Source organism: Streptomyces sp. NPDC107521, assembly GCF_055598485.1.
The window spans coordinates 54,138-108,853 of sequence record NZ_JBVKAT010000004.1 but is presented as its reverse complement, the minus strand read 5'-3'; the positions used below and the strand labels follow the sequence as shown (position 1 = coordinate 108,853).

The following is a 54,716-nucleotide window of genomic DNA, read 5'->3' as shown; positions in this document are numbered from 1 at the left end:
GGGCTGGGCGTTCATCAGGCCGATGATCCGGCCGCCGTCGTCCCGGACGAGCTGGAAGCTGGCGGGGTCGTCGACGAGCCAGCGCTCCACCATGCGGTCGGTCCAGCGGACGTCCAGCCCGCCGTGCCGGGCCCACTGGCGCATCAGGGTGCCGATGGCGTCGGCGTCGTCCGGGGCGGCGGAGTGGATCACGTCCCGGGTCACGCTGATGGGGAACATCGTCTCGCGGACGGCGTCGTCGTCGGCCAGGGCCATGATCCCCTCGGCTAGACGGCTGCGGCGCCCGGCGGCGGGCTCGCCGGCCAGCAGCTCCTTGCGGTGGGCCAGCGCCCGGGCCCGTGTGCCGCGGTGGGCGGCGGGCCGCCGCCAGCGATGGGCCAGCTCGATCACCCCGCGAAAGGGTTCGGCGAGGGTCAGTCCGAGTTCGGTGGGGACCACCGGGCTGAGCCCGGCCAGGGCGTCGAACAGGTCCGGGTCGGCGTCGAGCAGCTCCTCGTCCGCCGACCACACCGCGGCCAGCCGGACGAGCGCCTGCTGCCACGGCCCGGCGGGCCGCTCCCGGGTGAGCCGCCCCATGATCTCCCGGGCGGCGGCGTCGGCCACCGCCCCGGCAGCGGTCGGCGGTGCTCCCGCGTGGACGGCCCGGCACGCCGCGTCGGCGATCAGCGGGTTGCCCGCGGCGAGCCGGACGATCAGCTCCCGGCACCGCACGTCCGTCACCCGCGCCTCCGCCGCCAGACGCCCGATCCGCGCGTCCGGCCACGGGGCGGTCTCCAGGACCGCGATCCCCGTGCCGGCCCATCCCGGCCGGGCCAGCAGCGGGCGCCGGCCGACGACGAGGACGGGCCGGCCGCCGGGGGGCCGCAGCCGCAGCGGCTCCAGCGCGGACAGGGCGGGGCCGCCGTCGGCGCTGTCCACGACCAGCGGGCCCGCGGTGTCCTCGGCGAGCGCGGCCGGCAGCCGCTCCACCGCGCCGGGCCGGGCGAGGTCCAGGAGGCACGCGGGCCGCAGCCCGGCGGCGAGCAGGGACTTGCCGCTGCCCAGCGGGCCGGTGAGATTGGCCAGTTCGCGGCTTGCCATCACCTCCCGCAGGGAGTCCGGCGTGGCTCTAACCGGCGGCGCGGCTGCGGGTGCCTCGGCCATCGGACCTCCAGGATCGCTTCGGTGCACGACCTCCCGTCATAGCGATCCGCGTCCTATCATTCAAGTGGTCACGTCAGAGGAACGTCCCTGGTACCAGCCGGTCGTGAGACTGCGCTGAGACCTCGCGCACCGTCTCCCCGGGCACACTTGTGCTCCGTCGTCCCGCCGGACTCGTACAAGGGGAGGGCCATGGGGACCCACACGATGTCGCCACTCGGTCTGAGCAGCACCGAGGAGGCGGTGTACCGGTTCTTCCTGCGAAATCCGGGCGCCGCCGTCCATGACGCGCGGACCGTCTCACCGAGGGACGGGGAGGACGTGGACCGCGCGGCGGCGCGGCTGCGCGAACGGGGGCTGCTGCACGGGAGCGAGGCGCGGACCTGGGCCACCGACCCCGGGGTGGTGGTGGCGCGGCTGACGGAGGAGCAACTGGACGCCGCCTACCGGACGCTGCGCCGTCTCGCCGACCCACGGCCGATCCTGCGCTCCCTGCGGCGGGACGCGCCCGCCCCCTCCTCCACGGGCGGCAGGAGCGTGTACGCGGGGTCCGCAGTCGCCCTGGACCGGCTGGAGGACCTGGGGCAGGCCCTCGCCCGGATCGACCGGGCCGCCTTCCACGCGGACGCCGAGATCCTGGCGGCCGTGCCCAACCGTGCCCTGGCCCCGCTGAGCACCAACCACACCCTCTCGCTCGGTCTGCGCTGTCTGCGGCGCGGTGTCCGGGTGCGGACCCTCGTGGGAACGGACGCGCCGACCTCCGCGAGCGGCGCGGACCACCTCCGGCGGCTGCGCTCCGACGGCGCGGAGGTCAGGGTCGCGGACGGACTCTCGGAACTGGTGCTCGTCTACGACCGGCGCACGGCGCTGGTCCCCGTGGACGCGCACGACATCGGCCGGGGCGTGCTGTGCATCGAGGAGAGCGGCCCGGTGAGCAGTCTGGTCACCCTCTTCGAACGGCTGTGGGCGGCGGCGACGGACCTCACCGACCCTCCCGCCGCGAAGCCGGCCACCGGCAGTCCCACCGGGACCCAGCGCACGGTGCTGCTCCTGATGTGCACCGCCACCAAGGACGAGGCGGGCGCCCGGGAGGCGGGCATGTCGCTGCGCACCTACCGGCGCCATGTCTCGGACCTGCTGGCCCTGTTGGGCGCGCGCAGCCGGGCCCAGGCCGCGCTGCTGGCCCGCGAGCGCGGCTGGGTGTGACCCCGGCGCCGCCACCCGCGCGCCGGGGCCGGGCCCGGGCGGCACCGGCCGGACCGGGGCCTCCCGGGCCCCGGTGCCGGGCGGTGCCGGAACCGTGGCCCGGACGCTCCCCTGCGGCGTCCGGGCCGTCATGCGGCGGGGGCTTCCGCGCCGACCGGGCCGAGCGCGGGCAGCGGCCGGCCGAACTCTCGGCGCAGCACCGAACGGGCCGCGAGCAGACCGCACATGCCGTGCACCCCCGGCCCGGGCGGGGTGGCCGCCGAGCAGAGGTAGACGCCGGGCAGCGGGGTCCGGTAGGGGTCCCACCGGGGGACGGGCCGGAACACGGTCTGCCGCAGGCCGATCGCCCCGGTCGCGATGTCGCCGCCGACGTAGTTGGGGTTGTAGGCGGCGTAGTCCCTTCCGGACAGCCCGCGTTGGGCGACGATGGTGTCGGTGAAGCCCGGCGCGTACCGCTCGATGGCCGCGCGGATCACGGGCAGCGGGTCGCGCGCGCTGCCGTGCGGCAGATGGGCGTACGCCCACACCGGACGGCGTCCGGCCACCTCGCGCCCCGGGTCGGTCACCGCCGGGTCGACGACCAGGACGAACGGTGAATCCCCTTCCACGCCACGGGCGTTGGCGGTCTCCTGGCGGAAGACCTCGGCCGCGGTGCCGCCCAGGTGCACGGTGCCCGCGCGGCCGGTTCCCGGGGCCGCCCAGGGGATCGGTCCGGAGACCAGGAAGTCCGCCTTGCCCGCGGCCGGGCCGTACCGGTACCGGGACAGCCACCGGGTGTAGCCGGACGGCAGGGCGCCCCCGGCGAGGCCGGGCAGCGCGGTCGGCGCGATGTCCAGCAGGACGGCCCGTGCCCCCGCCAGTTCCCGCAGATCGGTGATCTCCCGGCCGGTGTGCAGTTCCCCCCCGTGCGCCCGGATGTCGTCGGCCATGGCCTCGGCGATGCGGCGGCTGCCGCCGCGCGGCAGCGGCCAGCCGGGGCCGTGGGCCAACTGGGCCAGCAGCAGCCCGACCCCGGCGCCGGGCAGCGAGGGCAGCGGGCCGACGACGTGCGCGGCGGCCCCGGCGAGCAGCGCGGGGGCCTCCTCGCCGCGGAAGGCGCGGGGGCCGAGCCGGGTCCCGTGGACGAGGACCCGGCTCAGTACGGCGGGGGCGGCGCGCAGCCCCCGGAGGCCGCGCAGGTCGGACAGCATCAGATCGACCATGGCGTCGCTGCGCGTCAGCAGCGGCTCCATCAGCCGCCGCCAGCGCGGCCCGTCCGGGCCGAGGCCCTCGCAGGTGGCGTCCAGGTCGTGGTGGGCGAGGGCCGCCCGGCCGCCGTCCAGCGGATGGGCGTAGCTGACGTCGGGCCGCAGCATCCGCACGCCCCGTTCGGCGAGGCCGAACTCCCGGAAGAACGGCGAGGCCACCGCCATGGGGTGGACGGCCGCGCAGATGTCGTGCACCACCTCAGAGTCGAACAGGGCGGCGCCGCGCAGTCCCCCGCCGATCGTGTCGGCGGCCTCGTACACGGCGACGCGCAGTCCGGCGCGGGCCAGGGTGACCGCGGCGGCCAGCCCGTTCGGCCCGCTGCCCACGACCGCCGCGTCCACCGTGCTCACCGGACGGCCCCCGCGGCCGGGACGGGCTCGGCGACCCCGCCGGAGTCCGGCGCCGTGTCCCCGGCCGCCTGCGGTGCGGTGTCCGTCACCGCGTCCGGCGCGGGGTGTCCGCCGAGGGGGCCGTCGGCGAACTGGGCGGCGGCCAGCCGCCGGTAGAGGACATCGCTGTCGAGGAGTTCGGTGTGCGTGCCCACGGCGCGCACCCGGCCCTCGTCCAGGACCACGATCCGGTCGGCCTCCGCCACCGTGGAGATCCGGTGGGCGATGGCGACGACGGCGCACCGCCCGGCGATGCCGCGCAGGCTGTCGCGCAGCGCCGCCTCGGCGTCGGAGTCCAGGTGCGCGGTGGCCTCGTCGAGCAGGATCACGGCGGGCTTCTGCAGCAACGCCCTTGCCACGCAGAGCCGTTGACGCTGCCCCCCGGAGAGTCCGGTGCCCTGGTCGCCGAGGAGGGTGTCGAGGCCGTCCGGCAGCTCCGCCACCACCTCGGTGAGACCGGCGAGTTCGACGGCCTCGGCGATCTCCGCCTCGGTGGCGTCGGGCGCGGCGTACACGATGTTCTCGCGGAGGCTCCCGCGCATCGCGGCGTTGTCCTGCTGGACGTAGCCGACCCGGCCGCGGATCTCGGCGGACGGGAGGTGGGCGATGTCCCTGCCGTCGAGGAGGACCGCGCCGCCCCCGGGCCGGTAGAACCGCTCGATGAGCTGGAAGACGGTGGTCTTGCCCGCGCCGGAGGCGCCCACCACGGCGGTGAGCCCGTGGGCGGGGACGGTGAACGACACGCCTTCCAGCACCGGCCGGTCGCCGTAGCCGAAGGAGACGTCGCGGAACTCCACCGCGGGGTGGCCGCCCCGCGGTGCCCGGCGGGCGGCCGGGTCGCCCGCGGGAACCCCGGCCGGAGTGTCGGCGGAGGCGTCGGCGGAGGCGTCGGCCGGGGCGCCGGTGGAGCCGGCGGGGGCCGCGGCGCCGGCCGGGTGGTCGTCCTCCTGCGGCAGGGTGTCGAGTTCGTCCACGCGCTGGACGGCCGCCCGGCCCTGGAGGTAGGTGCCGATCGAGAGGAAGACCAGGACCAGCGGGGACACCAGGTAGAACAGGTACATCGTGAACGCCGAGAAGTCGGCCAGGCTGATGGAGCCGGTGACGACGCGGGCCATGCCGATGCCCATCACGGCGGCGAGCGACGCCTGGAGGCCGACGTTCAGCGCGGGCGTGAACAGGGCGTTCAGCACGGTGACCCGGTTGCCGGAGGCGCGGGCGCGGTCGGCGGACTCCGCCAGGCGGCGCTGCTCACGGCCCTCGGCGTTGGCGGCCTTCACCGTCGTCAGGGCGGAGAGCACGCGCTGCAGGTCGGCGCCGAAGTCGCCGGTGTCCTCCCGGTTGGCCAGGGCCGCCCGGCGCAGCGCGCGGGCCAGCCACACCGACCCGGTCCCGGCGACGCCGAGGCATCCGACGGCGACCAGCAGCAGCCAGATGTCGGTGAACGCCATCATCACCACGGCGCCGACCACGATCAGCCCGTTGAGGACGATCTGGGCGAGGCTCTGGGTGAGCGCGATCTTCATCAGGGAGGTGTCGGCGACCAGCCGGGTGTGCAGGTCGCCCTGGCGCCGGGAGTCGAGGTGCGCGAGCTCGGCCCGGAGCACCTTGCCCGAGAGCAGGACCCGGGCGTCGCGGACGATGTTCTCCCCCGCCCTGCCGATGAGGCAGCCCTGGGCGGCGGAGAACACGGCGTCCAGCAGAAACAGCGCGACCAGCGCCACGACGACCCCGACCACCGGGCGGTGGTCCCCCGCGGTCCTGATCAGGTCGGCCAGCAGCACCGGCTGCGCCAGGGTGCAGACCACGCCCAGCAGTCCGAGGCCGGTACCCCCGAGCAGCAGCCGCCACTGACCGCGCGTCAGATTGCGCACCGCGCCGCCGGCGGGCGTCTCGGCGAGGGTCATGAGCGCTCCTCACCCGAGTCGGCGCGGCGATAGCGGCTGATGTGCACGCCGCTCGCCTCGGGCAGGAACGGGCTGCCCGCCCAGTCGCCCTGCCGGGACACCAGGACGAGACCGGCGTCGGCGGCGTAGGAGTCGACGTCCTCGGCCGTGGTGAGCCGGGTGATCTCGGTGCCGATGCTCACCCGGCCGCCCTCGTGCACCAGGTGCGAGGCGTGCCAGAGGCCGCCGGGGATCAGGGTGGAGTAGGTCTGCACACCGGTGCCCGGTTCGGGATAGGGGATGAAGAAGGAGGTGCGGGCGAGCCCCTCGTGCAGGGCGGTCACGAAGCCGGGGTTGTGGGTCTCCACGACGAGGGTGCCGCCGGGTGCCAGGTGCCGGGCGGCGCGCGCGACGGCCGTCCGCTGCTCCTCCGGGTCACAGACCAGGGAGAGGGTGGCGCAGACGCAGTAGACCAGGCCGTACCGGGAGTCGTCGGCGTAGGTGCGGATGTCGCCGTGCACCGGGGTGACCGGGGCGCCGGTGTCGTCGACGGTCTCGCACAGCTTCTGGAGCATCTCCGGCGAGGAGTCCACGCCGACGACCTCACCGGTGAGCCGGGCGAGCGGGACGGCGATGCGTCCGGTGCCCACGCCGAGTTCGAGGGTGCCGCCGCCGGGGTGCCAGGAGGCGAGGACCTCGGCGGTGTGCTCGGCGGAGCCGTCGTGGGGCAGCAGGCGGTCGTAGAAGTCGGCGAACGCCCTTCCGTAGCCGATGTCCTGGACCTCGGGGTCGGTGGCCACGGAGGGGGTTGCGGTGCTCATACGGTCTCGCTTTCTCGTGCCGGTGCCGCGGTCTCGCGCATCGGTGTGTAGGGGGAGAGGAAGATGATCTCGGGCTCCTCGGCCTCGTCGTAGCCCGAGCTCCGGATCAGGGCGAACTGGAAGCCCTTGACGTCCGGTGTGCCGGACCGCTCGATCTCCTCGCGGAAGAACCTGCGCAGGATGCGGAAGGAGGGCAGGGTCGCGGCCACCTCGAACCCGCGGTCGAGGACCCTGAGGATCTCGCTGCCCAGGTCGTACACCGCCTTCTCGCTGCGCCGTTCGGGGAACCAGAGGAACTGGCGGGCTCGGCGGCCCTGGATGACCTCCAGCGCGGTCCAGTCGGAGGTCTCGCCCGCCTCGTCGAGGGTGCGGTAGTAGAACTGGAAGTCGTGCTGGGCCGGGGTCGGGGCGAAGAAGCGCCAGTTGGGGAAGACGCTGGAGAGCGGGTCGAGCCGCTGGACCCGGTCGAAGGCCGGGTTCGGGTGCTGGCTGCAGACGACGCCGAGGAAGGTCAGGCCGGCCACGAGGCGGACCTTGCCGTCCGTGCCGCCGAAGGCGCGGGTCAGCAGCGAGCCCGTGGCGCGCGGGAGACGGGAGTTGCTCATCGGTTCCCCTCCTCGGACGCGGCGCTCCGGCCGGACGGCTCCGTCCCGGTCGGGGGTCCGGACCGGTCCCCCGGCTCCCGCCCGGCGGTGTCGGCCAGGAAGGCCAGCAGGTGACGGAGCGTCTCGGCGGCGAGCTGCGGGTCCGTGAGGATGCCGTCGTGGTCGGCGCCCTCGATGACGACGTTCCGGACGGTCCGGTCCCCGCTGTGGGCGTCGGCGAGGTCCTTGTGCATCAGCAGGTGCTGGGGGTCGCGGTCCACGGTCCGCTGGGCGGAGAGCACCAGGGCGTGGGTGTCCAGGGCGTCGAGCGGCCCGGTGAAGGTGGGGAAGTCCTGCTCGACGGCCTTCCACTCGCGCACCGCGGCGGTCCACACGCGGGAGTCAGCGAATTCCGTCCTGACCTTGTCCCGCACCGGTTCGGGCAGGTTGGCGACCGACTCGGGCGTCCGCATCAGCGCCCCGAACCCCAGCCGCAGGCTGATGGCCATGCTGCGCAGGCCCTCGCCGATCCGCGGCGCGGTCGCGCCCTGCTGCGCCGACCGGTTGAGCTGCCCGGGGTGCGAACTGTCCACGTACACGACGGAGTTCACCCGGGAGCCCAGCCTGACCGCCGCACGGCGGGAGATCTCGCCGCCCAGGGAGTGGCCCATCAGCACCACCTGGCGCCCCTCGGGGACCGCCGCGTCGACCAGGTCGACCAGGTCGTCGACGGACTCCTCCAGCGTGTACTCCCCTTCCGCGCGGCGCCGGCTGGGGCCGTAGCCGGCCCTGCTGTACAGCAGCCACTGCCGGTCCCCGCCGCCGAGGGCGCGGACGATCCAGGAGAAGTACGCGGGGCAGGCGCCCAGTCCGTGGACGAAGACCACCACCGGGTCCGTGCTCCGTCCGTCGAGGGTGCCCTGCACGCTCAGTTCGTTGCCGTGCCGGGTGGTGACGACGGTGCCGCCGTACGGGGCGTCGGTGACGCGCAGCCGCCGGGCCAGCGCGACCGTCCCCAGCACGGCCGCGCCGCCCGCCGCCAGCAGGGCCACCGCGGCCGGCATGGTGTCGTCGCGGCCCGCCACCGCGGGGTGGCTGCGCGGCGTGCTGGTGTAGGCGACCATCGGGTGCATCGCGGCGAAGGCCGGGAGGAACCTGCCGAGGCCCATGACGTAGCCGTTGGCCACGTGGAAGAGGACGGCGCCGCTCAGCACCGGGCGGGTCAGCCGGCCGCCCTTCAGGTAGAGCACCGGGAACAGGCACTCCAGGCCCAGCACACCGTAGACGACGGCGCGGGCCGAGCGCGGGTAGCGCCGGGTCAGCTTCCAGACCCCCTCGTGCCCGTACGTCCTGGTGCGCATCACCCCCGCCAGTGCGGCGCCCGACCGCCATTCGGGACCGAGCAGCTTGACCCAGCCGGAGATCAGGTAGGACAGGTTCCCCTGGAGCGCGACGTACCAGATCAGGGCGTCCTGGGTGCGGGACGACGGGGCCAGTCTGGCCAGCCCGGTCATCGTCTGCACCATGGTGGACGCCTGGTCGGACCCGTCGGTGCCGTAGCGCTCGCCCGGGTAGAGCAGCGCCCCGCTGACGCCGAGGTAAAGGGTGGCGGCCCCGCGCCACCGGCCGTTGCCGGGCAGCATGAGGGCCGCGCTCGCGGCCACCCGCCCGGCGTGCAGCGCCCGGTTGCTCCGCTCGTCGGAGGCAAGGTCCAGCAGCTTGCGGAAGGGCCTGGCGTAACGGGCGTACGCGTCACGGGAGATGGCCCATTCGTTCAGCCGGCTCGACTGGTGCTCCCGGCGGCGCGCGAGGTGCTCGACGCTGGACAGCAGCGACGTCGCCGCGGCGAGCCGCTCGGAGGCGCCCATGGCCTGCTCGCGGGAGAGGGCGACGGGGCCTTGCAGGGCGGAGAGGACCGCGCGCAGCGTCGGCCGCTGTCCGCGGAGTCCGCTCGGTCGGATGGGGCGTGAGGGCATGGACGGGGCCTTCCGTGCTGGGGACGAGCGGGGTGGGGCCGCCGGTGGGAGGCGGGGGGCGGGCGTCGGAGGGCGGACGGGGGGCGGACGGACGACGGGGGGGAGGTGAGGGGTCGGGGCGCGGTCGGACGGCTTCGGGGCCGTCCGGAGTCCCACGCGCCGCGGGGGCCGGGCAGGGTCCTGTCCGGTGTCGTGCGGGACGGTGGCCCGACGGCTCGGGCCCGTACGGGACCCTTGCCGTGCGGGGTCGTAGGGGGCCGACCGGCCGGGGCCGACCGGGAGTCCCGGGCGTGGTGGTGGCGCGGGCGACCGCCCTGGAGGCGTTCGTCCCCGTGCCACCCACACGCCGTCGCTCCCGGCCGGCCCCGGCACGGTGGCCGTGGCTCCCCTCCTCGGCCGGGGGCGACGGGCCTACCGCACGGCGACCGTGCGGCCGGAGCGGCCCACCGTCCTCCGGGGCGCCGCAGCGTTCACGGGGCTCCCCCACCGGGGGCGGGGGCGGGGACGGGGACGGCCCGACGGGCTCACATCGGGAGCTTGGTGTTGCTGCCGCTGTAGTTGTAACCGGCGACGAACGCGTTCACCAGGGCGACACCGATGGCCGCCCCGGCCACGACCGCGGCGGGGGTCGCGGCGACCGGCGCGAAGGCCGACAGCGCCCGGCCGGCGTCGGACTCGGACAGACTCCCGGCGGCGCGCAGGGCGGCCGGTGTCGAGGACATGCTCACAGGATTCTCCTCACTGGAGTGATGGGAAGAAACGTGTCTCGGGGGACACGCGACTACATCGGGAGTCTGGTGTCGCTCCCGCCTGCGCGGCCGGCCATGTAGCCGGCCACGAACCCGGCGCCCGCCACGCCCAGGGCAGTGACGACGACGACCGGAGTCGCGGCGACGGGCTTGAGGGTCGGCAGCGCCATGCCGGGGTCGGACTCGGTCAGGACACCGGTCTCGGTCAGGACGGCCGGAGCCAGGGACATGCTCATGGAACTCTCCTACTGGTGATGGTTCGGGCGACCCGAGCCGGGCGCCCGTCGGTACCTACTGCGGGAGTTGCGTGGTGCTCCCGGTGAGGCAGACCGCGAAGCCGGCCGTCCTGGTGACACAGGCGGCCGGTACCGCCGTGACCGGGGTCGCCGCCACGGGCGTGAGCGCGGGCAGCGCCACGCCGGGGTCGGACTCCGTCAGGACACCGGTCCCGGTCAGGACGGCCGGAGCCAGGGACATGCTCATGGAACCCCCCTGCTGGTGATGGTTCGGGCGACCCGCGCCGGGCGCCCGTCGGTACCTACTGCGGGAGCCGCGTGGTGCTCCCGGTGAGGCAGACCGCGAAGCCGACACCGGCCGTCATGGTGAACGAGACGGAGGCGACCGGAACGATGTCGAGCGGCGTCCGACCGGGGTCGGACTCGGACAGGGCACCGGTCTCGGACAGGGCGGCCGGAACCGAAGGCGTACTCAAGGGCTTCTCCTTGCTGGTTGGGGCTGGTGGAACGGCACCGGTGGGCGACACCGACGGCCCGGCCCCCGGTGCGGCGGGCCGGGCGACGCCGGCCGTGCGCATGCCGGTCACCGGGGCGGCGTTCGCGTCGCGGCACCGCCGTGGGTCCGGCGACCGGCATGCGCACCCCCGGACGGAACACGGTTCCGGCGGGGGCGGGTCCGGACGGGCCGCCCGCCCCGGTGGGGGCGGGCGGACACCGGGCTCGCGCACCGGACGTCTCCCCGAGCCGCGGTGGGACAACGGTGTACCGTCGCCTACATCGGGAGCCGGGTGTTGCTTCCGCTGGCGAACTCGCGGGCGGCCACGCCGGCCGCGAAGGCGATCACCACGGCACCCGCGACGGTCACGACGGCCGGGGTCGCGGCGACCGGGGACGCGTCCCCGAACATCTGGCCACCGGCGCTCTCGTCGAGCGGGGCGATGCCCCTGGTCCAACCGGGCTGTCTCAATTCGGGCATGACTCTCCTTCATGGGGGGCCGCCACCGGAGCGCCCTCATCCAGGCGCGCGCGAGCGCACCCGAGCCCCGGCACCCCGTGTGAACAGGCGTTCTGCGATGCGCTCCACACGATGCCGAGAGCCCGGCGGAAAGGGAAGATCACGCCACTGGCATGAGGATGCGGACTCCGAGGCAACATCCTGCGGGTACGGGCACGGGGGTATCCGGAGCGGAGCGGTTCCGGTAATCCGTCGCGGAACGAGGCTCGTTGGGAGTGCATGGCGGAACGGGGCGGTGAATGCGCCGCTGGCGCAGGGGTGTTGTCCGCCGTCCGTGAGGGGCGACCGGTCGAGGTAGGACGGCGGGGTCGGATCGACGGCCGGGCCCGGCAGGGTCATGGAGAAGGCGAACCGTGTCCCCCCGGGTACCGGCCCCGGACCCATCCACGGCCGGCCCGCCGCGAGCACGGCCCTCGCACCGGGAACACCCCGCGCGCTCGCGGACGCCTTCCCGGAATCCCCTTGATATCCGGTCCCGCCGATTCCCGGCACCCGGTGAATCAATTGGAGTCGGCGAGCACCGACCGAATCGGTGCACGCCGCATGCCGATGGAAGTGACGTGCGCGGAAAGGGGACCGGCGGTCCCCGGATTCGTGCGACGGCTGAGGCCGGGTCGTATGACGGCGGCGGGAGAACCGCTGATTTCCGGTTCTCGACGTGCTCACCGGGAGAGGGGGGAGGGGCTGAGGTGGAGTCCTGCCACCTCGGCCGATTCACCTGAGCGTCGGGGCCGACAACGCACCCGGCCCGTCACGGCTCCTGGGGTAGGGTCACCCCCCTGTCGGCAAGGGAAGGGGATCGATTCGTGAGGATCACTCGTGCGGGGACGGCGCTCCTGATGGTGACCGGCATTGCCACCTGTTCCTCGGAAAAAGCGGGGGAACCGGCGCCCAGCCGTTCGACCGCGGAGGCACCGAAGGCTCTCACACGCGAACAGGGGGCCGGGAAGTACATGGAGATCGTTTCTCCGTACAACAGCGCCCTTGGGAAGTGCATGGCCAAGTACAACCCGGTCCGGGATTCCCAACTGGTGAGTTCGCACGGCCTTCCGGAGATCAGATCCGCGTGCAGGGACATGCCCGAGGTGAACCGTGAGTTCGTCGCGCGGCTCGAGGAGACACCGTGGCCGGCCGAGGTCCGGAAAGCGGTCGGTCAGTTGGTGGACGAACTCCAGGCGGACCAACTCGCCTGGCACGGGCTGGCGGATGTCCAAGGACCCATGGACGTCTTCGACCCGAAGTACCCGCTCCACGACGATGGTCCCGCCGCCGGCCTGGTTCGCGCTCACCTCGGGTTGCCCGGGTTGGAAGCGCTGGACCAGTAGGGGCCGGCCGGCTTCCCGTCGCCCCGGCCGGCGCCCCCTCTCCGGACGCGACGGGGCGGCCCGGAAGCCGGGCCGCCCACTGACGCACCGCGGGGCGGGCCTTGCGGCCAACCCCTTGCCCATCGGTCCCCTCAGTAGTCGATCAGGCCCGTGGCACGGCTCGTTCCGGAGAACTGCAGGTAGAACTGGGTGCCGTCGAGAACGTCCGAGGCGGCCAGTCCCCACCTGCCGGCACTCAGCGTCCGCCAGCCGTTGCAGCCCGACGTCCTGAAACACGTCCGGACGCTGCGGGTTGCGTCCAGATTCAGGTTGATGTCGCTGCACCGGCTGGTGGTGGTCGCGTAGGTGCCCCGGGCCGGCCAGAACGCGGGGTCGCTGCTGCTGGTCCCCGGCGAGCTGGTGAAGCGGGGCGCGTCCGCCGTGCAGGCTCGGGCGGCGCCGACGGACGTGTCCGAGGCGGCCGCCGGACCCGTCGTCGCGGCGGTCATGCCGCTGCCGAGCAGCAGCGCGGATGCCGCCAGCGAGACGACCCTGAGCTTCTTCCCCATGATTCGGTCCCTTTCTTCCGATCGTTCGCCGCACATGGGCGTGTCTCTTCCCGCCCAGATGCTTCCCGGGCGGGAACCGTCGCGGGGAGGGCAACGCGTGCCACGCCCTTAGCGACGGGTGCCAGGATCCGCGCGCGTGACCGCCTCACGGTACTCGGTGGGGGTGAGGCCGTAGGCGGTACGGAAGGCACGGGTGAAGTCGGCGGGGCGGGGGAAGCCCCAGCGGGCGGCGATCGCGTGGACGGGACGCGCCGCCAGCCGCGCGTCGCCCAGGTCCCGTCGTGCCCGGAGGAGGCGCTGGTGGCGGATGTACGAGGCGACCGTGGCACCGTGGGCGTGGTGGTGGAAGAGACGGTGCAGGGTCCGCAGCGAGATGTGGAAGGCGGCCGCGACCGCGGGGGGAGAGAGGCCCGTGTCGCCCAGGTGCCGGTGGATGAAGTCCTGGACCGTCAGGAACTCGGCGTGCCTGCGGACGTCCTCGGGTGTCCGGTCCTCGGCGTCGATGTGGTGGGCCAGCCACGCGGTGATCAGGTCGACGAGGACGCCGCCCAGCCGCTGCCGGTCGGCGGGCCGGCAGGACGCCGTGTCGGTGGCCGTGTGGGTGAGGAAGCCGGCGAGCAGTCCGCCGATGCCCTCGCGTCCCGGCAACCGGGCGGCCATGATCCGGTCCACGCGGTCCGGTGAGACGGGAATCATGGCACGGGGCACCTGGACGACGACGGAGGCCGCCGCCTCCCGCTCGGCCCGCACGATCGCCGCGTAGGGGTGGGAGGTGGAGTACACCACCAGGTCGCCCGCCCCCAGCGGTGCCTCGCACCGGTTCTGGACGATGATCTGCCGGCCGCGGAGGATGAGCCCCACGGCGTACATCTCGGGGTCGGACCGGCGGATCAGCCGCGGCGTCCGCCGGGACATCATGGAGGTGTAGGCCAAGCCGGTCACCTGTGCCCCGCCCAGATCCGCGGCGTTCAGCGAGGCGTGGAACTCGGCCGCGCGGTCGATGGCGAACTCGTTGGGTATCAACGCGCTCGCCGTGATGTCCCGCCACGCCTCCACCCGATCCGCCACCGGTACGGCCTGACTGTCGAAGAGCCTCTCCAGCATCGGCCCCGTTCCCTCTGTCCGTCCGGCTCGTTCGGTCACCTACACCTTCCTCAGCACCTACCTGGCGGTAAAGGGCGTTATCGGACAGGGGAGAGCCACTGCACCGGAACCGCGGGGGCTCGCGAGGTGGTCAACTCCCTCTCCTCACCGGGGCTCGGCGGTGCCGATCGCCGCGGGGAGACACGGCGCCTCTCCGTCGCGGCGGACCACGGCCGAGGAGCGGCTCCCGCGGTCCCCCGGGGTGGGAGAACGATTCGGGAACCATGGCTCACTCGTCGACCGCCCTCAGGTCCTCGGCACCGGATACGCGGTTGTCTCCGCGGGCGTCGTTCCGTACTTTGCCCGTATGACCCACAATCCAAGGGGCAATGCCGCGTAGGCGCCCGTCCGTTCCGCGGAACGGCATACCCACCCGCCCGCCGCGTCGGCGACGGTACCCGTCCATCGACCGTCTCTCGGGGTCCTGTACGGCCGATCTGCGGCGGCTCGATCGGACCCGCTTCCGGCCCGAAGCCGCGGAAGAGGCGTTCTGGCACTGGAAGGCCCTGGCCCACGGCCCTTCCAGGCAGTTCGCGGACCCACTCGACGGTCTTGACCGCGACATCCTGGAGTGCGGGTGCTACGGCGCCGGCTTCCGCGACCACCTCGAATCCGTGCTCCACGCCCTGCCGAGGAAGAGCGCACGTGAACTGCGCTTCCTGGTAAGGGCTCTGGACAGGAGGATCCTGTCCAGGATCAGGATCCTCCCGGCCGACAACCCGGACGCGCCGTGGTGGCGCGTCCGGTTCCGGGGCGTGTCCCAGGACTGATCCCGTGGTGGGGCGAGGAGGGGTTGACGGACCCGGCGCGGTCGGGGACGGAGCCGCCGCTGCCGCGGGGCGACCAGATGAACACGCCGGGGCCCGGGGTGGGCGCCGGACGGCCGTGGCGGGTCCGCCGACAGGCGCCGTGGAACGGACCGTCCCGGTCACCTCCACGATCGTCCGGGCGCATCGGCACACCGCGGGCGCCCGCGAGGACGGGCCGCCGCGCGGTGGACGGATCGCTAGATCCCTCAACCGACGGACTCGGAACAGCACTTGGCGGGGCCCGGGGTGGGATGACCACCGAGGTCCGCCTGCCGTGCCTCTCCCGGTCGAAGCGTTTCCGCGCCGTGGAATCCGGATCGGCGAACGGTGGGCCCGCTACCGGGCCGGGTGATCACCGCAGCGCTCACCCCATGACTCAGGGTGGGCGGCCGATCGCCGGGTTCAGTCCGAGTTGAACCACACCAGCACGGCCGGCCCGTCCGGCGTGACCACCGGCACCCAGGCCTCGTCGGCCTCGCTCATCCGGCTCACGTCCAGGCGAAGAGGGCGCGGCTCCTCGGTGGTCCCGTCGCATGCCCAGTAGCGGATGGCTCCGACGATCCCGCGGAGCCTGTCCCGCTCGTCGTCCGACCACGCGTGGTTCCAGGTGCCGGCACCACCGAAGTCCTTCTCGAACAGCTCGCGCAACGCGTCCAGTTCGTCAGGACCGAACAGCGGCACCAGGAAGCCCTCGACCTGCCCCTGCCGACAGGCGGTTCCGCCGTACTGCTGCTGGTGGAAGACCCCTGTCTCCGCCTCGACCACCGCATACAGCCAGCCACCGGCACTCATGCCGTCAGGGTCGAGGGAGACGAAATGTCGAGGACTCATGGCCGCAGTCTTCCGGCCACTGACCGCGGACTCAACGGCGATTCCCATCCGCGAGACGAACGACGAGGCGGGCCCGGGACCGTCTCCGGCCGTCGTCCCGGTCCCTGTCCCGCCCAGCCCGTGCACGGCGTTCGGCCGAGGTCGGCGGGGCCCTCGGCGGCGGCCAGCGGCCCCGTCGCCCCGTCGCCCCGTCGCCCCGTCGCCCCGTCGCCCAGGTGAACGTCCCTCTGCGCACGGACCACCAATCCCAGTGGCACGGTGGGAACGCGCGCACCGCGAAGGGCGCGCTCGGTGTACCGACCCGCGTGCGCCCGGGTCGCTCGTCGCCGTCGGGCACGCGCTCTGTTCCGCGCGGGCCGGGTGACCCACGCTGGGTGTCCGGACCCGGGACGGACCAGTGGGAGGGACCGTGGGTGAGTGGAAGCAGGGGACGTGCGGTTGGCCGACGGACCGGGGCAGTTGCCGCAACAAGACGATGAAGGGCACGTCGCGTTGCTACCGCCACCAAGGTGACTGGACGAAGCGCGGCCAGGCCGAGAAGCGGAGGGCGAACAAGCGCCGCAGGAAGTAGGCCGGCCCCACGGGGTGGCGTGCGCCTGCGATACGACGCCCACGGACACCGGCGCTGACGGCCCGCGGACGTTCGCGGGCCGTGGGCGCCGGTGCGGCGTACCCGTCCAGGCCGAGGCGCCCGCCGGGGTCGCTTCTGGCCGGGGGTCGGCGCGCCACGGTCCTGCCAGGTGTGGGAGCCGACAGTGGTCGGCCACGGTGCCGGGCGGGTACATGCCTGCCCGCCAACCGGGCGAACGAAGCCACAGGTCGTCCGCCCTGGAGCCCATCTTCTGCTCTCCGATGCGGACACCGCTCTCCTTTGCGAGCACCGTCCCCTGATGCGAGCACTGCTCCCCGCGTCACTCCTCGCGTCCTCGAAGGGGGCGAGAGCACCGCTCTCCGACGTGAGCAGCACCCGCCGGTGCGAGCATCGCTCTCCCTGGAGAGCACCGCCCTTCCGCGAGATCACCGCTCTCCCCCGTACCGCGAACACCGCTCACTGACGCGAGCAGCACCCGCTCGCACAAGCACTGCTCTCCCCGGAGAGCACCGCCCTCCCATGCGAGCACTGCTCACCAATGCGAGCATCGCTCATCGACACGAGCGCCGCTCTCCCATGCGCCCCCTGCTCTCCCTCACCCTCACCTTCCCCCCTCCGCTTCCTCCACCTCCCCGGTTCCCCCCGTCTCCTCCGTGATCACGCAGCCGACCCGATCCGCCCCGGCGGACGGCCGTCCCCGTTCCAGGCCCCGGCCCCGGCCCCGGCCCCGGCCCCGGCTTCAGGCTCGTCCTCGCCCTCGCCCTCGCTCCCGCCCGTACCCCCACCCCGAACCCCGCTCCCGCTCGCCATCCCTCCGTCGTGGTGGATGGGGGTGCGGGCGCCGGTCAGGGGCGTGCCGTTGCCGCCGTTGCGGGCGGCGACGATCTCGGCGGCGATGGACAGGGCCGTCTCCTCGGGGGTGCGGGCGCCGAGGTCGAGGCCGATGGGGGACCTGAGGCGGGCCAGTTCCCGTTCGCCGACGCCGGCCTCGCGCAGTCGGGCCGTGCGGTCCAGGTGGGTGCGGCGCGAGCCCATCGCCCCGACGTACGCCACCGGCAGGCGCAGCGCGAGGCGCAGCAGGGGGACGTCGAACTTGGCGTCGTGGGTCAGGACGCACAGGACGGTACGGGCGTCGACGGCGGTGCGGGCGAGGTACTCGTGGGGCCATGCGACGACGACCTCGTCGGCGTCGGGGAAGCGGGCCCGGGTCGCGAAGACGGGGCGGGCGTCGCAGACCGTGACGTGGTGGCCGAGGAAGCGTCCGACGCGGACCAGGGCCGAGGCGAAGTCGACCGCGCCGAAGACGATCAGACGGGGGGCGGTTACCGAGGACTCGACCAGGAGGGTGAGCGGTGCTCCGCAACGAGAGCCCTGCTCTCCGATGTGCAGGGTGCCGGTACGGCCCGTGTCCAGGAAGGCCCGGGCCTCCGCGGCGACGGTCCGGTCCAGCTCGGGCCGACCGCCGAGTCCGCCGTGGTGGAAACCGCCACCCGCACCGCTCTCCGGGCCACCCAGCGCACCGCCCCCCGGATCACCCAGCGCACCGCCCCACGCCGCCCCACGACCCGGCCCGTCCCCCCGCCCCTCCGCCGAGCCCGCCCGTACGGCCAGCGCGCGGCCCATCAGCCCGGCGGGGCCCTCCACGACCCGGGCCAGGGCCACCGCCTCCCCCCGCGCGGCGGCGGCGAGGGCGGCGGTCACGGTCGGCCGGGCGGGGTCGGCGGCGCGTACCGGGGTGACCAGGACGTCGATGACGCCACCGCAGGTCAGGCCCACGGCGAAGGCGTCGTCGTCGCTGTGGCGGAAGCGTTCGATGACGGTGGTGCCGTCCCGGAGCGCCTGTCGGCACAGTTCGTACACGGCGCCCTCCACACAGCCGCCGGAGACGGAACCGGTCACCTCGCCGTCGGTGTCCACCGCGAGGGCGGCGCCGGGTCCGCGGGGCGCGCTGCCGCTGACGGCCACGACGGTGGCCACGGCGAAGTCGCGGCCCCGTTCGGCCCACCGGTGCAGTTCTGCGGCGATGTCCAGCATGTGTCGGCCTCCTCGCGGCGGTCAGGGTCTGGGTTCCCGGTGGGGCGCCCGGTGCACGTCGAGCCGGCGCCCGATCGGAACGGACCCGTCGGAACGGACCCGTCGGGACGGACGTCGGGACGGGCACCGCCCCGCCGGGGCCCCGAGGCGGGACGCGCGCCCCCGGGCCCCGGCCAGCCACCTCTCACCGCCCGCCACCACGCCGCACCACGGCACCACGGCACCGCCGCCGTCCGGCGCAGCCCCGCCCCCGCACCGCAGCACCGCCCCCGCACCGGCCCACCGGCGCAGCCCCCGGCACCCCGGCAGCGCGGCACCCCGGCATCACCCCAGCGCCTCGGCTCTCCGGCAGCCCTGCGCCCCGACTCCCGACTCCCGACCGCCGACCCCCCGACCGCCGACCGCTCCCACTGCTCCCCCACCCCCGGCTCACCCCGTCCCGGTCAGATGCTCCGGCCGTACCGGTGTCCGGTTCAGCGCCAGCCCCGTGGCGGCGCGGATGGCGGCGAGGACCGCGGGGGTGGAGGACAGGGTGGGGGCCTCGCCGACGCCGCGCAGCCCGTACGGGGCGTGGTGGTCGGCGAGTTCGAGGAGGTCGACGGGGAGGGGCGGGGTGTCGAGGATGGTGGGCAGCAGGTAGTCCGTGAAGGAGGGGTTGCGGACCTTCGCGGTGGCCGGGTCGACGACGATCTCCTCCATGACGGCCATGCCGAGGCCCTGGACGGTGCCGCCCTGGATCTGGCCGACGACGGAGAGCGGGTTCAGGGCCTTGCCGACGTCCTGGGCGCAGGCGAGTTCGACGACCTTGACGAGGCCCAGTTCGGTGTCGACCTCGACGACGGCGCGGTGGGCGGCGAAGGAGTACTGGACGTGGCCGTGGCCCTGTCCGGTGTGCCGGTCGAAGGGCCGGGTCGGCCGGTGCCGCCACTCGTCCTCGGCCTCGACGGCCCGGTCGCCCAGGACGTCCGCGAGGAGGGCGAGGACCTCGCCGCCGTCGGTGACGACCCGGCCGTCCTCCAGGCGGAGCCGGTCGGTGGCCCAGGCCGGGTGGGCGGCGCCGAAGCGGCGGCGCCCCAGTTCCAGGACCTCCTCGCGGACGAGCCCGCAGACGTGCCGGACGGCGCCGCCGGTGACGTAGGTCTGCCGGGAGGCGGAGGTCGAACCGGCGCTGCCCACACGGGTGTCGGCGGGCTGGACGGTGACCCGGGAGACGCCGAGTTCGGTCCGGGCGATCTGGCCCTGGACGGTGACGCCGCCCTGGCCGACCTCCGCCATGGCGGTGTGCACGGAGGCGACGGGTTCGCCGCCGACGACCTCCAGGCGGACGCGGGCGGTGGAGTAGTCGTCGAAGCCCTCGGAGAAGCCGACGTTCTTGATGCCGACGGCGTAGCCGACGCCGCGCACGACGCCCTCGCCGTGGGTGGTGTTGGACAGTCCCCCGGGCAGGTGGCGGATGTCGGTGCCGTCGGTGGACTCCCACTGGCGTTCCGGCGGCATGGGCATCGCCTTGACGCGGCGCAGGAGTTCGGCGACGGGTGCCGGGGAGTCGACGGGCTGGCCGGTGGGCATGAGGGTGCCCTGCTCCATGGCGTTGAGGCGGCGGAACTCGACCGGGTCCATGCCGAGTTCGGCGGCGAGCCGGTCCATCTGGGCCTCGTAGGCGAAGCACGCCTGGACGGCGCCGAAGCCGCGCATGGCGCCGCAGGGCGGGTTGTTGGTGTAGAGGGCGACGGCCTCGATGTCGACGTGGTCGACGGCGTAGGGCCCGGCGGAGAGGGAGGCAGCGTTGCCGACGACGGCCGGGGAGGCGGAGGCGTAGGCGCCGCCGTCCAGGACGATCCGGCACCTCAGGTGGGTGAGCCGGCCGTCGCGGGTGGCGCCGTGCTCGTAGTGGAGCCGGGCGGGGTGGCGGTGGACGTGGCCGAAGAAGGACTCGAAGCGGTTGTAGACCATCTTGACGGGCCGCCCGGTGCGCAGGGCGAGCAGACAGGCGTGGATCTGCATGGACAGGTCCTCGCGTCCGCCGAAGGCGCCGCCGACCCCGGCCAGGGTCATGCGCACCTTCTCCTCGGGCAGGCCGAGGACGGGGGCGATCTGGCGGCGGTCGGAGTGCAGCCACTGGGTGGCGATGTGGAGGTCGACGCCGCCGTCGTCGCCGGGGACGGCGAGGCCGGACTCGGGGCCGAGGAACGCCTGGTCCTGCATGGCGAAGTGGTAGTCGCCGGTGACGATCACGTCGGCGCGCCGGGCGGCGGCGTCGGCGTCACCGCGCACGATGGGCTGGCGGTGGACGATGTTGGGGTGCGGGACGTGGGGGGCGTGGTGGTCGTCGCGGTGCTCGTGGACGAGGGGGGCGCCGGGGGCGGTGGCGGTGGCCTCGTCGGTGACGACGGGCAGCTCCCGGTACTCGACCCTGATCCTGGCGGCGGCGCGGCGGGCGGTCTCGGGGTGGTCGGCGGCGACGATGGCGACGGGTTCGCCGTGGTGGCGGACCCTGCCGTGGGCGAGGACGGGGGTGTCGCGGATCTCCAGGCCGTAGTGGCGCACGGCGGTGGGCAGGTCGTCGTGGGTCATGACGGCGTGCACGCCGGGGGTGGCGAGGGCCTCGGAGACGTCGATGGCGAGGATCTCGGCGTGGGCGGTGGTGGAGCGCAGGATCTGGCCCCAGAGCATGTCCTCGTGCCAGAGGTCGGAGGCGTAGGCGAACTCGCCGGTGACCTTGAGGACGCCGTCCGGGCGGAGGACGGACTCGCCGACGCCGCCCGGGGTGATCCGGCCGGGGGCGGCCGTGGCCGGGGTGCGGGCGGGGAGGGACGTGCCGTGGTCGGCGACGGGGGTGTCCGGGGCGGCGACGGGCGTGCCCTGCGGGATGGCCGGGGTGCGGTCGGGGGTCATGGCCGGGTCCTCTCCGACTGGCGGGCGGCGGCGAGGCGGACCGCGTCCATGATCTTCTCGTAGCCGGTGCAGCGGCAGAGGTTGCCGGAGAGCGCCTCGCGGATGTCGGCGTCGGAGGGGTCGGGGTTGCGTTCCAGCATCTCGTCGGCGGCGACCAGGAGTCCGGGGGTGCAGAAGCCGCACTGGACGGCTCCGGCGTCGAGGAACGCCTGCTGGACGGGGGCGAGCCGGCCGCCCCCGGCGGGGTGGGGGCCGCGGTCGCCGGGTGCCGCGCCGCCGGACCCGCCGCCGTCCGGGCCCCCGAGCCGCGGCCGGCCTCCTCCCTCGGGCCCCGTTCCGCCGGGTCCCGTGCCGTCCGGCCCCCCGGCCCGCCACCCGAGGGCCTCGTCCAGCGAGGTCCCGGCGGCGTACCCGTCGGCGGCCTCCCCGTGACCGGCCCCGTTCCCGAAGGGCTCCCCCTCCCCGGGCCCCCCGTCGGCGGCGCGGCCCCGGGCGCGGGCGCGGGCCTCGGCGAGGGCGGCGAGCCCCTCGACGGTGACGACGTCGCGGTCCTGGGCCTGGCCCGCGGCGACCAGGCAGGCGCAGACCGGGACGCCGTCCAGACGGACCGTGCAGGAGCCGCATTCGCCCTGCTCGCAGGCGTTCTTGGAGCCGGGCAGGCCGAACCGCTCGCGCAGGACGTGGAGCAGGGACTCCCCCTCCCAGACGTCGTCGGCCTCCTGGGGCCGCCCGTTGACGGTGAGGCGGACGCGCATCAGAGGGCTCCCTCGGTGGTGGGACGGGCGCCGCGGTACGACTCCCAGGTCCAGGCGAGTGTGCGGCGGGCCAGGACGCCGACCGCGTGCCGGCGGTAGGCGGCGGTGCCGCGGACGTCGTCGATCGGGGCGCAGGCGGCGGCGCACAGCTCGGCGAACCGCCGGACGGCGGAGGGGGCGAGGGGCCCGCGGCTGTCCCAGAGGCCGTCCTCGTCGAGGGCGGCGCCGAGGAACTCCTCGGCCGTCCCGGCGCGCACGGGGGTGGGGGCGGCGGAGCCGATGCCGGTGCGGACGGTGCGGGTGGCGGGGTGGAGGGCGAGACCGAAGGCGCAGACGGCGATGACCATGGCGTTGCGGGTGCCGACCTTGGAGAACTGCTGCGGTCCGTCCGCCCGGCGCACATGGACGGCGCGGATCAGCTCGTCGGGCTCCAGGGCGTTGCGTTTGACGCCGGTGTAGAAGGCGTCGATGGGGATCATGCGGGTGCCGCGCACGGACCCGGCCTCCACCTCGGCGCCGGCCGCGAGCAGCGCGGGGTGGGCGTCGCCGGCCGGGGAGGCGGTGCCGAGGTTGCCGCCGACACCGCCGCGGTTGCGGATCTGCGGGGAGGCGACGGTGTGCGAGGCGAGCGCGAGGCCGGGCAGTTCGGTGCGCAGCTCCTCGATGATCCGGGTGTACGGCACGGCGGCGCCGAGCCGCACGGTCTCCGCGCCGACCTCCCATTCGGCGAGGTCCGCGACCCGGTTGAGGTCCATCAGGTACGCGGGTCTGCGGTGGTCGAAGTTGATCTCGACCATGACGTCGGTGCCGCCCGCGATCGGTACGGCGCCGGGGTGCTCGGCCTTGGCGGCGAGCGCCTCCTCCCAGCTCGCGGGACGAAGGAAGTCCATGGACGGCTCTCTCCAGGTCGTCGTGGGGCGTACGGACGCGTGGGGACGTACGGGCGTCGAGGGGGCGTACGGGCGTCGTGCGGACGGGACTCGCGGGACGGAGCGGAGCGGGGCGGAGCGGGGCCGACGGAGCGGGACGGGGCGGGGCCGACGGAGCGGGACGGGGCGGAAGCGGAGCGGGCGTCGTGCGGACGGGGCGGGGCGGTCGGGACTGACGGGATGGGCGCGGGACGGGGGGCCTGACGGGACGGGGGCCGGACGGGGCGGGCCGGTCCGGGGAGCGGCCGGTGCGGCCCGCCGGGGCCGGTGTGGGCGGCGAGTGGGCTCAGTAGACCCTTCCCGCTCCGCGGGTGTCAGTCGCAGATCCCCCGAAGGGTTTGGCTGGCCAGGGCGGGCATCTTGTAGATTCGTATGAACGGAGGTCCCCGTGGCCTCCTCGCTTTTCTCCGGGAACAGGCGTCACGGCCGGGTGCCCCGGAGCACTTCGACACAAGGAACGGCGGCGACGAGAAATGCGGCTGCGCGCACTGCTGGACACCGATGCGCTGGGCCTCAGGCTGCTCGGGGGCGGGGACGAGCTGGACCGCTCCGTACGGGGCGTGATGACCACCGACCTGCGGGACCCCAGCCGCTATCTGTCGGGCGGGGAGCTGGTGCTCTCCGGTCTGGCCTGGCGCAGGGACGCCGCCGACTCCGAGCCGTTCGTCCGTCTGCTGGCGCAGGCCGGGGTGGCCGCGCTGGCGGCCGGGGAGGCAGAGCTGGGCCGGGTGCCGGAGGACCTGGTGGCGGCGTGCGCGCGGCACCGGCTGCCGCTGTTCGCGGTGCACGAGTCGGTGGCGTTCGCGACGATCACCGAGCACGTGGTGCGGCAGGTGTCCGGGGAGCGGGCCGGGGACCTCGCGGCCGTCGTGGACCGGCACCGGCGGATGATGACGGCGGGTCCGGCGGGCGGCGGGCCGGACGTGGTGCTGGACCTGCTCGGCTCCGACCTGGACCTGCGGGCCTGGGTGCTGTCGCCCGCCGGGCGGCTGGTGGCGGGCCCGGCGGCGGGCGGCGACCCGCTGCCCCCCGGGGTGGCCCCGGCGCTGGCGGCGGAGCACCTGGCGGCGACCCGCGCGGGACGCCGGGCCCCGCACCGGGTGACGGCGGAGGGCACCGTGTACAGCGTCTTCCCGGTGCGTTCCGGGGCCCGGGAGGCGGAGGCGGGGCGTGACGTGCGCGCGACGCTGCTCTCCGACTGGCTGCTGGCCGTGGAGGCGGACGCCGGGGAGTGGCCCGAGGAGCGGCTCGACCTGCTGTACGGCGTCACCCAGCTCATCGCGGTGGAGCGCGACCGGCGGGACGCGGCGCGCACGGTGCGGCGGCGGCTGGCGCGGGAGGTGCTGGAGCTGGTGCAGACGGGCGCGGCGCCCGCCGAGGTCGCGGCGCGGCTGCGGGTGGCGGCGCCGGTGCTGCTGCCGGGGCTCGGCGCGGCGCCGCACTGGCAGGTGGTGGTGGCCCGGGTCGAGTGGGACGGCGGCGGGTCCGGAGCCGGGGGCGTCGCCCAGAGCCTGCTGGAGGAGATCCTGGTCGACCCGGCGGCCACCGGTCCCGAGCACTCCGACCGCATCGCCGTGGCCCACGCGGGCGACGAGGCCGTCGCGCTGGTGCCGCTGCCGGGGGTCACCGGTGACCCCGACGGCACCGTGGCCGGGGTTCCGGCCGGGGTGCTGCTGGAGGCGGTGCGGGAGCCGCTGTCGGCCGGGCTGGGCCAGGACGGGCGGATCACCCTGGGCGTCAGCGCGGCGGTGCACTCGGCGGAGGGGCTGCGGGGCGCGCTGGAGGAGGCCCGGCACGCGCGCCGGGTCGCCGCGGCCCGCCCGGGGCGGGTCTGCGCGGCCGGGCACGAGGAGCTGGCCTCCCACGTCCTGCTGCTCCCCTTCGTCCCGGACGACGTACGGCGCGCCTTCACCGCGCGGCTGCTGGACCCGCTGCGGGACTACGACCGGCGCCACCGGGCCGAGCTGATCCCGACGCTGGAGGCGTTCCTGGACTGCGACGGCTCCTGGACGCGCTGCGCCACCCGGCTCCACCTGCACGTCAACACGCTGCGCTACCGTGTGGGGCGAATCGAGCAGTTGACGGGGCGTGATCTGTCGCGGCTGGAGGACAAGCTCGATTTCTTCCTGGCCCTGCGGATGAGCTGACGCCCGGCGGCGGTTGGCGGCCCCGTCCGGGAACGGGGCCTTTGCGGCCGGAAGTCCCACGACTTTGTGAAAAGTTTCACCCACCCTCTTGGCCGGGCCCCGCGATCCGTGCTGAGATGCCGCCACCACTCGGGGCTCGACGGCGTGCTAGGGGAGGGCGACGTGGCGCATTCCGCCATGGCTGGATCTGGTTGGGGAACGACCGAAGGTGACGATCCGCTCCAGAGAGCCGTGTGGCGGCTGCGTTCGCGCGCCTGCTGGGCCGACGCGGCGGAGCTGCTCCAGCCCGTCGCGACGGCGGCCGCGGCCCTCCAGCGGGCGGCCCTCCTGGTCGAGCGGTGTCTGTACACGGAGCAGGGGTGGGCGGACGCGGAGGACGCGCTGCGCACCGCCGAGGCGATGGCGCACAGCGACGACGAGCGGGGGGCGGCGGCCTGCGAACGCGGCCACCTCGCCTACGCCGCCACGCTGCACGGCGTGCGCGACCGGGCCGACGAGGCGCGCTCGGCGCTCGGCCGGGCGGCGGCCCTGATCGTGCCGGGCGGGCGGAGCCGGGCTCTGCTGGACTTCCGGCGGGGGCTGCTCGCGGAGAACCTGACCCGGTCCCCGCAGGCCGCCCGTGCCGCGTACCGGCGGGCCCACGCGGGGGCGGCGGCGCACTCGGACGCCCTGCTCCAGTCCTTCACCTGGCGCCATCTGGCGGGGCTCGCCCTGCGGGACGGCGAGACGGCGGAGGCCCGGCACGGGTTCGCGGAGTCGCTGCGCCTCAACGAGGAGCTGGGCTATCTGGTCGGTACGGCGCCCGCGCTGGCGTCGCTGGCGGAGACCGAGGCGGAGCCGGAGGCGTCCCGGCTGCGGGAGGAGGCGGGACGCCTGTTCCGGCTGCTCGGCGGGGTGCCGACGTGGCTGGCCCACCAGCTCACCCCGCCGGACGCGGCGACCGCCTGACCCGGCGGCGCAGGCGCCCGACACCGCGACGGACGCGACGGCCCTCGGCACGGGCGGACCGGCCCGTGGACGGGCACACCGGTCCCCCGGACGGGCGGACCGGACCACCCGGGACGGGCACACCGGTTCCCCCGGCGCGGGCGCAGGTCGCGGCGGCCGGCGCACGGGCTCCCGCCCGGGCCCGTCGCCTCCCCGCGCCGCCCGTCAGGGCGACGGCGACCAGCGCGGTGCCGTCGTCGTCCACGCCGTGCTCCACGCGGCCAGGTTGCGGCGGTGCAGCCAGCGGGCGGCGAGGCCGTACGCGGCGGCCCCGGTGAGGACCACGGCGAGGAAGGCGAGGACGGCCCAGCCCATGGCGCGGCTGCGGATCTCCGCGGCGGACAGCGGCGGGTCGGTGATCCGGCCCTCGGCGTCGACCCAGACCAGGACCGTGCTCTCGGCCGGGAGCCCGGGCTCGACGTGCGTCCTGCCGGTGCGGCCGGTGCCGTCGGGGGCGGTGAAGCGGACGTCGACCGGGTAGCGGGTCTCCCTGGCCTCGTCCGAGCCGGGCTCCGGATGGCGCGGCGCGGCGTGGACGAGGACGGCGGGGACGTGCTCCCTGGTGCGTTCCTGGTGGGCGGCGGCCGCCCGGTAGTGCCGGTAGGCGGTGTCCCCGGCGGCGAACACCGCGACCGGCGTCGCCGTCAGCACGGCGAGCACCAGGCCGAGCGCGACCCAGCCCTGCGCGAGGTCGGTGGGGCGGCGCAGGGGGTTGCGGCGCCACCGCCACAGCAGCGGGTGCGGGTGGCGCCGGGGGGCGGGTTCGGGAGGTGGCGGGGGTTGCGGGGTCTCACCGGCCACGGGGTCCTCCTTCCAGGGTCCGGCCGGGGTCCGGGCGGCCGGGACGCGCGGTCGGGGCGGGACGGGGGGTGCCGGGCCGGCCGCGGGGCGGGGACGGGCGCGTGGCCGCCGCGGCCGGCTCCGGCGGGAAGGGCCGAAGCCGTGGTCAGTGGGGGTGCGGGCCCGGCGGGTCGAGGTCCGGTTCCGCGTCCTCCGGATGCCCGTGCACCGCCTCCAGCAGCTTCGCCGCACCGCGCACGGCGGCCGTGTGCGGGGCGGGCACGGCCCGCAGCGGGGCGTGCAGCCGGTCGGTGAGCCGGCAGATGATCTCGGGCCGCAGGGCACCGCCCCCGGCCAGCAGCGGCCCCCGGGCGAGGGCGTCCAGGGTCAGGGAGGTGCGGTCCTGGCGCAGCATGGAGGTCACCATGTCGACGACGGCGTCGCCGATCCGGGCCGACGGGGTGGTGTCGTCGATGTCGCCGGTGCCCAGGGCGGTGCGGCGGGCGTCGAAGACGGCGCCGTCGACGAGCAGCACCACCTCGGTGAGGTGGGCGCCGATGTCCACCACGAGCAGCGGACGGGTCAGGTCCGCGCCCGCGGCCAGCGCGACCGCCCGCGCGCTGGGCACGGTGAGGACGCCGCGGGGGCGCAGCACCTCCACGGCGGTGCGGGCCTCGGTGCGGTAGGCGAGCCCGTCGAGGACGGGCGCGGTCACCACGACCAGGGGCCGGACGAAGCGGGGCAGCCGGTGGCCGAGCAGCCGGTCGAGCATCCGGGCGGTGCCCTGGGTGTCGACGATGGAGCCCCGCTGGATGGGGTAGACGGCTCCGGCGCCGGGGAAGGTCACCGTCGGCACGTCGACGATGACCCCCCGTCCGGCGACCCAGACCCGGGTGCGGGCGCTGCCCATGTCGAGGGCGACGCCGCTGCAGTGCCGGCACAGGGGCCAGGCCCGGTGCCGTGCGGCACGCGGGTTCCGGGGCCGGCGGGTCACGGTCATCGTCCCGCCTCCCGCACCTGCTGGCAGCGGGCGCAGTAGCGGGCCTGCGGCACGATCACCAGCCGCTCGCGCGCGACGGGTCCGCGGCACAGGTGGCAGGAGCCGTAGGTGCCCTCGTCCATGCGGTCGAGGGCCGCCTCCACGTCCGCCAGGACCATGCGCGCGGAGGCCGCGAGACTGATCCGCACCTCGGTCCGCTCGGCGGTCCCCCGGCCCGGCGCGGGGCCGTCGCCGGCGGGCCGGGCCGTGATCTGCCGGAGCTGTTCCTCGCGGAAGAGGCGCTGCTCGCGGAGGTTCTCCCGGAGCGCGGCGAGGTCCTCGGGCGACAGCCGGGTACCGGGGTCGCCGATGATCTGCTGGTTCACCACTTCACCCCTCGGGCAGGGCGGAGACGAAGGCTGGACGGAGTGCGGTCAGGCGGTGCGGCGCTGGCAGGCGACGCAGTGGCGGGTGTACGGCAGGATCTCCAGCCGCTCGTCCGGGACGGGCTTGGAGCAGCCGAGGCAGGTGCCGTAGGTGCCGTTCTCGACGCGGGCGAAGGCCTCGTCGATCTCCTTGAGGACCCGCTCGATGGCGTCCTTCTGGGCGGACATGAGCTGGTCGTCCTGGGAGCTCTCGCCGAGGGCGTGGAGCTGGGTCATACGGGTGTTGCGGGCGTGCTCCAGGCGCTGGCGGGCCTCGTGGGCGGTCAGCCGCTCGGGGCGGGGTTCGATGCGGGAGGCGTCGAGCGACATGGTGAGTCCTTCTCTCGGGAGTACGGCGGGCGGGGGTCGGGGACACGGTCGTGGCCGGCCCGGCCGCCGGATCTGCGGCGGTCCGGCCCGGGGCCGGATGCACGACGGACCGGACCCCGTCGCCCGGAGTGCGGGGGCGGGGACCGGTGCCGGGCACGCGGCCGGACGCCGCGGGCACGACGGACCGGCCCGGTGCCGGGGTGCGGCGGTCCGGGCCCGTGTCGGGCGTGCGGCGTTCGGGTCGGGTGTCGGGTTGTGGTGCCCGGCGGCCGGTCCGGGACGGAAGGTCCGGGCCGGTGCCGGGGTACGGCGTTCGGACGGGTGCCGACGTGGGGCGCCCGTCCGGTGGAACTCGGTGGTGCGGAAGTGTGAAGACGTGGATGAGGGTTGACCGGGCCGGAGCCGGGAGTACGGCGCTGCGGCCCGGTCGCTTCCCACTCTGGCCCGTCGGCGGGGGCTTTCCCATCGGGCGCAGAGCCCATTTGCCCCGGGGCGCGGCATCCACACCGCCCCGCACGGGTCCCGGGGCGGGTCCGCGGACGGATGACGGGAGCTGCGAGAGTGGGGGTGGCCCCGGCCCGCGCGTCCCGCGCGCCCGCTCCCCGCACGCGCCCTCCCGCGCGCGTGCGGGGTGTGGGTGCGCGGCACCCGGGAAATGGGGGCCGTGCCCCATCGACCCGGCGCTCCGGGGCGGGCAGGGTGGACCGCGGCTCGGTCGTGACCAAGGGCCGCAGCTCCCACCCGGGGTGCGCGATGACCGACAGTAGACGCGTACGGTGCGTCGCAGAAGGAGGAGTAACCCCCGGTGTCCCTGTTCTGGCGGATCTTCGGGCTCAACGCGGTGGTGCTGGGCTTTGCCACGGCACTGCTGCTCTGGGCGCCGGTGACCGTCTCCGTCCCGGTGCTGCTGACCGAGGCCGCGATCCTGGTGGGCGGCATGGCCGTCATGCTGGTGGCCAACGGCGCCCTGCTGCGCTGGGGCCTGTCCCCGCTGGACCGGCTGACGAAGCTGATGACCACGGTCGACCTGCTCCGCCCCGGCCAGCGGCTGTCCGTGCCGCGCCCCTCGGGCGGCGGCGAGGTGACGGAGCTGATCAGCACCTTCAACGCCATGCTCGACCGGCTGGAGAACGAGCGGGCCACCAGCAGCGCCCGGGTCCTGCTCGCCCAGGAGGCGGAGCGCCGGCGCATCGCGCAGGAGCTGCACGACGAGGTCGGCCAGAGCATGACCGCGATCCTGCTGGTGCTGGGGCGGGCCGCCGACGACGCCGACGAGCCGTTGCGCGAGGAGCTGCACCAGGCGCAGGAGATCACCCGGGAGAGCCTGGACGAGGTGCGCCGCCTGGTGCGCAGGCTGCGCCCGGGCGTGCTGGACGACCTCGGTCTGATCAGCGCGCTGACCTCGCTCACCCAGGACTTCGCCACCCACACCGGGCTCCGGGTGACGCGCCGCTTCGCCCCCGATCTGCCCGCCCTGGACCACGAGACGGAGCTCGTGCTCTACCGGGTGGCGCAGGAGAGCCTGACCAACGCCGCCCGGCACGCGGACGCGGAGCGGCTGGAGGTGAGCCTCAGCCGCGCGGAGGGCGCGGTGGTGCTCGGCATCCGCGACGACGGCCGGGGCATCGAGGCGGCCTGCGAGGGGGCCGGCATCCGCGGCATGCGGGAACGGGCCCTGCTGATCGGCGGCTCCCTCGACATCGTGTCGGCCCCCGGCTCCGGCACCCGGATCAGCCTCACCGCACCCGTTCCCAGGAAGCAGCCCTGACCATGTCCGATTCACCCCTGTCCGAAGAGCCGTCGGCACCGTCCGACTCCTCCGCGCCGTCCCCGCGAGGGGGGTCGCGGGACCCCGCGTCCGCGCCGGGCGGACCGGCGGACCCCGCCGCTCCGGCGAAGATCCGCATCCTGCTCGCCGACGACCACGCCCTGGTGCGGCGCGGGGTGCGGCTGATCCTGGACCGGGAACCGGACCTCCAGGTCGTCGCGGAGGCCGGTGACGGCGCGGAGGCCATCGACATGGCCCGCGCCCACACCGTCGACCTGGCGGTGCTGGACATCGCCATGCCCCGGCTGACGGGGCTCCAGGCGGCGCGGGAGCTGTCCGCGCTCAAGCCCGGCCTGCGCATCCTGATGCTGACGATGCACGACAACGAGCAGTACCTGTTCCAGGCGCTGAAGTCGGGGGCGTGCGGCTACGTGCTGAAGTCCGTGGCCGACCGGGACCTGGTGGCGGCGTGCCGGGCCGCGATGCGCGACGAACCGTTCCTGTACCCGGGCGCGGTGACGGCGCTGATCCGGAACTACCTGGACCGGGTGCGGCACGGCGAGGAGAGCGCCGACCACATCCTCACGCCGCGCGAGGAGGAGGTCCTCAAGCTGGTCGCGGAGGGCCATTCGTCGAAGGAGATCGGTGAGATCCTCTTCATCAGCATCAAGACCGTTCAGCGGCACCGCGCTAACCTGCTCCAGAAACTCGGCCTGCGGGACCGGCTGGAACTGACCCGCTACGCCATCCGCGCCGGGCTGATCGAGCCCTGACCCGCTCCGGGCGGGCCCCTGCGGGGCCGCCCGCCCACGCCCCGGCACCGTCCGGGGCCCGTGACCCTGGAAGGGGGGACGGCGCTTGCGTCCCGCACCACGCACCGCCCCCCGCCGTCCGCTGCCGGTGGCGGTCGTCCTGCTGCTGGCCGCGCTGCTGGCGTTCGTGCCCACCTGGCCCGAGAGCGCGCTGGCCGGTCTCTCCGCGCGGGCGCAGGCGCCCGCCTCGGCGACCCAGCCGCTCCCGGACGGCGACTTCCACGCGGAGGACGGCTGCGCCACGGCCTGCGCCGCCCAGTTCCGTCCCCGCCACGACCACACCGGCGAGCGGCTGGCCCCCGCCGACCACTTCGCGACGCTCACCCGTACCGCGGTCGCCACCGGCACCTCCCGGGACCGCACCCCGGAACGGCCCCCGGGCACCGTTCCCGTCTCCCCCGGCCGCGCGAGCCATGACCGCGGCCGGGCGCCGCCCGCCTCCAACGGCATCTGAGACATCCCCCCATCCGCTCTTCCTCCGTCGCGGCCGGCCAGGCCGCCGCCGCGGCGTGCCTGTTGGAGGCCCCACGTGAAACGTTCCCGTTCCCGTTCCCGCCGTTCGTCGGGCGGGGTGTCACGCGTACGCGCGTTGATCGCCCTGGCCGTGATCGGCGTGTCGGTGGCCATCGCCCTGACCGTGCCGGTACGGCTCGGTCTCGATCTGCGCGGCGGTACGCAGATCGTGCTGGAGACCCGCTCCACCAAGGCCGCCAAGGCCGACCGGGAGGCGACCGACCGCACCGTGGAGGTGCTGCGCGGCCGCATCGACGCGCTCGGCGTGTCCGAGCCGACCATCGTCCGCTCGGGCGAGAACCGCATCGTCGTCGAACTTCCGGGCGTGCAGGACCCGAAGCAGGCGGCGGACGTGCTCGGCCGTACCGCCCAGCTCACCGTCCACACGGTGCTCGGGGCGGCGGAGTCCCCCGAGGACGCGGCGAAGGACCCGGCCGGTGAGCCCGGGGACGAGGCCAAGAAGGACGACGCCGGGAAGGACGGGGCCGCCGGGGACGCCGCGAAGAAGGACGGCACCGCGGACGACGCCGCGAAGAAGGACGACGCCGCGAAGGGCGGCGCCAAGGACGAGGAGTCCGGCGAGCGCGTGCTGGCGGACGAGACCGGCCAGGCGCTGCGGCTGAAGGCCGCCTCGCTCAACGGCCAGGACGTCAAGGGCGCCGACGCCCGGTTCGACCAGCAGAACGGCGCCGGCTGGGTCGTCACCGTCGACTTCAAGGACAAGGGCAGCGACCGGTGGGGCGACATCACCGGTGAGGCCGCCTGCTTCCCGGCCGGGGACCCCCAGCGCCGGGTCGCCATCGTGCTCGACAACAAGATCATCTCCGCGCCGCAGGTCGACCCGTCGGTGGGCTGCAAGGCCGGCATCCGGGGCGGCTCGACGCAGATCACCGGCTCCTTCGACGCCACCGAGGCGCGCGAGCTGGCCCTGCTGATCAAGGGCGGCGCCCTGCCGGTGCCGGTCGAGACGGTCGAGCAGCGCACCATCGGCGCGACCCTGGGCGACGAGGCCATCTCGGCCGCCGCCTGGGCCGCCGTCATCGGCACCGCGCTGACCGCGCTGTTCATCATCGTCGTCTACCGCCTGATGGGCCTGCTCTCCGCCATCGCCCTGGCCTGCTACGGCCTGATCTCCTACGCCGCCCTCGCCGCGATCGGGGCGACGCTGACCCTGCCGGGCCTGGCCGGTTTCGTGCTGGCGATCGGCATGGCGGTGGACGCCAACGTGCTGGTCTTCGAACGGGCCCGGGAGGAGCACGCGGCACGGTCCCGCCCGAGCCCGCGCGCCGCGCTGACCACCGGTTTCCGCAACGCCCTCAGCGCCATCGCGGACTCCAACATCACCACCCTGATCGCCGCCGCCCTGCTGTTCTTCCTGGCCTCCGGCCCGGTCAAGGGCTTCGGCGTCACCCTGGGCATCGGTGTGCTGGCGTCCATGGTCAGCGCCCTGGTGATCACCCGGGTGATGGCCGAGTTCGCCGCGAGCCGGCCCGCGGTCTTCCGCCGCCCGCACATCACCGGCATCTCCACCACGGGCCCGGTCCGCGACCGGCTGCTGCGCCGCAACCCGTTCCTGATGCGCCACCCGCGCCGCTGGCTGGCGGCCTCCGCCGCGGTGCTGGTGCTGTGCGGCTCCGGAATCCTGGTGCGCGGCCTGGAGTTCGGCATCGAGTTCACCGGCGGACGGCTCATCGAGTACTCCACGTCCACCCCCGTCGACCCGGACAAGGCCCGCACCGCGCTGGCCGACGCGGGCTTCCCGCGGGCGGTCGTCCAGTCCTCCGGCGACGCCGACCTGACGGTGCGCACCGAGGAGCTCACGGACGCCGAGGCCGACCAGGTCACCAGGACGGTGGCCGGGCTGGGCGGCGAGACGGAGAAGATCCGCGACGAGCTGATCGGCCCGAGCATGGGCGACGAGCTGCGCCGGGACGCCCTGATCGCGCTCGCCCTGGCCCTGGGCGCCCAGTTGCTGTACCTCGCCATCCGCTTCCGGCTGCTGTTCGGCACCGCGGCGGTCAGCGCGCTCGCGCACGACGTGGTGATCCTCGTCGGTGTGTTCGCCTGGCTCGGCAAGCCCATCGACGGCATCTTCCTGGCCGCGCTGCTGACCGTGATCGGCTACTCGGTCAACGACTCGGTGGTGCTCTTCGACCGCATCCGGGAGCTGATGGGCCGGGACAAGAAGACCCCGTTCGACCGGCTCACCAACGACTCGATCCTGCAGACCCTGCCCCGCACGGTGAACACCGGCATGGGCGCCGTGCTGATCCTGGCGGCCCTGGCCGTCATGGCGACGGACGCGCTCACCGACTTCGCGCTGGCCCTGCTGATCGGTGTGGTCGTCGGTACCTACTCGTCGGTCTTCACGGCCTCCCCGCTCGCGATCGAGCTGTACAACCGGGGCGGCGACGTCGACCTCGACAAGCGCAAGAAGGGCCGCGCCGCCGCGAAGTCCGGCCCGGCCCCCTCCTCCCGCCTGCCGAAGCGTCAGCCCGAGCACCAGGAGGTGCCGTAACCACCGTGCCCTCGTAGGGCGCGGGGGCCGACGGCTCCCCGCGCCCGGCACCCCGCACCGGTCCCGTGCCGGGGCACCGCGAACCCGCGGCGCCCCGGCACGGGCGGTTGTGGGCGCGGAGCGTGCCCGGCGGGGCGGAGGCGGAGACGCGGGCGGCACGGCAGGGGGCGGGAGCGGCACGGCACGGTGCTCCCGGGTCCGGCGCGGTGCCGTGCGGGATGCGGTGCGAGTGCGGGGCGCGGCGCGGTGCCGTGCGGGGCGCGGCGGCCCGGGTGCCCTGCGGGATGCGGCCCGGGTGGGACGTCCGCGTCCGGCGGTGTCCCGCCGGGCGACGGTCCCTCACGGGCGGTCGGGAGGCCGTGCCGTCAGTAGGCCGTGCCGAAGTGGCCCGAGGCCAGGACCCGCACCGCCTCCGGGTCACCGGTGATCAGGGCGTCCAGGAGCGCCGTGTGCTGGTGGGCGTCGGCCACCAGATCGGCCCGCGCGCGGACGGCCGGGTCTCCGGCGGGCGGCCACTGGGCGCGGCGGTGCAGGTCGGCGGCGATGCGCACCAGTTCCTCGTTGCCGGTGAGGGCGAGCACGGCACGGTGGAAGTCCCGGTCGGACTCCGCGTACGCCGCCGGGCAGCCGGAGGCGGCGGCGCGGACGGTGGCCTCGGCCAGCGGCCTCAGCCGCGCCCAGCGCTCGGCGGGCACCGTGCGGGCCAGCCGGAGCAGCACCGGGACCTCGATCAGCGCCCGGACCTCCGCCAGTTCGGCCAGCTCCCGGGCGCCCCGCCGGACGATGCGGAACCCCCGGTTGGGGACGACCTCGACGGCGCCCTCCAGGGCGAGCTGCTGCATGGCCTCGCGCACGGGGGTGGCGGACACCCCGAACCGCTCCCCCAGGGTGGGCGCCGAGTGGACCTCGCCGGGCCGCAGCTCCCCGGTGACCAGCGCGGTGCGCAGGGCGTCCAGTACCTGCCCGCGCACCGAGGAGCGCCGCAGCGGGGTACGGGGCCGGGTCCGCGCGAGCCGCTCCCCGGGGGCGGGCCCCTCGGAGGCGGGGCCGTGGGGGGCCCGTCCGCGGGGGACGCGTTCCCCGGTGGCCGGGAAGCCCTCGGCGAGGGCCCCGGCCGGGGCGGCACCGGGGGCCTCGGGGCCCGATCCGTGGGGGGCGCGTCCGTAGGGGGCCGGAGCGTCCGGGGCGGGGAGGCCGTCCGGGGCGGGGGCCCCGGCGAGCGGTGGGACCGGGGCGGGGCTCCCGGAGGCGCCCGGGGACCCGCGCCCGGCGGTCGCGTCCGCGGGGGTCACGCCCTCCGCGGGGCCCCTCGCGGCGCGCCCGCTCCCCGCGACCGGCCTCCCGGCCGCCTCCCCCGCCGTCACGGCGGGGCGGCGGTCGCGGTCGGCGGCGGCCGGCTGGGCCGGCACCCGCGCCGTCGCGGCGGTGCGGATCGGCGCGGGTGGCGCCGTGTCCGTGCGGGAGCCCTGCGTGCTCGGCCTCACGGGTCCTCCTGCGGGACGTTTCGGTACTTGGGGTCATTACGGCCGGTTGTCACCCGTCCGTCAAGCACGATAGGCGCAGGACGCCGCCGGTTCACCTCCCCCGGGGGCCGTTCCGCCCCGATCGGACCGCCCGACCGGCCGGAAATCGACGGTCGCGCGCCCCTTCCCGCCCCCGGCCGGGCCGTCGCCGGGCTCCCCCGGCCCGCTCGACCGGGGCGCCGCGCGGCCCGGAGGCACGGCAGGGGAGGGCGAGGGCAGCGGCCCCGGGACCGGGGCCGAGGAGGGGCGCACCGGAGCGGGGTGCCGAGGGGCGGGGGCCGCGACGGGCGCCGGACGTCCGCGCACCGACGCCGACCGGATTCGGCCCCGTTCGGGCCGGGCCGCCGCGCGGCCCGCGCCGCACCCCCGCGGCACCCGTGTGACCAGCCCGGGGACCCGTGCGGCGGAACGGGCCGGAAAGCCTCTCCCGGCGCCGATCTGACGACCCCACGGGCGCGGGCGCTCCCCGCATCCTCTAGGATCGCCAAGGTCGTTTCACAACTCCCACACGCGACGCGGCAACTTTCCGCAGAACCCCCCGTACAGGTAGTCTTAATAGAACTCAACTCCCGCCCCTCATGCGGCAGTTCGAGCAGATCGTCGCCCTGGGCGCCCCCTCGCACTCCCTTGGCGGCCTCTTGCCCCGAAACCCCCTGAGGGCTGCCGGGTTTGGGCCACCATGGCGGGCGTTACGCCCTATCCCAATGCAAGGGACCCCAGATGAAATTGACCGACATATCGCTGAATTGGCTGCTTCCGGGCGTCGTGCTGCTCGTCGGCATGGTGGCTGCGGTCGCGGTGCTCACGCGCGGCAAGCGATCCTCGGCCAAGGAGCCTGGCGCGGACGACTCGTGGGAGCGTGCGGAGGAGCGCCGCCGGCGCAAGGAGGCCATCTACGGCATCGTCTCCTACGGCCTGCTCTTCTGCTGCGCCGCCGTCGCCGCGGCCCTGTCCTTCCACGGTCTCGTCGGCTTCGGTGAGCAGAACCTCGGGCTGAGCGACGGCTGGCAGTACCTCGTCCCGTTCGGTCTGGACGGCGCCGCGATGTTCTGCTCCGTGCTCGCCGTGCGCGAGGCCAGCCACGGTGACGCGGCGCTCGGCTCCCGCATACTCGTGTGGGCCTTCGCCTGCGCGGCGGCGTGGTTCAACTGGGTCCACGCGCCCCGGGGCGCCGGACACGCGGGCGCCCCGCACTTCTTCGCCGGCATGTCCCTCTCGGCCGCGGTCCTCTTCGACCGCGCGCTGAAGCAGACCCGCCGGGCCGCGCTGCGCGAACAGGGCCTCGTGCCGCGTCCGCTGCCGCAGATCCGCATCGTGCGCTGGCTGCGGGCCCCCCGCGAGACGTACCGCGCCTGGTCCCTGATGCTGCTCGAAGGCGTGCGCAGCCTGGACGAGGCGGTCGAGGAGGTCCGCGACGACCGGCGTCGCAAGGAGGACAGCCGTCAGCGGCGGCGTGAGCAGGAGCGCCTGGAGCGCGCCCAGTTGAAGGCGATCAGCCGCGGACACGGCCCCCGGGGCTTCCCCGGCCGCCGTCACCCCGCCGTGGAGGTGCAGGTGGAGCGGGAGACCGCCGGTGCCACCGCGGAGCCTGCCATAGGGTCCCCGGAGCCGTTGCCCGTACTCCAGCGCCACTCCCTCCAGCCGGTGCAGCCCGTTCCGTCCCCACGGGGCGCGGCTGACGCCACGACCGTCGACCTGACCGCCGAGGACGACACCCAGGCCCTGCCGCGCCTGGACTCCCTGGAGCGCAAGCTCAAGGACCTTGAGCAGCAGTTCGGTTAGGACGGACCGCGGACCGCTCGACGGTGGCCACGAGGGGCCGCCGGCCGGAGGGGCGTGACGAGCGACGAGCCGTCACGCCCCTCCGGCGTTCCGTCCGGCCGACGCCGCCCGCCGCTGCCCTCCCGGCCGCCGTCGTCCCCGCCCGTCCGCCCCGTCGTCCCCGCCCGTACACCTCCCCCGCACGCCTCGGTCCCGTACGCCCGGGTCCCCTGCGCCTCGGCTCCCCGCCGTCTCACGGTTCCGCCGCCCGGCCCCTCGCGGCACCCCGGTGCGGGCTCACGCGGCGTCGGCGCCCAGTTCGAACCAGACCGACTTGCCCGGCTCGCAGGGCCGCACCCCCCAGGCGTCGGCGAGGGAGTCGACCAGCAGCAGCCCCCGGCCGTTGGTGTCCCGGTCCGGCTCCGGCGTCCGTCGCCGGGGCAACCGCCCCGCGCCGTCCCGTACTTCGACCAGCAGTCCGTGCCGGCCGACGGTGGCCGTCAGGACCGCGTCCTCGTCGGTGTGCACCAGGGCGTTGGTGACCAGCTCGCTGGTGAGCAGCTCCGCGATCTCGGACCGGCCGGGCCTGCCCCAGTGGCGTAACAGCTCACGCAGCGCCCTGCGGGCCTCCGGTACCGCGCGCGGATCGGCGCGCCCCAGTCTGCGGCTCAGCTGCGGCGCCGCCTGCCGCTCCGTGTCCCCCGTACGCGTGCTGATGTCTTCGCCCCTTCTCCTCGAACACCTTCACGGGGGAAGCCTTGCCCGTTCGGGGCCCCGCCAGTCATACCGAATCGTCAAGGACCGGTGGAGGTGTGGCGCGATCGCCGGGGAGCGCGGGGCGGGACTCAGGGGCGCGGGACGTTGCGGAGGTTGGAACGGGCCATCTGGAGCATCCGGCCGACGCCGCCGTCCAGCACCATCTTGGAGGCGGACAGGGCGAAGCCGGTCACCATCTCGGCCCGGATCTTCGGCGGGATGGACAGCGCGTTGGGGTCGGTGACGACGTCGACGAGGGCCGGACCCCGGTGCCTGAACGCGGCCTTGAGCGCCTTCGGCAGCTCCTTGGGCTTCTCCACCCGTACGCCGAACACGCCGCAGGCCTCGGCCACGGCGGCGAAGTCGGGGTTGACGTTGGTCACCCCGTGCGAGGGCAGCCCGGCGACCAGCATCTCCAGCTCGACCATGCCGAGCGTGGAGTTGTCGAAGAGGACGATCTTCACCGGGAGATCGTGCTGGACGAGGGTGAGGAAGTCGCCCATGAGCATGGTGAACCCGCCGTCCCCGGACAGGGAGACCACCTGCCGGTGGCGGTCGGTGAACTGGGCGCCGATCGCCATGGGCAGCGCGTTGGCCATCGAGCCGTGCGAGAAGGAGCCGATGATGCGGCGGCGGCCGTTGGGCGAGAGGTAGCGGGCGGCCCACACGTTGCACATGCCGGTGTCGACGGTGAACACGGCGTCGCCGTCGGCCGTTTCGTCGAGCACGGCGGCCACGTACTCGGGGTGGATGGGCACGTGCTTGTCGACCTTGCGGGTGTAGGCGGAGACGACCCCCTCCAGGGCGTCCGCGTGCTTCTTCAGCATCCTGTCCAGGAAGCGGCGGTTCGTCTTCTCCCTCACCCGGGGGATCAGACAGCGCAGGGTCTCCCGGGCGTCGCCCCACACGGCGTGGTCCAGCCGGGAGCGCCGGCCCAGGTTCTCCGGCCGCACGTCGATCTGGGCGATCCGCACGTCGTTCGGCAGGAAGGCGTTGTACGGGAAGTCGGTGCCGATCAGGAGGAGCAGATCGCACTCGTGGGTGGCCTCGTAGGCGGCGCCGTAGCCGAGCAGCCCGCTCATCCCCACGTCGTAGGGATTGTCGTACTGAACCAACCTACGTATTTCGTGGACTCGCCCATCTCCGCAGGTCAGGGCCTATAGACAGCAGAACGCGGACGGAGGGAAGGGGGCTGCCAGCCTCACCCGGCACCCTTCACACTCCGCCCGCGCCCACCGCCCACCGACGTCTGACGCCGGCGTGCGGGCTTGGGGGTCAGTCAGCGGCAGGCCGTCGCCATCGCGTCTGACGCACGACCCGGAAAATGTCGTGCGTCGGGAACCGCGACTGATGGTCGGCCGCCCACTGATCCGCTTCCGTCACCGTGGCGATGACGCTTCCTTCGATGCACCGTGCGCACTCGACGTCCTGAATGGCCGAGGGCGATCCCGCGACTTCCCGAAGGGACGACGCCAGGGGATACGGCTCCCGGGGCCTGGCGGTCACCGGGCTTTCCTGTGCGGGTGTCTGTTGATCTCGACGGCCGCGTCAACGGCGCGCGACAGGTCGAACTCCGGCCGCGTCGAATCCGCGTACGTCGCGTACTGGTTCGCGAGTGCGTGGCAGACGTCGCAGCCGGGCGCCGGCGTAGGCGGTTTCCACTTCAATGGATCACTCAATTGCACGGGGCCGGACTGCACCCCTTGGTCTAACGGCATGCCTCCCCCTTCGCTTCTCCTCCGCAGGAAGGCACACGAGTGCCCTATGTCACGCATCGTGTGCCCTGTGACACGTCCAGTGTGCCGATCAGAGCGCTGAGATTGCAACCCCGCAACACCGAACTGCAAAATTGCAGTTTTCAATGTGGGTGGCCTGCCCGCTTATGGGAAGCTGTGCACGTCGAGCTGGGACGTCACAGCAAGGGCGGACGGAGACGAATGGGATCTGTAGGTGAGCCCACGGTGCGCAAGCGGCAGCTCGGGGCGAAGCTCCGGGAACTGCGGCGCGAGCGGGGAATGACTCTGGACGAGGTCTCGTCCCGCACCTCCCTGCCCGAGTCGAAGATAAACCGCGTGGAATTGGGCCGCCTCGGAGTCAAGACCGACGACCTTGACACGCTCCTGGACCTTTACGAGGTGACGGACGAGGCGCTTCGCGAGGTGCTCCGGTCCATCGCCCGGATGGGCAGCCGACGCGGCTGGTGGCAGACCTACCGGGACATCATCAGTCCCGCGTACACCGACCTCATCAGCCTGGAGAACGGTGCCCGGTCTATGCGTACCTACGAGTCGACCCTCATCCCCGGCCTGCTACAGACAGCCGCCTACGCCCGAGCCACGATCGACGCCATCCGGATGGACTCACAGCCGGCGGAGGTCGACGCGCTCGTCGAAGTGCGGCAGGCCCGGCAGTCCGTCCTGTCCCGCAGAGATCCGCTGGAGGTGTGGGCCGTCATCCATGAGGCGGCACTACGCCCGCGAGTCAAGAGCAGCCCCCACGTGATGAAGGAACAGCTTCAACGACTGCTCGACGCCCAGACGCTCCCGCATGTGTCGATCCAAGTACTACCGCTCGACGCTCCTCCGCACGTCGGGATGGGCGGCTCGTTCGCGGTCTTGGGGTTCCCAGAGACCTCCGACCTGGATGTGGTCCTTGTCGAGAGTCTGACGAGCGCGCTGTACGTGGAGGACACTACGGAAGTACGTCGGTACGGCAACGCCTTCGAGCGACTCCGCGCGGCAGCGTTGCCCTTCGACGAATCTGCCAGCCTCATTGAGCAATTGAAGGACAACATCTCATGACCATGATCTCCAACGCCGAGGCCACCGGCTTCGGGTGGACGAAATCGTCATACAGCGGAGGCAGCAACAACTGCCTGGAGGTCGCACGGGGCGCTGTCCCCGCGGCTCTCCCCGTCCGGGACAGCAAGCGCGCCGACGGTCCCGCCGTCGTCTTCGGTGACGCGGCCTGGACCGGCTTCCTGACGGCCGTCAAGCACGACGCCGTCTGATCCGCCGCACAACGCAAAGAAGGCCCCTGCCTGACGGCGGGGGCCTTCGTGTGGTGCTCAGTGCTTGTTCCCCTGGCGCTCTCGTACGACGGCCAGGCACTCGGGGCAGAGGGGGTTCCCTCCGGTCCCGTATCGAACGGTCGTCTCCCCGCACGTCGCGCAGAGACCAAGTTGGCTGCTCATGGGGTCAGGGTACGGTGCTCGAAGGGTCGAGCGGCGTGCCCGCCATGGCTTGGCACCACCACGGACATTGCCGACGTAAGCCGTCGTGGTAACGGCACCACTCGGTCGGATGAAGTGCCTGATAGTCATCGTCATACTGAAGTCGCCACTCGTGGTGCCAAGTCTCCAGCTCGGCGACAGCCTTTTCCCGATCCAACCGTCGCCGCTTGGCCTCCTCCTCGCGCCGACGTCTTCGACTGGAGAAGAGTGTCACCCGATTCGCCCCGCTCTCAATGCCCACCTACCCCTCACACGCCCGCAGGGCGCTTGCTGTAGACCTTACGGACCTCGTCCATGTCGACGCGGGGTCCTTCGGGCGTCCGGTACTTGCTCAGACGGGCCCTCGGGCCGTTCGCCGCTCCCCGAATGGTCCCGGGGTCGACGTCGGCCACGGCAGCAGCCTCCGCGTAGGTGACGAGAACGGGCTTCTGCGGCTCCTCCGCAGGCTCGACGACCTCTTCCCCAACGGCTCCGTGGCAGGCTCTCCAGCGGCCCCCTGCGGGCTCTCGGCAGCCTTGTCCGCGTGCGCCTTGCGGGAGTGGACGAGGAGGGAGCCGCCGAGGAACGCCACGGCCGGCCAACCCGCAACGAGGACGCGGAGGGAGACGGGCAGGTTCTCCGTGTCCAGGACTCCGGAGGTGCCGACGTTGGCCCCGAGCGACGCCGCGAGGGACAGCAGGAACCAAAACCAGGGGGCTCCCGTCGGTCGGCCGTCCTGCGCGCGGATCTGCTTCCAGGCCATGACCATGAGCAGATCGACGGACACGGGGTACGCCCATGCCTTCCACCCCGTCTGGCCCGCCGCTTCCGCTATGTCGTGGATGTGGGCGAAGGAGAGGGCAGCGGCAATGACCGCTTGGATCAAGATGGGGTCCAGCCGGCGGAGTGCTCTCATGGCTCCTCGTGTGCGTGTGTTGTGGATGGTGAACCGGAGCCCCTGTCACCGGAATTGACAGGGGCTCTTGACTAGGCAGCCGTCGCGATGACCGCGCACTCTTCGACGAGCCTCTCCGCCTCGCGGAGGTTGGCTATCGCCCACTCGTTCCTCTTCGAGGCAGCGACGAACTCCCGCCACTTCACGAGCTTGACGTACGCGGCCGTCTCGGCGTCGCTGACGATCTCCTCCTGAGAGCGCGTGAAGTCGAACCGGGACAGTTCCGTCAACGCGACCTCCCGGGCACGCTTGCGCGTCTTGAAGACGGGACCGATGTGGGTGTTCGGCTTCTCGTCGGTGACGGACGGCAGGTGCCGCAAGACCCAGCCCCCACCGAAGCGGGTGACCGCCAGGCCCGGGAGTACCTCGTCGACACGTTCCGAGGCCCCCATCGTCTCCGCGGCCTCCGGCGTGGCGTAATGCCCCTTCTCGACCTCCACGAGGCACTCCGGAACGTCGCCGGTGAACGTCACCTTCGGGAAGCCCTTCCGCGCATCTACGAAGTTGCTGCGGACAGGCTTGACCGGCGTGGCGGTGCCATACTCATGCCGCCATATCTCCGCCTGAGTCAGCAGGCGCTGTCGCATACGCTCCCCCGAACCGGGGAAACCCTCCGTGTCCTCCCGCGGCTTCTCGGCATCCGCCACGAGGTGCGCGTATCGCTCATCAAGCTTGGCTTGACGGGCGGCGTCGATGGCAGCACGCACAGCCTTCATGTGCGCCGCTTCGAGCTGCTTGACGGTGCGGACACGGCCGCCCAGCTTCGTGCGGACGACGCGCGACTCTCCGCCGACACGGAGTTCAGTCTCTCGGTAGGCAGCACCATCGCTGCCTCGCGTCTGGCTCATCCCTCCTCCTTCGCTAGTGTCTTGCGTTGCGTTCAGACTGCCACGGTTATGTCGACCACACAACCCTGTAACGCAAAACGACTCACGCACCCTCTTCGATCAGCGCCACCCGTCGAACGCGCCGGCCGACGATGGTGATGACGTGGCCTCCGCGGACCCGCGTCAGCTCGTGCCCGCGTCGCACGGCCTGGCGGAGGAAGTGGAGCCGGGCGTCCTCGTCGATGAGGAAGGACCGGCCGTGTTCGAACGTCAGCCGGAACACGGCGGCTCCTCGCGGCGCACGTCGAGCGTCATGTCCGCCTCGACGAGGGCGTAACCGCCGCTCTCGAAGGCGATGGACACGCTGTGATCGCCCCACGTCCACGCCGCGTCGGACGCGATGCGCGAGTGGCCGTGAAGGGTGAAACGGTCCCCCGCGAGGATGTCGCGGGCGGAGATGGTGCGGACGGGCATCGGGGCTCCTACGTGAGTTGTTTGCGGTGAATTTGACGATGTGCCAGGTCTGTGAGCTACGGTCCTCCCCGTAGAAGGCTCATCAGCGTTGCCGCCAAGAACTTCGCTGGAGGGCCGGAACGTCTCGCCCCGGGACAGTTTCCCCGGAGGGCGAGTAGGGGCTTCTGAACGCCCCATGTAGGTGCGCGTCGCTAGACGAGTACCTCGCCCGCGCTGAATGCAGTACCGAAGGTCGCACGCCGACCTCAACGAAAGATCCGCTCAGGCGGAGCACGGACAGCGGGCGCCGTGTCGGCAGGAACCCTGTCCTTCGTTGAGGTTGCCCACCGTCAGCAGGGCGGTGACCTCTCGAAGGCATGACTTGAAAGGTATGTCATGTCGTTCGCCGAAGCTCTCCCGTGGGCGCTGCTCGCCCTCGTCTTCTGCGTCATTGTCGTCGTGGCCGGCGGACTCGTCGGCCTGCGCATCGCTCTGCGCGGTACGTCGGAGGACGCCCGCCCCGGCATCATCAAGGCTCTGGGGGCCTACTTCCGCGACCTCATCGACGCTGTGCTCCGTCGCCCGCGCAAGTGACGCGCGGAGGCTAAGAGTCCTCCTCGTCGTCCTTCGCCACGGGACCGCCGGCACGCTTCATGTCGACCTGGAGCTGGTTGACGGCCGCCTTGCGGTTGGTGGTCGCCGTGGCGTGGAACCGGTCGAAGGCTGCCTGTATGGCGTCGTCGTCGGGGGTACGTCTCACAACACTTCCTCCTCCGTCGGTCGGTACACCTGGCATTGGGTGGCCGCGTACCGGAACTCCGTGCGGCCGTCAGTCCAGAACCAGGGCTTTCGGTCGCGCGGGTGGCGAGGACGGTACTGGACGGGAGCGCCGTTGTGGAGGATCTCGGCGCCATCTCGTTGGGCCCGAATGAGTTGATTCGTGTTCACGTACCCCGCCGCGGATTCGAACCGCGCGCCCGGGTGCTGGGGGCACCGGATGGGCTTGCCTATGCGGGGCGAGTGGTTCAGGCGTTGCACGCCGCACAGTCGGAGCAGTAGCCACACGCGTCCATGTCGTTGGCGTCCACTGCTCCGCACCCTTCGGCGGCACACTCTTCGCAGGTTCCTGCCGGCTGCTCCGCATGCTCGGTGCAGATCTTTGACCACGTGATCCAGTCGGATTCCGCGCTTTCCCTCGCGGCCTCGTTAGCGACGTCAACCGCGCAGTCATAGATGTAGATGCATCCTTCGTCGTTGAAGACACCGAAGTCCTCAACACCGCGTGCGGTCCGACACACTTCGATGGGGTCGCCCGTGGCGTTGGTGGTAGGGGTGTTGCCGTGGATGCAGCCAGTCACCGTGTCGTCGATGCGTTCTACGGATGCCCGGAAGACGTTCGGTCCAGCGACGTATTCCCACTCCCCGACGACTCGCCAGCCCTTTGCGTGGAGCAGGGTGTCCGCAGCCCAGTCGGCCTCGTGGGGCGCGCTGACACGCTCGAACGGGTCGGAGTTCTCCAGCGGCGCAGTCAGGGTGAGTGAGTCCTCCCGCTCCGTGACTGATCCACGATTCTGGCTGAACTCCGCGATAACACGACGCTCGGTCTTCATTTCTGCCTCCCCCGGGGCGCCCTGAAGAGCGCCCCTTCTGTGTGTGCCTTGCGTTGCTCCGAGTGTGGCACACGTTATGTCGGCCACACAACCCTGCTGCGTAAACCGACTTGCGCTACTCCCCCGCGAGGAACTCCGCCAGGCGGATGAGGTCGTGAGCCGTGTAGTGCGTGCCGTCGAGGGCGGCACGAGCCTGAGCCACGCAGTCAGCCCGGGTAGCGGCCGGCGGGCTGAGCGGCTCGACCTTCTCTACCCAGTCCGTATTGATGCCCTCTGCTTCCTCGTCGAACGCGACGTGGTAGGGGTGCGCGTCCACGGCTGGACGATCGATGCCGACGATGGTGCCCGTCCTGCCGACGTTGAACCCCAGCGAGTCGGCGGTCACGCGGACCCGGTCTCCGATGTTGAGCATGCTCTCTCCTCGTGAGTGACAGTCGTTACGCGAGTCGTTTTGCGTACCTACCTGCGGTCCGCCAGCTCCCGGGCCAGGTCGATGACGTGGCCTCCGGAGTGGTCGGTACCAGCCAGGAGGGCCTTCGCCTCGGCGATGTAGCGGGCGAAGGAGGAGGGGTTCTCGGGGACGCTCTGCGTGGAATCGACCGCTGCCCCTTCCCGCTCCACCTCGCGCACCCATACCCCGTAGGTGGAACCGTCCATCAGCACGCAGTACGGAAGGTCGCTGTCCTTGTAGTCGATCTCCTCCAGGACTCCGCGTCGTCCGATGCTGGAGGTGAAGGAATCGTTGGTGATCACCACCCGGTCGCCGACCTTCGGAGACTGCTCCGGAGCCGGCTTGGCGGCCTCTCCCCCGTCGATCCCGTCGGCCAGGGCGAGGATGCCACGGGCGAAGGCGCGGGCGACGTCAGGCTTCGCGAACACCGCGTCATCGTGCTGGGTGCTCGACGTCAGCCGGATCACCCGGGCGTCAGACGCGTCCAGGTCCGCGACGATCCGGTCCGCGGGGGTGATGTAGCAGTGGGCTTCGTACTGGGTCATGGTCTCTCCTCTGTAGGTGCGTGAGTCGTTTTGCGCTGCTCGGGTCAGTCGACGTCGAGGGGGAAGGGCTCCCCTTCGAGGCCGGCTTCGACGGCGTAGCGGATGTCGTCGCCCCAGAGGGCGGCCTCCTCCAGGCGGACGGCCTGGACGTCGTAGGTGTCGAGGGATGGCAGACGGGTCATGGTGGTCTCCTAGTTCGTGTGTGCTTTACGCACCCATACCGTGAGCGACGGCCACGGCGTAGGCGCTGGTCAGTCCGCGGGCGCGGAGCTGCCGGAGAGCGGCGGACTTGACGCCCAGCTCGTCGCAGGTCTGGGCCTCCTCCTGCTTGGTCATCCCGACACCGTAGAAGGCGCGCAGCGCGTGCGACTGACGCTGCGCGATCTGCGTCAGGAGCCAGCGGGCCAGGTCGCGCCGCTCAGTGGAGTCGGTGAACTCGGCTCCACTGTCCGGGAGGACGTCGGCCAGCGTGAGGTCGTCGGCACCGCGTACGGCCGTGTCGAAGCTCCGCGACTCCTCCAGCGCTTCGAGGATCGCGACGAACGTCTCCCGCGACATCTTGCGCGTCGGCCGGGTCTCCTTAGCCAGCTCTTCCCAGACCTTCTCGGCGGACCCGCCGTGACGCCAGAGGAGGTGGCGGACGACGATGGCGGCTGCTGCGGGGACGGTGGTCGGGCATGAGGCGCTGATGTGCGCCTCCGCCACCGCGCGGCGGGCTGCCGGGTACACGTACGTCATCAGGGCCGCCGGCGACTGGTCGGAGTCGAAGTCCCGCACCCGCTGGATCAGCACCGCACGTGCCTCCTGGAGATAGTCCTCGGCGTCGTGCTGGTTGGCGTGCGGGGCGACGCTGCGGACGATGCCGCGGAGTGTCGCGTCCAGTCCCATGACGATCTGCCACATGGCGTTGCTGTCGCCGCCCTGTGCGGCGTTGATCTGTGCGGCGCTGATGTCGTCACGGCTCATCGGGTTCTCCTCTGTGAGTGCTTGTCGCTTGTGTTGTGTCGTAATCCGAGGGCGATGTGACGGTCATGATTTGTGACCTGCGCCACATTGTGTTCGGGGTAAACGAAAGCCCCCGTCCCACGTCCAGACGGGGGCTGCGCGAGTCGTTTTACGCTGCTTGCTGTGTCGCGTGCCGGATAGCCAAGCCGAGCGCCTTGGCTATCTCAACGTCGGCCACGGCAAGGGGACATCGCTCCCAGCCGGTCATGCAGTACAGCGCGGTTACTTCGGACCAGAGCGAGACGGCGTCCGGGGAGGGGACCGCTCCCAGGATGCGCGCCGCTTCCGTGAGTAGGTCCGCCTCGTCGTCAGTGCTCTGCGGACCGGTCAGAATGATCACGTTCGAGTCCCCCAGAAGGATGGTGGCCGCCACCGTCCTCCCCCTCCCACCGGGAGAGAGCACGGTCCATTGATACGGAAACGCCCTTGACTGCCGCCGTCGCGTACGTCAGCCAGTCGGCGCCCCTGTGAAGTTCTTCCAGGAGGGCGAGGCGGCGTTCGTCAAGTGCCGCGTCCTCGGTCGGTCGGGAGAGGCCGCCCGTTGCTCGACGGCTTGTTGTGCCTGCGTCCGCGTCGGGCCGCCGGCCCGGCATGGTGGCTGCGTCGTCGTAGACAGACACGAGGTGCCGCACTTCACGCACAGCGTCTATCAGTGCGTCAAGCAAGTCGGTGATTCGCTGTCCGTCTGTGACGTGACCGGAACAGTAGGTCATGCAACTCCCTCGGGCAATGAGTCCGCGGCCGAATCAACCCCTGTGAAGCGACCGCTATGTGATAGATAGTCCGAATCACGCGAACCGGACACGGCGGGGTCGTATGTCGGCCGACCAATCTCACCTGCGGTTATGTCGGCCGACATGCTTAAGTGATCAACAGGTTCCCGTGATGAATTTGTTATCTTCACAGATCCCTCACACGCGTGATCGACCGTCAGCAGTCGCCATGCGTGACCGGTCGATCAGGGTCCGTGAAGCTCTCACCAGGGAATTCCGTCAGCCACTCGACAACGTCCCGGTCCCCCTTCGCCCCGTTGCAAGTGGCGCACGCCAAGGTCAAGTTGAACCACGCGTGAACACCCCCGGACGCAAGTGGACGGATATGATCCACCTGCGCTACAACCGTTTGCGTGAATGGGGCGTCACAGTAGGCACAGGACCACTCGTCAAGCTCCTCCCACCGTCGCAGAACGTCACGCCGGGAGGGGGAGAGCGGGGGCTCCGGTGGCCGGAGAAGGGGCGTGACGCGCATGGGACGAGCCACCGTCCGCACGGCAGGGAGGCGCGATCCCGCCACCGTGCGGACAACTGAACCCGTGCGGGCCAGGGTTGGGAGCGGCGGACGTGCGGGTGTCACGCGGCAAACCCCATACGCGCGTACCACTCGTCCTCCCGGGCGCGGAGGGCTTCGTCGTACTTGCCGTCAGGCGTCTTCATGTACATCGAGCCCCAAGAGCGGCCCCCGACCTCCGGGTCCGTGTCGAGCGGGACTCCGAAGAAGTCCATCGCCATGGCGTCACCGATCTCCTTCGCCACGTCCATTGCGATGTCGGCCGGCGCTGATCCGAGGCACTCGTCGTGGATGGGGAGGTAGAGGAAGTCCGTCAGGCCCTTGTCGTGCATGTTCAAGAGTGCCTGGCACAGGACATCACGAGCCGTCGACTGGACGGCGTAGTTCGTCGCGGCGTAGACCCGGTCCCGGTCCAGTGGCACCCGTCGACCCGTCGGCGTGATGACGACGTAGCCGTTGGCGCGCGCCTGGCGCTGGACTGTACGGCTGTACCGCTTGATGCCGGGATAGACGCGGTCGTACGCAGCGACGGCCGCCTTCACCTCGTCGAGCGGGGCACCAGTCTGACGGGACAGCGTCGTCGCGCCGCCTCCGTACACCTTGCCGAAGCCGACCCCCTTACCGATCTTGCGGTGTGCCTTCGTGAAGTGCGGTCCCCAGATCAGTTCCGCGGTGAAGTCGTGGAGGTCGCGCCCCTCCGCAATGGCGCGCTTCATCGTCCTCTCGTCCGCCAGGGCCGCCAGGACGCGCATCTCCACGGCGGAGTAGTCGACGCTGATGATGCGGTGCCCCTCGTCCGCCAAGAGCGCGCGACGGATCGTCCAGTCACCCGAGGGGAGTTGCTGGAGCGGGGGCGACGAGATCGACATGCGGGCCGTGCGCGCGGCCAGACTCGATATCTTCGGATGCAGCCGCCCAGCGCCGTCCAGGCCGTCTCGCATGGCAACGCCGTAGCTCTTTGCCCACTTCCCCGCGCGCTTGCTACGCAGCACCGCGTCTGCGAGCGGATTGGGCGTGCGGGCGCCGATGCGCTCCCAGTTCCGATCGACATCCGCGAGCGCCTGAAGGACTTCCTTGTCCACTTTCAGGTTGCCGGAGTCCGTGCGCTCCGTGAGCGGCTCCCCCATGCCGACGAGGGCCGTTGAGACCTGCTTCGGAGAGTTGACCGACGTGACGCCGTACTTTGCCGCCTTCCCAGCGTGGAGAGCCGCCTCCTCCTCCAGCCTGTCGACGAGGCCCCTCACGTAGTCCTGATCGACGAGCATCCCGCGGCGTTCCATCTCCGCACAGACGAGCATGACGCGATGCTCGAAGTCCACGAGTGCCTGACGGACTCCGACCCTGCGGAGTCGCTCCACGCCGACGGGGAGCCAGCGGGAGACGAGGATGGCATCGAGGCCGGCGTACTGGAGGTATGTCGGGTGGTTGATGTCGATCTTCCGCCACCCCGTCGCCTTCGTCTCGCCGATGGAGCGGAAGACGGCAGTCAAGTCCTCCTGCGTGTCGGGGGCGTTCGGGTCGACGTCCCGCGCGCACAGCTCTTTGAGCTTCAGTCCGTATCCGCCCTCGTGTCGGGGTCGCGAATCGAACAGATGCGCGATAATCTTCGAGTCCGTCACCTTGGGCGCCATGGATGCCAGGGGGACGCCTAGGTGCCTGTCCAGAACCAGCATGTCGAAGGTGGCGTTGTGGAAGACGAGGCGAGGCAAGATATGGAAGGCCCAGCGAGCCGCCTCCGCTGTGCGGTCGCTGACCTCGGTCTGGAGAACCCACGCGTCACGAGCGTCGCCGAACTGCGCGGTGCGAAGGCGATACGTCGGGGAGAACGTATCAAGCCCCGTCGTCTCCGTGTCCGCGCCGATCATCTCGCCGGCCGACGCCTTGCGCTCCGTCCAGCGACGGAACTCGTCGAGGTCCGCGGCTGTCTCCGGGACGCGGGTCATCGTCTCTTCGCCCGCGATGGTGTAGGGGAAGTACTTCACAGCCCCATCACCTCCGCACGCAGCTTCGCGACGCGCTCCGCGTGTGACTTGCGGGCGCGCTCCTCCTGCGTGATGTCGGCCGTGGTGCTGACGGTGTACTCCAGGGCTCCGCCGCCGCCAAAGAGGCTCGACGAGTAGACGCGAGTTGAGCACTGTCCATCGTGCTCCCCGGCGTCCCGCGCGCTGATCGACGAGTGCGAGTGGAGGACGTCACCGGTCTTCGCGTCGATACGTGTTCCGATGTGGACGTCGCGGCCGGCCACGAACTCCGGGCCACGAGCGGGGTACGGCTCCACCTCCACGTCACTGTCAGTCAAGCCATCGGCGTACCGACGCGCAGCCATCTCGTCGAAGAAGACACCCTTGATCCTGTAATCGCTGTACTCGCCCGCCGTCACGACGTAGGCGGTCAGTTCCTCGCTCACGCTGCCTCCTTCGACTGGTTGAAGATGTCCGTGTCCTCGTCCGGCTCGTCGGCCGGTGCGTTCTCCGCGGCGTTCGCCGCTTGGATCTCCTCATCGCTCTTCAGCCGCAGCCCCTCGAACCCCCAGCGGCCTCCCTTCTTCGCCTTCTGGAAGTTGCGGGACTCCAGCTCCACACCGAGCGCCCAGCCGGAAAGCACCTCCTTCCGGCTCAGCCCGGCGTCTTCCGCCCACTCCGCGTAGGCGCGACGAACGGCCATGGGAGCGACTCGGGCGCCTTCCTCCTCGACGCACCGGGCCATAAGGAACTCGGCGAGCCTGTCCTCCGACTCCCGGTAGTCCTGCGTCGCCGTCGCGATGGAGTCGGGCTCCTGGAGGCCGGTGGCGTACCACTCGGCGGCTCCGTCGACGGCCCAGGCGAGAATGCCCTCGCGCTCCTTCCGGAGCTGGTTGGCAAGGGTCAGATCCGCCTTCGCCCCACGGAAGGAGGCTTCGAAAGGGACGAGCTTCACACGACGCCAAATTCCGTAATCCTGGCTCAGGATGGCGGGCTTGTAGTTGCCGGCGACGAGGAGGAGAAACGACGGTACGTAGGTGAACGGGGCGCCGTAGAGCATCCGGCACGTCACCGGGTCCCCGCCCGTGAGCTGCTTGATGAGCCCCTCAGCCAGGCGGCTGTACTTCTCCGTCTCGCTCGCCGTCACGAGCCGCGCCCCGCGGAGCGCCGCCACCTCCGGCGACGCCTGGCCAACGGACACGCGGCTCTCGAAGGTGCTGAACTCGGTCGACTTCGTGACGCCCTGGAAGGCGTCGATGAGCGCGCCCAGGAACTTTGACTTTCCGTTCTTACCGTCGCCGTGGAGGAAGACGAAGCACTCCTCCGCCGTCGATCCGCTGATCCCGTAGCCGATGAGCCGACGCATGTACGCCGGCAACTCCGGGTGACCGGGGAAGATCTCCTCCAAGAACCGAAGCCACCGTTCAGCCTTCGCGTCGGGCCGGTACGCAACGTCGAGACGGCGGGTGATCATGTGCGTCGGGTCGTGCGGGTGCAGCTCCTTCGTGCGCAGGTTTACTGTGCCGTTCTCGACGGTGAGCAGTTCCGGTGCGGCGTCGAAGTCCGCGGCCGACGCCGGTACTCCGGGCACCGACGGCAGAACCTTGATCACGTCCTCGATGGCCCGGTTCGTCAGCGCCTTCAGCGCCAGCTTCCGGGCCCCGTCGTCGCCCGACGCGATGAGTTCGGCGCCCATCTGAATCAGGGCCGCCTTCACCTCGTCGTTCCCCGGCGCCCAGACCTTGCCGTCCCAGACGAGGAAGCCGAGCCCGCGCGCGTACCGCACTCCCCCGCCGTTGCGGGCCATGTAGTCACGCAGGCGCACTGCGATGCCAGCGTCCGTCTGGTCGAAGGCTTCGCGGGCGGAGACCCCCATCGTCTGAAGGGCGGCGTCCGTCGCGGATATCTCCGACTCCTCGTCGGCGTCCTCCCTCACCGGCTCCGCCTTCGACGCCTCCAGCTCAACCACCGGCGCCGCACGTACAGCCGCGTGGAGCTGCCCGGGGAAGGCTTCGGGGTCGCGCTCCCTCCAATCGGTGAGGTCGTCCCCGTCGTGCGGGATCTCCAAGCGACGCACCATGACGCCCGCGCCGACGAGAGCGACGGCCAGGGAATCGGTGAACCCCGCCCCTGCCCGGTCCCGGTCGCCCGCAATGACGACGTCCAGGTCTCGGAGTCCATCGGCCAACTCAGCAACGAGAGCGGCGTTACGAGCGAGCCCAGCACCGCGGATGGCCACGGCGTCGTAGCCCGCCCCGACGGCCGTCAGAGCGTCGCCCGGACCCTCGCAGATGAGTGCCGTGTCGTAGCCGGCACCGGAGCGGAGCATGCCGTACTTAGCCCACTGCTTCCCGTCGACGTTCGTCAGGGAGACCCACCGGGCGGGGCACTTGCCGGAGAGGTCGCGGCCCTGGAGACCGCGGACTACGCCATCGAAGCCGGCGAGAGGGACAGTCACCCGCGGGTATCGGGTGAAGCCGCGGGAGAGCCACGACTGAGGACGTGGTCCGGGGGCGTTGCAGCCGACCCCCAAGTCCTCCGCTGTCTCCAGCGTGAGACCGAACCGATCGAAGAGGTAAGACGCCGCCTCCGAGTCCTCCGCCAGGGCGGCCGACGTCTCGTCGACGAACATCCGCAGCCCCGCAATCTCCCCGGGACCCACACTCTCCGGCGCCCGCGCGCTGACGGTCGACGCCCCCAGGTCGTTTACGACGTCGTAGAGGTCCGCCTCCCGCAGCCGCATCTTCTCCAGGATCTCCGGCTTCGGGCATCCGGTTCGGCAGACCATGAGAAGCATGCCGTCGGACTTGAGCGTGAGCTTCAGTGACGGATGCGCCCGGTCGTTGTGCGCGGGGCAGAGCGCTAGATGGCCGTCGTGATCCTCCTCCACGCCGTCCAGCCGCCCCAGGATGTCGGACAGTCGCACTACTTCTCCCTCCGTGCGTTCGCTCGCCGCCCACCGCCGGTCACGCCGCCCGGAGTGACACCGATCCCAAGTCCCTCGCGCATCTGCCAGCCGTCATTGCGATACTTCAGCGGCTCCCATTTCGTCAGCGACACTCGCGGCTTCGCGTGGACGTGGACGCCTGCCTCCAATGCCTGGAACAGCGCTTCAGAGGCGGCGTCAAGGGCACTCGGTATGTGCCGTGCGTGAGCGCTGGCAAGGTCCATGCACAGCGCACACCAGCACCCCCATATCTCGTCGTTGTACGGATCGAAGCGGCTCGCCACGTCGTCTCTCCCCTCTTCGTGTACGCGGAAGGGGACGCCCCGAAGGACGTCCCCTGTGTCAGTGCCTTGTGGTGTCGCTGCGTGAGTCGGCTTGCGCTACTCGTCTTCGGCGTAGTCCTCGTAGGAGACGGAGACGGCGGAGCCGGTTGTGTCGTAGCGCCACTCGTGCTTGTCGCCGCGCAAGAGAGCGTGCCCGATCCACCTCCGAACCTCGTCCGAAGTCATCTGCCCACCCTCGTACTCATCACCGTCAGGCCGGACAACCAACGTCCCGGTGAACTCAATGACTGCCTGCTTCACGCTGCCTCCCGATGTTCCTCGTCGATGTCGTACCAGCGGTCGAAGGCCGCGTCCTTCAACGCCTCCTCCATGTCCCGCAGCCGGTTCACGAGCCGCACGTCCGTCCGCACATCCCGCACGACGTAGCCGTCCGCGGTGCCCTTCATCCGCCGCTTCACCACCGCGCAGCCGAAGGGCTGGCCGGCGTGCACCGCCTCGCGGTTGGCCTGGGCGATGTAGTCGGAGAGCGTGATGGACTTCTCCGCCTTCGCCTCCACGGCGTGGAGGTAGTAGCCGTCGATGTCGCCGATGTCGCGGGCGCCCATCTGCACGTTGCGCCGCGCGCCGGGGTTGTGGTGCTCGCGGAGGTAGGCGACGAGGGCGGACTCCCAGGCGGTGCCCTTAGCCTTACGGGGGTTGCTCACGCCGCCCCCTCCCAGCACCGGAGGAAGAACTCCACCTCGCGCGGGTAGTGGTCGAGGCCGTCGGACTCG

59 protein-coding genes and 1 pseudogene (2 of these 60 cut by a window edge) are annotated in these 54,716 nt (G+C 72.7%); 13 read left to right on the top strand and 47 right to left on the bottom strand.

The annotated features are described in order from the left end of the window. Positions 1-1,143, bottom strand: partial view of a hypothetical protein gene (locus tag ACZ7LB_RS08410; protein ID WP_471466281.1) — the 5' portion only. 720 nt of this gene lie to the left of the window's left edge; 1,143 of the gene's 1,863 nt are visible here — the first part of the coding sequence; it begins with the start codon at positions 1,141-1,143; the stop codon falls past the left edge of the window. A 189-nt stretch (positions 1,144-1,332) separates the two neighbouring features. On the opposite strand from ACZ7LB_RS08410, the gene ACZ7LB_RS08405 reads away from it, so the two are divergent. Then, entirely contained in the window at positions 1,333-2,346 is a 1,014-nt protein-coding gene (locus ACZ7LB_RS08405) for a LuxR family transcriptional regulator (RefSeq protein ID WP_471466280.1), read from the top strand. Positions 2,347-2,474: 128 nt separating this feature from the next. On the opposite strand, the gene ACZ7LB_RS08400 is transcribed toward ACZ7LB_RS08405, so the two are convergent. The 10 genes from ACZ7LB_RS08400 to ACZ7LB_RS08355 form a co-directional block, all read right to left on the bottom strand. Beyond that, positions 2,475-3,944: a phytoene desaturase family protein gene (locus ACZ7LB_RS08400; RefSeq protein WP_471466278.1), complete on the bottom strand. Its 1,470-nt coding sequence runs from the start codon at positions 3,942-3,944 to the stop codon at positions 2,475-2,477. Then, entirely contained in the window at positions 3,941-5,887 is a 1,947-nt protein-coding gene (locus ACZ7LB_RS08395) for an ABC transporter ATP-binding protein (RefSeq protein ID WP_471466276.1), read from the bottom strand. The genes ACZ7LB_RS08400 and ACZ7LB_RS08395 overlap by 4 nt, the downstream gene beginning before the upstream one ends. Further along, positions 5,884-6,687 carry a class I SAM-dependent methyltransferase gene (locus tag ACZ7LB_RS08390; protein WP_471466274.1) on the bottom strand — a complete coding sequence of 268 codons (804 nt, stop codon included), beginning with the start codon at positions 6,685-6,687 and terminating at the stop codon, positions 5,884-5,886. The genes ACZ7LB_RS08395 and ACZ7LB_RS08390 overlap by 4 nt, the downstream gene beginning before the upstream one ends. Continuing rightward, the gene (locus tag ACZ7LB_RS08385; RefSeq protein WP_471466272.1) at positions 6,684-7,292 is read right to left on the bottom strand and encodes a hypothetical protein; all 609 of its coding nucleotides are present in this window, start codon (positions 7,290-7,292) and stop codon (positions 6,684-6,686) included. The genes ACZ7LB_RS08390 and ACZ7LB_RS08385 overlap by 4 nt, the downstream gene beginning before the upstream one ends. Further along, positions 7,289-9,139: an alpha/beta fold hydrolase gene (locus ACZ7LB_RS08380; protein WP_471466614.1), complete on the bottom strand. Its 1,851-nt coding sequence runs from the start codon at positions 9,137-9,139 to the stop codon at positions 7,289-7,291. Before ACZ7LB_RS08380 ends, ACZ7LB_RS08385 begins: the two co-directional genes overlap by 4 nt. A 632-nt stretch (positions 9,140-9,771) precedes the next feature. Continuing rightward, a complete protein-coding gene (locus ACZ7LB_RS08375; RefSeq protein ID WP_471466270.1) occupies positions 9,772-9,969 on the bottom strand; it encodes a hypothetical protein in 198 nt (65 codons plus the stop codon). A 59-nt stretch (positions 9,970-10,028) separates the two neighbouring features. After that, a complete protein-coding gene (locus tag ACZ7LB_RS08370; RefSeq protein ID WP_471466268.1) occupies positions 10,029-10,232 on the bottom strand; it encodes a hypothetical protein in 204 nt (67 codons plus the stop codon). A gap of 55 nt (positions 10,233-10,287) precedes the next feature. Continuing rightward, positions 10,288-10,479, bottom strand: a complete 192-nt coding sequence (locus ACZ7LB_RS08365) for a hypothetical protein (protein WP_471466266.1) — start codon at positions 10,477-10,479, stop codon at positions 10,288-10,290. Between the two features lie 55 nt (positions 10,480-10,534). Next, positions 10,535-10,708 (bottom strand): hypothetical protein, encoded by a 174-nt coding sequence (locus ACZ7LB_RS08360; protein ID WP_471466264.1) that lies wholly within the window; start codon positions 10,706-10,708, stop codon positions 10,535-10,537. 296 nt (positions 10,709-11,004) lie between these two features. After that, positions 11,005-11,208, bottom strand: a complete 204-nt coding sequence (locus tag ACZ7LB_RS08355) for a hypothetical protein (protein ID WP_471466262.1) — start codon at positions 11,206-11,208, stop codon at positions 11,005-11,007. Positions 11,209-12,242: 1,034 nt separating this feature from the next. On the opposite strand from ACZ7LB_RS08355, the gene ACZ7LB_RS08350 reads away from it, so the two are divergent. Next, a complete protein-coding gene (locus tag ACZ7LB_RS08350; protein WP_471466261.1) occupies positions 12,243-12,572 on the top strand; it encodes a hypothetical protein in 330 nt (109 codons plus the stop codon). Between the two features lie 131 nt (positions 12,573-12,703). Here the strand turns inward: ACZ7LB_RS08350 and ACZ7LB_RS08345 are convergent, their stop codons facing one another. Both ACZ7LB_RS08345 and ACZ7LB_RS08340 read right to left on the bottom strand, forming a co-directional pair. After that, entirely contained in the window at positions 12,704-13,120 is a 417-nt protein-coding gene (locus ACZ7LB_RS08345) for a hypothetical protein (RefSeq protein ID WP_471466259.1), read from the bottom strand. A 108-nt stretch (positions 13,121-13,228) separates the two neighbouring features. After that, complete coding sequence (locus ACZ7LB_RS08340) at positions 13,229-14,224, bottom strand: AraC-like ligand-binding domain-containing protein (protein WP_471466258.1); 996 nt, start codon at positions 14,222-14,224, stop codon at positions 13,229-13,231. 368 nt (positions 14,225-14,592) lie between these two features. Here ACZ7LB_RS08340 and ACZ7LB_RS08335 point away from each other — a divergent pair, with 368 nt between their 5' ends. Further along, positions 14,593-15,033: a hypothetical protein gene (locus ACZ7LB_RS08335; RefSeq protein WP_471466256.1), complete on the top strand. Its 441-nt coding sequence runs from the start codon at positions 14,593-14,595 to the stop codon at positions 15,031-15,033. A 441-nt stretch (positions 15,034-15,474) separates the two neighbouring features. Here the strand turns inward: ACZ7LB_RS08335 and ACZ7LB_RS08330 are convergent, their stop codons facing one another. The 5 genes from ACZ7LB_RS08330 to ACZ7LB_RS08310 all read right to left on the bottom strand — a co-directional run bounded on the left by ACZ7LB_RS08330 (position 15,475) and on the right by ACZ7LB_RS08310 (position 23,069). Further along, entirely contained in the window at positions 15,475-15,903 is a 429-nt protein-coding gene (locus tag ACZ7LB_RS08330; protein ID WP_471466254.1) for a DUF6210 family protein, read from the bottom strand. A gap of 1,249 nt (positions 15,904-17,152) precedes the next feature. Continuing rightward, positions 17,153-18,529, bottom strand: a complete 1,377-nt coding sequence (locus tag ACZ7LB_RS08325) for an XdhC family protein (RefSeq protein ID WP_471466252.1) — start codon at positions 18,527-18,529, stop codon at positions 17,153-17,155. A gap of 429 nt (positions 18,530-18,958) precedes the next feature. Beyond that, on the bottom strand, positions 18,959-21,424 hold the full coding sequence (locus ACZ7LB_RS08320; RefSeq protein WP_471466250.1) for a xanthine dehydrogenase family protein molybdopterin-binding subunit: 2,466 nt from the start codon (positions 21,422-21,424) through the stop codon (positions 18,959-18,961). Beyond that, positions 21,421-22,179, bottom strand: a complete 759-nt coding sequence (locus ACZ7LB_RS08315) for a (2Fe-2S)-binding protein (RefSeq protein WP_471466248.1) — start codon at positions 22,177-22,179, stop codon at positions 21,421-21,423. Before ACZ7LB_RS08315 ends, ACZ7LB_RS08320 begins: the two co-directional genes overlap by 4 nt. Continuing rightward, positions 22,179-23,069: an FAD binding domain-containing protein gene (locus ACZ7LB_RS08310; RefSeq protein WP_471466246.1), complete on the bottom strand. Its 891-nt coding sequence runs from the start codon at positions 23,067-23,069 to the stop codon at positions 22,179-22,181. Before ACZ7LB_RS08310 ends, ACZ7LB_RS08315 begins: the two co-directional genes overlap by 1 nt. Positions 23,070-23,581: 512 nt before the next feature. Here ACZ7LB_RS08310 and ACZ7LB_RS08305 point away from each other — a divergent pair. Both ACZ7LB_RS08305 and ACZ7LB_RS08300 read left to right on the top strand, forming a co-directional pair. Further along, the gene (locus tag ACZ7LB_RS08305; protein WP_471466244.1) at positions 23,582-25,255 is read left to right on the top strand and encodes a PucR family transcriptional regulator; all 1,674 of its coding nucleotides are present in this window, start codon (positions 23,582-23,584) and stop codon (positions 25,253-25,255) included. A gap of 162 nt (positions 25,256-25,417) precedes the next feature. Then, entirely contained in the window at positions 25,418-26,203 is a 786-nt protein-coding gene (locus tag ACZ7LB_RS08300) for a hypothetical protein (protein WP_471466242.1), read from the top strand. A 204-nt stretch (positions 26,204-26,407) separates the two neighbouring features. On the opposite strand, the gene ACZ7LB_RS08295 is transcribed toward ACZ7LB_RS08300, so the two are convergent. From ACZ7LB_RS08295 to ACZ7LB_RS08280, 4 genes are all read right to left on the bottom strand, one after another. Further along, entirely contained in the window at positions 26,408-27,043 is a 636-nt protein-coding gene (locus tag ACZ7LB_RS08295; RefSeq protein WP_471466240.1) for an Rv1733c family protein, read from the bottom strand. A 145-nt stretch (positions 27,044-27,188) separates the two neighbouring features. Next, positions 27,189-28,022 (bottom strand): rod shape-determining protein, encoded by an 834-nt coding sequence (locus tag ACZ7LB_RS08290; RefSeq protein WP_471466238.1) that lies wholly within the window; start codon positions 28,020-28,022, stop codon positions 27,189-27,191. Beyond that, entirely contained in the window at positions 28,019-28,390 is a 372-nt protein-coding gene (locus tag ACZ7LB_RS08285) for a TraR/DksA family transcriptional regulator (RefSeq protein WP_471466236.1), read from the bottom strand. The genes ACZ7LB_RS08290 and ACZ7LB_RS08285 overlap by 4 nt, the downstream gene beginning before the upstream one ends. A gap of 45 nt (positions 28,391-28,435) precedes the next feature. Further along, on the bottom strand, positions 28,436-28,756 hold the full coding sequence (locus tag ACZ7LB_RS08280) for a TraR/DksA C4-type zinc finger protein (RefSeq protein WP_471466234.1): 321 nt from the start codon (positions 28,754-28,756) through the stop codon (positions 28,436-28,438). An 805-nt stretch (positions 28,757-29,561) separates the two neighbouring features. Here ACZ7LB_RS08280 and ACZ7LB_RS08275 point away from each other — a divergent pair. The 4 genes from ACZ7LB_RS08275 (at position 29,562) to secD (ending at position 34,367) form a co-directional block, all read left to right on the top strand. After that, entirely contained in the window at positions 29,562-30,524 is a 963-nt protein-coding gene (locus ACZ7LB_RS08275; protein ID WP_471466232.1) for a HAMP domain-containing sensor histidine kinase, read from the top strand. A 2-nt stretch (positions 30,525-30,526) separates the two neighbouring features. Then, a complete protein-coding gene (locus ACZ7LB_RS08270; RefSeq protein ID WP_471466230.1) occupies positions 30,527-31,297 on the top strand; it encodes a response regulator in 771 nt (256 codons plus the stop codon). Between the two features lie 85 nt (positions 31,298-31,382). Continuing rightward, positions 31,383-31,790: a hypothetical protein gene (locus ACZ7LB_RS08265; RefSeq protein ID WP_471466229.1), complete on the top strand. Its 408-nt coding sequence runs from the start codon at positions 31,383-31,385 to the stop codon at positions 31,788-31,790. 75 nt (positions 31,791-31,865) lie between these two features. Continuing rightward, complete coding sequence (gene secD, locus ACZ7LB_RS08260; protein WP_471466227.1) at positions 31,866-34,367, top strand: protein translocase subunit SecD; 2,502 nt, start codon at positions 31,866-31,868, stop codon at positions 34,365-34,367. Between the two features lie 365 nt (positions 34,368-34,732). Here the strand turns inward: secD and ACZ7LB_RS08255 are convergent, their stop codons facing one another. Continuing rightward, positions 34,733-35,659 (bottom strand): GntR family transcriptional regulator, encoded by a 927-nt coding sequence (locus ACZ7LB_RS08255; protein ID WP_471466612.1) that lies wholly within the window; start codon positions 35,657-35,659, stop codon positions 34,733-34,735. 951 nt (positions 35,660-36,610) lie between these two features. Between ACZ7LB_RS08255 and ACZ7LB_RS08250 the strand changes: the two genes are divergently transcribed. After that, positions 36,611-37,672, top strand: a complete 1,062-nt coding sequence (locus ACZ7LB_RS08250) for a DUF2637 domain-containing protein (protein WP_471466225.1) — start codon at positions 36,611-36,613, stop codon at positions 37,670-37,672. Positions 37,673-37,948: 276 nt separating this feature from the next. Here the strand turns inward: ACZ7LB_RS08250 and ACZ7LB_RS08245 are convergent, their stop codons facing one another. From ACZ7LB_RS08245 to ACZ7LB_RS08235, 3 genes and pseudogenes are all read right to left on the bottom strand, one after another. Beyond that, entirely contained in the window at positions 37,949-38,368 is a 420-nt protein-coding gene (locus ACZ7LB_RS08245) for an ATP-binding protein (protein WP_471466610.1), read from the bottom strand. Between the two features lie 128 nt (positions 38,369-38,496). Continuing rightward, a pseudogene (locus tag ACZ7LB_RS08240) lies at positions 38,497-39,519 on the bottom strand (thiamine pyrophosphate-dependent enzyme); the annotation flags it as partial. A 163-nt stretch (positions 39,520-39,682) separates the two neighbouring features. Continuing rightward, positions 39,683-39,913, bottom strand: coding sequence for a DUF7848 domain-containing protein (locus ACZ7LB_RS08235; protein WP_471466223.1), 231 nt, complete (start codon positions 39,911-39,913; stop codon positions 39,683-39,685). A 455-nt stretch (positions 39,914-40,368) separates the two neighbouring features. On the opposite strand from ACZ7LB_RS08235, the gene ACZ7LB_RS08230 reads away from it, so the two are divergent. Next, complete coding sequence (locus ACZ7LB_RS08230) at positions 40,369-41,208, top strand: Scr1 family TA system antitoxin-like transcriptional regulator (RefSeq protein WP_471466221.1); 840 nt, start codon at positions 40,369-40,371, stop codon at positions 41,206-41,208. Continuing rightward, positions 41,205-41,417, top strand: a complete 213-nt coding sequence (locus ACZ7LB_RS08225) for a DUF397 domain-containing protein (RefSeq protein WP_471466219.1) — start codon at positions 41,205-41,207, stop codon at positions 41,415-41,417. The genes ACZ7LB_RS08230 and ACZ7LB_RS08225 overlap by 4 nt, the downstream gene beginning before the upstream one ends. 57 nt (positions 41,418-41,474) lie before the next feature. Here ACZ7LB_RS08225 and ACZ7LB_RS08220 read toward each other — a convergent pair whose 3' ends face one another. The 5 genes from ACZ7LB_RS08220 to ACZ7LB_RS08200 all read right to left on the bottom strand — a co-directional run bounded on the left by ACZ7LB_RS08220 (position 41,475) and on the right by ACZ7LB_RS08200 (position 43,874). Then, entirely contained in the window at positions 41,475-41,600 is a 126-nt protein-coding gene (locus ACZ7LB_RS08220; RefSeq protein ID WP_471466217.1) for a hypothetical protein, read from the bottom strand. Between the two features lie 370 nt (positions 41,601-41,970). Continuing rightward, a complete protein-coding gene (locus tag ACZ7LB_RS08215; RefSeq protein ID WP_471466215.1) occupies positions 41,971-42,534 on the bottom strand; it encodes a DUF2637 domain-containing protein in 564 nt (187 codons plus the stop codon). 71 nt (positions 42,535-42,605) lie between these two features. Next, positions 42,606-43,421 carry a hypothetical protein gene (locus ACZ7LB_RS08210; protein ID WP_471466213.1) on the bottom strand — a complete coding sequence of 272 codons (816 nt, stop codon included), beginning with the start codon at positions 43,419-43,421 and terminating at the stop codon, positions 42,606-42,608. 82 nt (positions 43,422-43,503) lie between these two features. After that, entirely contained in the window at positions 43,504-43,683 is a 180-nt protein-coding gene (locus ACZ7LB_RS08205) for a hypothetical protein (protein ID WP_471466211.1), read from the bottom strand. Next, a complete protein-coding gene (locus ACZ7LB_RS08200; RefSeq protein ID WP_471466209.1) occupies positions 43,671-43,874 on the bottom strand; it encodes a hypothetical protein in 204 nt (67 codons plus the stop codon). The genes ACZ7LB_RS08205 and ACZ7LB_RS08200 overlap by 13 nt, the downstream gene beginning before the upstream one ends. A 375-nt stretch (positions 43,875-44,249) precedes the next feature. Here ACZ7LB_RS08200 and ACZ7LB_RS08195 point away from each other — a divergent pair, with 375 nt between their 5' ends. Then, a complete protein-coding gene (locus ACZ7LB_RS08195; RefSeq protein ID WP_471466207.1) occupies positions 44,250-44,447 on the top strand; it encodes a hypothetical protein in 198 nt (65 codons plus the stop codon). A gap of 10 nt (positions 44,448-44,457) precedes the next feature. On the opposite strand, the gene ACZ7LB_RS08190 is transcribed toward ACZ7LB_RS08195, so the two are convergent. The 16 genes from ACZ7LB_RS08190 to ACZ7LB_RS08115 all read right to left on the bottom strand — a co-directional run. Then, positions 44,458-44,613: a hypothetical protein gene (locus ACZ7LB_RS08190; RefSeq protein WP_471466205.1), complete on the bottom strand. Its 156-nt coding sequence runs from the start codon at positions 44,611-44,613 to the stop codon at positions 44,458-44,460. Positions 44,614-44,878: 265 nt separating this feature from the next. Then, positions 44,879-45,463, bottom strand: coding sequence for a hypothetical protein (locus ACZ7LB_RS08185; RefSeq protein ID WP_471466203.1), 585 nt, complete (start codon positions 45,461-45,463; stop codon positions 44,879-44,881). A 115-nt stretch (positions 45,464-45,578) separates the two neighbouring features. After that, positions 45,579-45,875: a hypothetical protein gene (locus ACZ7LB_RS08180; protein WP_471466201.1), complete on the bottom strand. Its 297-nt coding sequence runs from the start codon at positions 45,873-45,875 to the stop codon at positions 45,579-45,581. Positions 45,876-45,922: 47 nt separating this feature from the next. Continuing rightward, on the bottom strand, positions 45,923-46,459 hold the full coding sequence (locus tag ACZ7LB_RS08175) for a hypothetical protein (RefSeq protein WP_471466200.1): 537 nt from the start codon (positions 46,457-46,459) through the stop codon (positions 45,923-45,925). A gap of 44 nt (positions 46,460-46,503) precedes the next feature. Further along, on the bottom strand, positions 46,504-46,641 hold the full coding sequence (locus ACZ7LB_RS08170) for a hypothetical protein (RefSeq protein WP_471466198.1): 138 nt from the start codon (positions 46,639-46,641) through the stop codon (positions 46,504-46,506). A 25-nt stretch (positions 46,642-46,666) separates the two neighbouring features. Continuing rightward, a complete protein-coding gene (locus ACZ7LB_RS08165) occupies positions 46,667-47,425 on the bottom strand; it encodes a hypothetical protein (RefSeq protein WP_471466196.1) in 759 nt (252 codons plus the stop codon). A gap of 148 nt (positions 47,426-47,573) precedes the next feature. Further along, entirely contained in the window at positions 47,574-47,867 is a 294-nt protein-coding gene (locus ACZ7LB_RS08160) for a hypothetical protein (RefSeq protein WP_471466643.1), read from the bottom strand. Beyond that, complete coding sequence (locus ACZ7LB_RS08155; RefSeq protein ID WP_471466194.1) at positions 47,773-48,177, bottom strand: DUF7169 domain-containing protein; 405 nt, start codon at positions 48,175-48,177, stop codon at positions 47,773-47,775. The genes ACZ7LB_RS08160 and ACZ7LB_RS08155 overlap by 95 nt, the downstream gene beginning before the upstream one ends. Positions 48,178-48,394: 217 nt before the next feature. Then, positions 48,395-48,712, bottom strand: coding sequence for an HNH endonuclease (locus ACZ7LB_RS08150; RefSeq protein ID WP_471466192.1), 318 nt, complete (start codon positions 48,710-48,712; stop codon positions 48,395-48,397). 101 nt (positions 48,713-48,813) lie between these two features. After that, positions 48,814-50,733, bottom strand: a complete 1,920-nt coding sequence (locus ACZ7LB_RS08145) for a DNA polymerase (protein WP_471466190.1) — start codon at positions 50,731-50,733, stop codon at positions 48,814-48,816. Continuing rightward, positions 50,730-51,158 carry a hypothetical protein gene (locus tag ACZ7LB_RS08140; protein WP_471466188.1) on the bottom strand — a complete coding sequence of 143 codons (429 nt, stop codon included), beginning with the start codon at positions 51,156-51,158 and terminating at the stop codon, positions 50,730-50,732. The genes ACZ7LB_RS08145 and ACZ7LB_RS08140 overlap by 4 nt, the downstream gene beginning before the upstream one ends. Then, positions 51,155-53,638 (bottom strand): phage/plasmid primase, P4 family, encoded by a 2,484-nt coding sequence (locus ACZ7LB_RS08135; protein WP_471466186.1) that lies wholly within the window; start codon positions 53,636-53,638, stop codon positions 51,155-51,157. The genes ACZ7LB_RS08140 and ACZ7LB_RS08135 overlap by 4 nt, the downstream gene beginning before the upstream one ends. Next, the gene (locus ACZ7LB_RS08130) at positions 53,638-53,943 is read right to left on the bottom strand and encodes a hypothetical protein (RefSeq protein WP_471466184.1); all 306 of its coding nucleotides are present in this window, start codon (positions 53,941-53,943) and stop codon (positions 53,638-53,640) included. Before ACZ7LB_RS08130 ends, ACZ7LB_RS08135 begins: the two co-directional genes overlap by 1 nt. Positions 53,944-54,039: 96 nt before the next feature. Next, on the bottom strand, positions 54,040-54,168 hold the full coding sequence (locus tag ACZ7LB_RS08125; protein WP_471466182.1) for a hypothetical protein: 129 nt from the start codon (positions 54,166-54,168) through the stop codon (positions 54,040-54,042). A gap of 71 nt (positions 54,169-54,239) precedes the next feature. Then, positions 54,240-54,647 (bottom strand): hypothetical protein, encoded by a 408-nt coding sequence (locus ACZ7LB_RS08120; protein WP_471466180.1) that lies wholly within the window; start codon positions 54,645-54,647, stop codon positions 54,240-54,242. Continuing rightward, positions 54,644-54,716, bottom strand: partial view of a hypothetical protein gene (locus ACZ7LB_RS08115; RefSeq protein ID WP_471466179.1) — the final stretch only. Its footprint extends 95 nt past the window's final position; the window shows 73 of its 168 coding nt (coding positions 96-168); its start codon lies beyond the right edge, outside the window — the gene reads right to left on this strand; its stop codon occupies positions 54,644-54,646. Before ACZ7LB_RS08115 ends, ACZ7LB_RS08120 begins: the two co-directional genes overlap by 4 nt.

Bases quoted from the DNA above. Each gene is read 5' to 3' on its own strand.
- ACZ7LB_RS08405 (WP_471466280.1), top strand. From the start codon at position 1,333: ATGGGGACCCACACGATGTCGCCACTCGGTCTGAGCAGCACCGAGGAG.
- ACZ7LB_RS08395 (WP_471466276.1), bottom strand. From the start codon at position 5,887: ATGACCCTCGCCGAGACGCCCGCCGGCGGCGCGGTGCGCAATCTGACG.
- ACZ7LB_RS08390 (WP_471466274.1), bottom strand. From the start codon at position 6,687: ATGAGCACCGCAACCCCCTCCGTGGCCACCGACCCCGAGGTCCAGGAC.
- ACZ7LB_RS08385 (WP_471466272.1), bottom strand. From the start codon at position 7,292: ATGAGCAACTCCCGTCTCCCGCGCGCCACGGGCTCGCTGCTGACCCGC.
- ACZ7LB_RS08380 (WP_471466614.1), bottom strand. From the start codon at position 9,139: ATGGGCGCCTCCGAGCGGCTCGCCGCGGCGACGTCGCTGCTGTCCAGC.
- ACZ7LB_RS08375 (WP_471466270.1), bottom strand. From the start codon at position 9,969: ATGTCCTCGACACCGGCCGCCCTGCGCGCCGCCGGGAGTCTGTCCGAG.
- ACZ7LB_RS08370 (WP_471466268.1), bottom strand. From the start codon at position 10,232: ATGAGCATGTCCCTGGCTCCGGCCGTCCTGACCGAGACCGGTGTCCTG.
- ACZ7LB_RS08365 (WP_471466266.1), bottom strand. From the start codon at position 10,479: ATGAGCATGTCCCTGGCTCCGGCCGTCCTGACCGGGACCGGTGTCCTG.
- ACZ7LB_RS08355 (WP_471466262.1), bottom strand. From the start codon at position 11,208: ATGCCCGAATTGAGACAGCCCGGTTGGACCAGGGGCATCGCCCCGCTC.
- ACZ7LB_RS08350 (WP_471466261.1), top strand. From the start codon at position 12,243: ATGGCCAAGTACAACCCGGTCCGGGATTCCCAACTGGTGAGTTCGCAC.
- ACZ7LB_RS08345 (WP_471466259.1), bottom strand. From the start codon at position 13,120: ATGGGGAAGAAGCTCAGGGTCGTCTCGCTGGCGGCATCCGCGCTGCTG.
- ACZ7LB_RS08340 (WP_471466258.1), bottom strand. From the start codon at position 14,224: ATGCTGGAGAGGCTCTTCGACAGTCAGGCCGTACCGGTGGCGGATCGG.
- ACZ7LB_RS08335 (WP_471466256.1), top strand. From the start codon at position 14,593: ATGCCGCGTAGGCGCCCGTCCGTTCCGCGGAACGGCATACCCACCCGC.
- ACZ7LB_RS08330 (WP_471466254.1), bottom strand. From the start codon at position 15,903: ATGAGTCCTCGACATTTCGTCTCCCTCGACCCTGACGGCATGAGTGCC.
- ACZ7LB_RS08325 (WP_471466252.1), bottom strand. From the start codon at position 18,529: ATGCTGGACATCGCCGCAGAACTGCACCGGTGGGCCGAACGGGGCCGC.
- ACZ7LB_RS08320 (WP_471466250.1), bottom strand. From the start codon at position 21,424: ATGACCCCCGACCGCACCCCGGCCATCCCGCAGGGCACGCCCGTCGCC.
- ACZ7LB_RS08315 (WP_471466248.1), bottom strand. From the start codon at position 22,179: ATGCGCGTCCGCCTCACCGTCAACGGGCGGCCCCAGGAGGCCGACGAC.
- ACZ7LB_RS08310 (WP_471466246.1), bottom strand. From the start codon at position 23,069: ATGGACTTCCTTCGTCCCGCGAGCTGGGAGGAGGCGCTCGCCGCCAAG.
- ACZ7LB_RS08305 (WP_471466244.1), top strand. From the start codon at position 23,582: ATGCGGCTGCGCGCACTGCTGGACACCGATGCGCTGGGCCTCAGGCTG.
- ACZ7LB_RS08290 (WP_471466238.1), bottom strand. From the start codon at position 28,022: ATGACCGTGACCCGCCGGCCCCGGAACCCGCGTGCCGCACGGCACCGG.
- ACZ7LB_RS08280 (WP_471466234.1), bottom strand. From the start codon at position 28,756: ATGTCGCTCGACGCCTCCCGCATCGAACCCCGCCCCGAGCGGCTGACC.
- ACZ7LB_RS08270 (WP_471466230.1), top strand. From the start codon at position 30,527: ATGTCCGATTCACCCCTGTCCGAAGAGCCGTCGGCACCGTCCGACTCC.
- ACZ7LB_RS08250 (WP_471466225.1), top strand. From the start codon at position 36,611: ATGAAATTGACCGACATATCGCTGAATTGGCTGCTTCCGGGCGTCGTG.
- ACZ7LB_RS08225 (WP_471466219.1), top strand. From the start codon at position 41,205: ATGACCATGATCTCCAACGCCGAGGCCACCGGCTTCGGGTGGACGAAA.
- ACZ7LB_RS08220 (WP_471466217.1), bottom strand. From the start codon at position 41,600: ATGAGCAGCCAACTTGGTCTCTGCGCGACGTGCGGGGAGACGACCGTT.
- ACZ7LB_RS08215 (WP_471466215.1), bottom strand. From the start codon at position 42,534: ATGAGAGCACTCCGCCGGCTGGACCCCATCTTGATCCAAGCGGTCATT.
- ACZ7LB_RS08210 (WP_471466213.1), bottom strand. From the start codon at position 43,421: ATGAGCCAGACGCGAGGCAGCGATGGTGCTGCCTACCGAGAGACTGAA.
- ACZ7LB_RS08200 (WP_471466209.1), bottom strand. From the start codon at position 43,874: ATGCCCGTCCGCACCATCTCCGCCCGCGACATCCTCGCGGGGGACCGT.
- ACZ7LB_RS08195 (WP_471466207.1), top strand. From the start codon at position 44,250: ATGTCGTTCGCCGAAGCTCTCCCGTGGGCGCTGCTCGCCCTCGTCTTC.
- ACZ7LB_RS08185 (WP_471466203.1), bottom strand. From the start codon at position 45,463: ATGAAGACCGAGCGTCGTGTTATCGCGGAGTTCAGCCAGAATCGTGGA.
- ACZ7LB_RS08180 (WP_471466201.1), bottom strand. From the start codon at position 45,875: ATGCTCAACATCGGAGACCGGGTCCGCGTGACCGCCGACTCGCTGGGG.
- ACZ7LB_RS08175 (WP_471466200.1), bottom strand. From the start codon at position 46,459: ATGACCCAGTACGAAGCCCACTGCTACATCACCCCCGCGGACCGGATC.
- ACZ7LB_RS08170 (WP_471466198.1), bottom strand. From the start codon at position 46,641: ATGACCCGTCTGCCATCCCTCGACACCTACGACGTCCAGGCCGTCCGC.
- ACZ7LB_RS08165 (WP_471466196.1), bottom strand. From the start codon at position 47,425: ATGAGCCGTGACGACATCAGCGCCGCACAGATCAACGCCGCACAGGGC.
- ACZ7LB_RS08155 (WP_471466194.1), bottom strand. From the start codon at position 48,177: ATGACCTACTGTTCCGGTCACGTCACAGACGGACAGCGAATCACCGAC.
- ACZ7LB_RS08150 (WP_471466192.1), bottom strand. From the start codon at position 48,712: ATGCGCGTCACGCCCCTTCTCCGGCCACCGGAGCCCCCGCTCTCCCCC.
- ACZ7LB_RS08125 (WP_471466182.1), bottom strand. From the start codon at position 54,168: ATGACTTCGGACGAGGTTCGGAGGTGGATCGGGCACGCTCTCTTGCGC.